Raw genomic sequence first — 57,671 nt, 5'->3', positions numbered from 1 at the left:
GCGTCGCCAGCCCGAATTTCGGCCGGTCGAACGTATCGCGCAGGTTGATATAGTAGATGGCGGGCCGCGACCCGTCGAGCGAGGCGGACTGATAATAGCCGCCCGGCGCGCCCGCCTGGATCGCCTCCGGCACGCGGCGGATTTCAACCGGTGCCTTGGGCAGGACCGCGAATTGTTCGGGCAGGCGGCGGGTCATCGCCGCGACCTGCGACCGCAATTGCTCTAGCAGGGCCTCGCGGCCCTGATCGGTATTCGGATAGAGCTGGTCCGGCCGCTTGTTGAGCGCGACCAGCCGCTCGCCGACGCTACCCTGCGCCATGCCCTGCGCCTTCAATATGCCATCGATCCGCGCACCGATCTCTGCCACCTGCGCCAGCCCGAGCCGGTGGATCTCGTCGCCGGTCATCTCGGTCGTGGTCGCTGCAGCAGCGGCGGCGGTATAATAGGCCTCGCCGTCCGGCAGCCGCCAGACGCCTGCGTCATGCACCGCCCGGCCCCGCAATTCGGTGACGAACGCCCGCTGCCGGTCGAGCGCCGGGAAGACCCGCTCGACCATCAGCCGTGCGACCGCCTGCGCGCGGTCGGGGGGCAGGTTCGCGGCCTTCAACTTGGCGGCGATATCGACCGCCGGGCCGGTCGCCTCGGGCGCCTTGTCACGAACCGCCGCCAACTGCTTGAGCGTGGTGTCGAGGATATAGTCGGGGGCGAAGACGCCCTTGGCGGCATCTTCACGCTGCCGCTCGGTTTCGGCATCGATCGCCGGGCCGAACGCCTCCACCCGCGCGACATAGGCGTCGGCATCGGCGGCGTGGGCGATCCGGTGCTGGCCGTTCAGGAAATCCGGCACATCGCGATACGCGCCCGACAATTGGCTCAGCACATAAGGCGCATAACGGCCCGCGCTCGCCCCATAAGAAAAACGTTCGCCCGCAATCACCCGGTCCAGCCCGTAAGCGAGGATGTCGTAATCGAGCCGCGCGCCCTGCCCCAGCGCGCTCCGGGGAATGGTGGCGAGCTGGGCGCGCTCCTGCCGCGCGCGGGCGAACTGGCGCATTTCACCAGCGCGTGAGGCATCGCCGAGCCGCGCCTTCAAATGCGCGCGCGGCCCGGTGTCGAGACCGAGCGAGGTCGCCTGCTCCGGGCTGTCCTCCAGCCGCGCATAGAAGAAGCGGTCCAGCATCGCCCGCAGCTCCGCATCTCGCGCGCCCATGCCCTGGCCGGTCTTTGCCCAGGACGGCGTGGCGGCGGCGGCCGCAGCCAGGCTGGCGGAGGCGAGGAACTGACGACGCTGCATGAACACTCCCATGATGAACTTGTCAACTGGGAGGCTAAGCCGTTGATACGGGCGTGCAAAGCGATTTGTCCGATGGCGTGGATGAACGCGTCTGCACCGTTTCTGCACCGATAGCGCGCACGAAACACGTCGATCCGCCCGGTCCCCCTCGACCCGCGCCGCCCATAGCGGCCCCATCAAGGGAGACCGGCATGATACCCAGAACATCGGGACCATTCACCTTTCGCCGCAAGCTGATCGGCGCCGCCGCGCTGATCGGGCTGGCGCATCTGTTCTTCTATGCGCAAGAGCCGGGCTGGACGCTGGGCGGCTTCGCGCTCGGCTGGACCATCGTCCTGCTGCTGACCCGACCGGACGTCCGCGCCAGCAAATCCGCGCGAGTGGCCATCGCGGTGGCGACGTTGTTCGGACTGATGCTGGTCGATGATCCGGGGCCGCTCAAGGTCCTGATGTTCCTGATCGCGATCGGCATGGCGACGCTGTCGCCGCTGCGCCACTATGACGATGCCATCCATGCGGCGGGGCGGCTGGTGGTCTACGGACTCCTCAGCCTGGTCGCCCCTTTGCGCGACGCCGCGCGCCTGTCGCGGATCGAGCGCGGGCGGAGCGGGCCGAAGCTGGTGGCGGTCGCCGCGATGCTGGCCGTGCCCGTGGCGGGCAGTGCGCTATTCCTGGCCTTGTTCGCGCAGGCCAATCCGCTGATCGACAACGCCTTCGCCGCGATCCGCTTTCCGGACCTGTCGGACATCCTGTGCCGGTTGCTGTTTTCGCTGCCTTTCCTGCTGCTGATATGGTCCAGCCTGCGGCCGCGCGGGACGATGCTTGCGTCCGGCTTGGCAAGTTCGAGTTCGACGCCGCTGCTCCCCCGGTTGCGACGCGCGACGCTGATCCTGTCGCTGGTGGCGTTCAACCTGATTTTCGCGGTGCAGAACGGCCTCGACCTCGCCTTTCTGTGGAGCGACGCGCCGCTGCCCCAGGGGGTGACGCTGGCGGACTATGCGCATCGCGGAGCCTATCCGCTGATCGTGACCGCGCTGCTGGCGGGCGGGTTCGTGCTCTATGCCACCGGGTCGGAGGACGACCGCACCCTGCGCCGCCTCATCACACTATGGGTCGGGCAGAATGTGCTGCTGGTCGCCTCCAGCATCCTGCGGACGATCGACTATATCGCGGTCTTTTCGCTGACCCCGTGGCGGATCGCGGCGCTGGCCTGGATGGGGCTGGTGGCGATGGGGCTGGTCCTGATCCTCTGGCGGATGTGGCGAGGGTTATCGGCGCGCTGGCTGGTCAACGCCAATGCGCTGGCCGCCGCCGTGGTGCTGACCGCCGGATGCGCGAGCGATCTGGGCGCGATCTCAGCGAGCTGGAACGTGACCCATGCCCGCAGCGCCGATGACATCGACCTCTGCTATCTGGAAAGCACGGGGCCGGCGGCCCTGCTGCCGCTGATCGCGCTGGAACACCGCGCCGCCGGGCCGGTTCTGCGCGAGCGCACCGGCTATGTCATCGATCAGGTGGCGGCGCGTCTGATCCGCGAACAGGCCGACTGGCATAGCTGGACCTGGCGCGGCGCCCGGCGGCTGGCCGCAGCACGGGGACGGATCGGCCCCCACGTCAAACCGCACGAGCAGCGCCGGTGCGGCGGCGAACCCTTCCCGCCCCCGCCCGTTGACGAAGGCCGCCGCCCATGATCCTGTGCCCCATGCCCCGCACGATCCTGGTCGCCGATGACGACCCCAATATCCGCCAACTGCTCGTCTTCGCGCTCGGCAAGGCGGGGCTGGACACGATCGAGGCGGCGGATGGCGAGGCCGCCCTTACCGAGGTCGCCGTGCACCGTCCCGACCTCGTCGTGCTGGACATCAACATGCCGCGCATGGACGGGCTGGAGGTCTGTCGCCGCCTGCGCAACCAAAGCGAAACGCCGATCCTGTTCCTGTCGTCGCGCGACGACGAGATCGACCGTGTGCTGGGGATCGAACTCGGCGCGGACGATTATGTCGTGAAGCCCTTTTCCCCGCGCGAAGTCGTGGCGCGGGTCATGGCGATCCTGCGCCGCACCCATGCCCATCCGCCCAGCGTCGAAAGCGCGGGCGCGGCGATCCGGCAGGGCTGCCTGAGCCTCGATATCGAGGGATGGCAGGCGCGCTGGGCGGAGGCCAAAATCCCGCTGACCGTCACCGAATTTTCGATCCTGCGCACGCTGGCGGTGATGCCGGGCAAGGTGTTCAGCCGCGACGCAATCATCGACCGGCTGCACGGGCCGGGCTTTGCCGTGACTGATCGGACGATCGACAGCCATATCCGCAACCTGCGCGCCAAGTTCGCCGAACATGGCGGGACCGATGTGATCGAGACGCGTGCCGGGATCGGCTATCGGCTGGGGGCGTGTACCGGCGGCGCGGCGTGATTGCGCCGCTCAAGGCCTGGGCCAAGCGCCATTGGCCGCGACTGAGCTTACGCACCTATCTGTTCGCCAGCTTCTTCCTCGTCGCGGCTCTGCCGGGTGTCGGTGCGGTTGCGTTGCGCGTCTATGAGAATACGCTGGTCCGCCAGACCGAGGCGGAACTGGTCGCGCAAGGCGCGGCGCTGGCCGCCAGCGCCGCTGCCCTGTGGCCGGACGCGCCACCCGGCAGGAGCGTGGCGAGACCCTTGGCTCCGATGCCCAGCCCCTATAGTCCGAACGCCACGGCGGTCGATCTCAGCGCCACGCCGATCCTGCCCGAACGCCCTGCCCCCGGTCCAGCGCCGCCACCGACGGCCGATGCGCGGGAAGCGGCCAAGCGGCTCGCCCCCGTTCTGGCCGCCACGCGGCAAGCGACACTCGCCTCGATCATCCTGCTCGACCGGGACGGGCGGATCGTCAGCGGTTCCGCGCGATGGGGAAGCTATGCGGGTCTGCCCGAGGTCGCCGCCGCGCTGACCAGCACACCGCGCACCGTGTTGCGGCGGGATGCGCGGTACGAGGCGATCTATCGCTTCGACTGGTTGTCGCGGGCGGCGGCGACGCGGGTCCATTATGCGCGGCCGATAATGGTGAACGGCCGGGTGGTCGGCGTGCTGCTGCTGTCGCGATCGGCACGGTCGCTGTTCGTCGGCCTGTATCAAGACTGGGGCAAGATCGTCATTGGCGTGCTGTCCATCCTGGGTATGCTGATCCTGCTGTCGGGCCTGTTGTCGCGCGGTATTGCCCGGCCGATCGAGGAGTTGCAGGACGCCGCGCGCGATGTCGCCGCCGGACGCGGCACGGTGCCCGCCATCCCGGCGACGGCGGCGATCGAAATCCAGGACCTCTACCGCGACTTCGCCGCCATGGCGCAGGCGATCGAGGCGCGCTCGCTCTATCTGCGCAACTTCGCCCATGCGGTCAGCCATGAGTTCAAGACGCCGCTGACGGGCATTCGCGGCGCGATCGAGCTGTTGCAGGATCACGGGTCCGTCATGTCGGCGGAGGAGCGCGACCGCTTCCTCGCCAACGCCGATGCCGATGCGGAGCGGCTGACGCTGCTCGTTTCGCGCCTGCTCGATCTGGCGCGAGCGGATATGAGCGTCGCGGTGGCGGATCGGTCGTGCGATGCGGTTGCCGTCGCCGCCAAGCTCGCCGACGCGCACCGCACCCGCCGCGTCGTGATCCGCATCGAGGCGGAGGAACCCGCCCTCCCCGCCCGCATCGCCCCCGAAACGCTGGAGGCGGTGCTGACCACCCTGATCGAGAACGGCGTTCAGGCAGGGGCCGATACGATCACCGTCTGTATCAAGGCAGGCGACCCCATCGCCATCACCGTCGCCGACAATGGCGGCGGCATCCCGCCCGGTGACCGGGACCGCATCTTCGAGCCGTTCTTCACCTCACGCCGGACGAGCGGTGGCACCGGCCTGGGCCTGTCGATCGCACGCGCGCTGCTCGCGGGATCGGGCGGCACGCTGACGCTGGCGGACGCGACGCAGGGGACCGCGATGCGGCTGACCCTGCTGGTCAGCGATAGCGGCCCATCACGACCTTTAGCACGACCGGGCGGTCGATCAGGTTGATCCCGTAATCGGTCTGGTCGCCGTTCCACACCCGGTCCATCACCCAGCGGCCATCGGTGAAATGCCCCTCCTCGACCCGGACGATCATCGCCTTGAGGTCGGGCGTCGCAGGCTCGAAGCGGACGCGGACATGATCGCCGGTCATCAGATATTCGTCGCGCGAGAGTTGCACGACCGCCATGCCGCCCACCGGCTCGGCCTTCCAGGGCGCAGGTTCGGACTTGAGCCAGCTCCAGCTCTTCTCCCCGAACTGCCACTGGCCGAACTCCGCCCGTATGCGCCAGTCGCCCAGCACCGCCTCCCGGTCGCTGCCGTCGTCGGGCTTAGCAGTGCCCCAGTTCGGATGCTCGAACGCCGCCTTCGCCCAGTCGCGCATCACGCTACCGACCGCGCCATAAGGCCCGGCAAAGGCGTCGAGCGTCGCCGGGTCCAATGCCTTGGCCCCCAGCGGATAGTTGAAGAAGCCGGTGTCATCCATGCCGAACGGCGCAAAACCGATCGCGCCGCGCCCCAGCGCTTCGTAAAAATAGCGGGCGAACTCGCGCGCATTGCCGATCTCGGGCACCAGCAGCGGATTGTCGGGCCGGGCATAGGCGTTCATGTACGCGACCACATTGGCGCTGGCCCGGTCGTAAATGTCGGGCGCTTCGGCATCGATCGAGGGCGCGGCGACCTTCCAGATGTCGAGCACGTCCTGCTGCGGCCCGCCGCTCGCCACGCCGTCGGGATCGGGCACGTTGGATGGCCCGGCCAGCGCCGCGTTGACGTACATGGGCAGCGGCTTCACCGCCTTGCCCGCCGCGACGATCTCATCAATGTAGCGCGCGGTGTACCAGGTGTTGAACGCCCGGTCCGCCTGCGCCCCGAAGACCGTTTTCCAATTCCCGCGCGGCTTGCCGAGTTTGCGGGTCAGCGCCACCGGCACCGACCCGTCGAACAGCGTCTGCGCCGCCGCCGAATAGTCGCGCGGGTTGCGATAGCTGCCGACCTCATTTTCCGGCTGGACCATGATGACCGTGTTCTGCGGATCATGGTCCTTCAGGTACGTCATCAGCCGGACAAAGGCGCGCTTGTCCGCTTCCAGCGTGGTGCGCGCCATCGGGGTCAGCGCATAATGATCCTTGCCGTCGCGCGTCTTCATCCGGGGAAAGCGGCGATTGTCGAGCTTGACCCAATCGGGGGTATAGCCGGGCGAGGTGTTCTTCCACGTCGCGAACCAGAGCAGCACGACGCGTTTGTCGTGCGCCCGCGCCTGGTCGAGCAAGGTCTGGACGAAGGTGAAGTCGAACCGCCCCTCCTCCGGCTCGATCTGTTGCCAGGCCACCGGGATTTCGATCGTGTTGGCATGGATGCGGTCGAGCACCGGCCAGACCTGCGGCAGCGCGGCGGCATAGTTGCTGCTATTGTTGACCTGCGCGCCCAGCATCAGGAAGGGACGGCCATCGACCATCAGGGCGTGGCGACCGCCCTTGCTGACGATCTGCGGCACCGCCGTCGCTTGGCCGGTCGTCTGCGCCGCCAGCGGACTGGCCAGCCCCAGCGCCAAGACGGCCCATCCCGCTCCCCGCATCACGTCCCCCCTCCGGTCTTTTCGTTACCCGGCGCCTTCTGTGCACCGGATGGGAGCGTTCATCAACGGGCGGCGTCGCGCTCGATCATCAGGCCGATGGCGGCGATCCGCTCGACCCGCTCATATCCGGGCTGGTCGAGGTCTTCGCTGAAGATATCGGGGTCCAGCTCGACATAACGCATCGTCAGCCCCTGTTCGGGCAGGCAACGGCGCAATTCGTCCAGCAGCACGTCTCGCCCGTCGACGATCGACACGCCGGTATGCAGGATCAGCCTCCCGCCCGGCGTCAGCAACCGGGTGCCCTGCACCACCCAATCGAGCGACAGCCGCGCGCCATACAGGTCACCGCCGTCGCGATAGGCGCGGCGGTCGGCGTCGATCATGAAGGGCGGATGGGTGACGATCAGGTCGAATGTCCGCTCGATCACCTGCGGCTCGCGCGCTTCAATCGTGTCATGCGCGATCCCGGCATGTTCGGCGTTGATGCTCGCCAGGAACAGCGCCTTGGGATTGATGTCGGCCAGCGTCAGCCGCGCGTCCGCCAGCCCGCTCGCCGCCGAGACGCCGCCCACGCCCGCACCCGCGCCATAGTCCATCACCGTCCGCGCACCGGGCTTCCCATTCTCGGCGATCCAGCGGGCGAAGCGATAGCTGTCCGGTCCCAGGAACACGGCATCCGCCTGCGTCGTCGGATAGGCGGAGTGGAGATAGAGATGCGATCCCACCCGCGATACACGCAAGGTCGGTTCCCATCGGTCGGCCGATATGGGCTGAATCGCCCCGGCCTCCTCCAATGCCCAGGACACTGCCGGATCGAGCAGATCGCGGGCGAAAGCCAGGCTCCATCCCAGCACGTCGCGTAGGCTGGTCGCGGTCCGGCGATCCGGCCGTCTCACCACGCGTGCATGAGTTGCAGGCGTCGCGGTCACGAAATCATATTCCCGCCTCTGCAATAGCTGGAGCAAGGCGAGCAAGGCCGGGCGCCGGGCCGGATCATACCAAGACTCCGAACGTCGCCGCAACGCGGCCTCCCGATCGTGATTCACATTCAACATATTGGTCCTACTGCATTTTTATCGCTGGAATATATGAGAGAATGGACGGCCGGGTTCCCGCTGCTGATCTGGATCGAGCTGCTTTGCCGGGGGCGAAGCCGACACTTGATCCAGGATATTTTTGCAGGCGACCAAATCGGCCTACGTGCGTTACCTCATGACGATCAGCCAGCGGTGTCGGGCACGACCATCCGCGACCGGGATAGCATCCGGCGGCCGAACAGGGGTCTGAACAGGGTGCAAGGGAGCCGGGACATTGGCGGAAAGCAGTGAATTTACCGTGTCGCGACGCGGCGTGATCGTCGGGGGCGCGGCCTCCGCGATGGCGGCGTCCGCCCCGGCCGAGGCGCAGACCAAGAGGAGCACCATGCCCGCCGATCCCCCCGCCATGCCCGTCATGCTGAAGGTCAACGGCAAGGCGCAAACCCTGTCGCTCGACCCGCGCACGACATTGCTCGACACGCTTCGCGAGCATCTCCACCTGACCGGCACCAAGAAGGGCTGCGACCACGGCCAGTGCGGCGCGTGCACCGTGCTGGTCAACGGAGAGCGGATCAACAGCTGCCTCTCGCTTGCGCTCCAGCATGAGGGCGACAGCATCACGACGATCGAGGGGCTTGGCACGCCCGAGAAGCTGCACCCGATGCAGGCCGCCTTCGTCCGTCATGACGGATACCAGTGCGGATACTGCACGCCGGGCCAGATCTGCTCGGCGGTGGCGGTGCTCGACGAGATCAAGCGCGGCGTACCCAGCCATGTCCAAGCCGACCTGACCGCCAGGCCGCAGGCCTCGGGCATGGAAATGCGCGAGCGGATGAGCGGCAATATCTGTCGCTGCGGCGCCTATTCCAACATCGCCGACGCGATGGCCGACGTCGCGGGAGCCAAGGCATGAAGCCCTTCACCTACGAACGTGCAAAAGACGCCGTTGCGGCAGCACGCGCGGCGACCAGGCCGGGCGCCAAGTTCCTCGCGGGCGGCACCAACCTGCTTGACCTGATGAAGATCGAGGTCGAGACGCCGACCCATCTGATCGACGTGCAGGATTTGAAGCTCGACCGGATCGAGAAAACGAAGGACGGCGGCCTGCGCATCGGCGCGTTCGTTACCAACACCGCGCTCGCCGCCGACGAGCGCATCCGGCGCGATTATGGCGTCCTGTCGCGCGCGATCGTCGCGGGGGCCAGTGGCCAGTTGCGCAACAAGGCGACGACGGCGGGCAATCTGCTCCAGCGGACGCGCTGCCCCTATTTCTACGACACCAACATGGCTTGCAACAAGCGCAGGCCGGGCAGCGGGTGCAGCGCCATTGGCGGCTATTCACGCCAGCTGGCGGTGGTGGGATCGAGCGACCATTGCATCGCCACCAACCCCAGCGATATGAACGTCGCGATGCGGGTGCTGGACGCGGTGGTCGAGACGGTGAATTCGGAGGGCCGGACACGTGCGATCCCCATGGCCGATTTCCACCGCCTGCCAGGCAATACGCCGCATATCGAAACCGCGCTCCAGCCCGGCGAACTGATCACCGCCGTCACCCTGCCCCGCCCGGTCGGCGGCACCCATATCTACGAGAAGGTGCGCGATCGCGCCTCCTATGCCTTCGCGCTCGTATCGGTCGCGGCGATCGTCCAGAAGGACGGCTCGGGCCGGGTCGCGGTCGGCGGCGTCGCGCACAAGCCCTGGCGGGTCGAAGCGGCGGACGCCGCGATGCCGCAGGGGGCCAAGGCGGTGACGGCAAGCCTGCTCGCCGATGCCCGCCCGACCAAGGATAACGAATATAAGGTGCCGCTCGTCGAACGGACGCTGGCGGCCGCCATCAGCCAGGCGAGGACCGCATGAAATTCACCGAGCCAGCCAGCGCCAATCCCATCGACCGCATGACCGTGGTCGGTCGCCCGCACGACCGGATCGACGGCCCGCGCAAGACCACCGGCACCGCGCCCTATGCCTATGAACGCCATGCCGAGGCGCCCAACGCCGCCTATGGCTGGATCATCGGCGCCGCCATCGCCAAGGGGCGCATCCGATCGATGAACCTCGACGATGCACGCGGCGCGCCGGGCGTGCTGGGCATCGTCACCGCCGCCGAGGCGGGAAAGCTGAACAAGGGCAATTTCAACACGGCCAAGTTGCTCGGCGGGCCGGAGATCGACCATTATCACCAGGCCGTCGCCATCGTCGTCGCCGAGAGCTTCGAACAGGCGCGCGCCGCCGCCGGGCTGGTGCGGATCGACTATGATCGCGCCAAGGGCCAGTATGACCTGGACGAAGCGCTGAAGACTGCGCCGCTGACCGGCGGCGAAGAGGGCAAAACCGGCAAGGAAGATCGGACCGGATCGTTCGAAAGCGCCTTTGGTGCCGCACCGGTGAAGCTCGATGCCGAATACACCACCCCCGACCACAGCCATGCGATGATGGAGCCGTTCGCCTCGCTGGCGATCTGGGAGGGGGACCAGCTCACGGTCTGGACGTCGAACCAGATGATCGCCTGGGGTCGCGGCGACCTCGCCAAGACGTTGGGCATGCCCAAGGAAAAGGTACGACTGATCTCGCCTTATGTCGGCGGCGGTTTCGGCGGAAAGCTGTTCCTGCGCGCCGATGCCGTCATGGCGGCGCTGGGCGCGAAGGCGGTCGGGCGGCCGGTCAAGGTGGCGATGCAGCGGCCGCTGATGGCCAACAACGCCACCCATCGGCCCGCCACGACGCAGCGCATCCGCATCGGCGCGACCAAGGACGGCGCGATCCAGGCGATCGCGCATGAAAGCGGATCGGGCGACCAGCCCGGCGGCGGCCCCGAGACGGCGGTCAACCAGACCAAGCTGCTCTATGCCGGGCCCAACCGCCTGACCGCGATGCGTCTGGCCGTGCTGAATCTGCCCGAGGGCAATGCGATGCGCGCACCGGGCGAAGCGCCCGGCATGATGGCGCTGGAAATCGCGATGGACGAGATGGCCGAGAAGCTGGGCATGGACCCGGTCGCCTTCCGCGTGAAGAACGACACCCAGGTCGATCCCGAAAAGCCCGATCGTCGCTTTTCGCAGCGCCAGCTCGTCCGCTGCCTGGAGGAGGGCGCACAGCGCTTCGGCTGGTCGCAGCGCAACGCCAAGCCTGCCCAAGTCCGCGACGGACGCTGGCTGGTCGGGATGGGCGTCGCCGCCGCCTTCCGCAATCACATGAACATGAAGTCGGGCGCACGGGTCACGCTGAACAAGGACGGCCGGATCGTCGTCGAGACCGACATGACCGATATCGGCACCGGCAGCTATACGATCATCGCCCAGACCGCCGCCGAGATGATGGGCGTGCCGATGGACGCGGTCGATGTCCGGCTGGGCGATAGCGACTACCCGGTGTCGGCCGGGTCGGGTGGCCAGTTCGGCGCGGCCAATGCCACGGCGGGCGTCTATGCCGCCTGCGTCAAGCTGCGCGAGGCGGTGGCCCAGCGGCTGGGGTTCAACTCGGCCGATCTGAACTTCGCCGATGGTCAGGTGACGGGCGGCAATCGATCGGTCGCGTTGCGCGACGCCGTCGCCTCCGGCCCGCTGACCGCCGAGGATCGGATCGAGTTCGGCGACCTGGACAAGACCTGGCAGCTGTCGACCTTCGGCGCGCATTTCGTCGAGGTCGGGGTCGATGCCTATACCGGCGTAACGCGGCTTCGTCGGATGCTCGCGGTCTGCGCGGCGGGGCGCATCCTGAACCCGAAGGCCGCGCGCAGCCAGATGATCGGCGCGATGACCATGGGCGTCGGATCGGCGCTGATGGAGGAACTGGCGGTCGACAAGCGCTTCGGCTTTTTCGTCAACCACGATCTGGCAGGCTATGAAGTGCCGGTCCATGCCGACATCCCGCATCAGGAGGTGATCTTCCTGGAGGAAGCCGACGACAAGGCCAATCCGATGAAGGCCAAGGGCGTCGGCGAACTCGGCCTATGCGGCGTCGGCGCGGCGGTGGCGAATGCGGTCTACAACGCGACGGGCGTGCGCATCCGCGACTATCCGCTGACGCTGGAAAAGCATCTCGACCGGTTGCCTGCCATCGCCTGATGCGTCGGTGCGGGGCGCGGTGATTTCCGTGCCCCGCTCCATATGGAAATGCCCCGAACCGACGCTATAGTCGCCCTCTCTTGGGGGGAGGACTATGAAGCTATTTCTGGCGGCGCTCGTGGGGACGAGTGCGCTGACGCAACCGGCCTATGCGTCGGACAAGCCGGTCATCGCGCCCGCACCGGCCTGGGTGAAGCCCGTCACCCCCGCCACTCCCTCCGCCAAGCCCGACGACGCGCCGATCCGTGTCCTCCTGTCCGACCAGCAGATCGCCCTGGATAAGGGCGTGGAGACGGTCTACGGCGAAACGGCCCTGCGCATTCGGACGCCGCAGGGGCTGGCTGCCGGAAACATCTCGATCCCCTGGCGGCCCGAAACCGATACGTTGACCGTACACAAGCTGCTGATCCGGCGCGGCGACAAGGTCATCGACGTGCTCGCCTCCGGTCAGACCTTCACCGTCGTTCGCCGCGAACAGAATCTGGAAAGCGCGATGCTGGACGGCGTGCTGACCGCCAATATCCAGCCCGAAGGCCTGCAGGTCGGCGATACGCTGGAGTTCGCCATTTCGATCACTTCGCGCGATCCGGTGCTGAAGGGCCATGTCGAGCAACTGGCGGCGGCGTGGAACGGCTTCCCCGTCGGCCGCGCCCATCTTCGCGTGCAATGGCCAGGCGCCTTGCCGCTGCGCCTGCGGTCGGTCGGCAGCCTGCCGCCGCTCAAGCCGGTGCGCAAGGGCGACCAGTCGACGGTGGAGATCACCATGGACGGCGTCGAACCCGAAGCCGCCACCAAGGGGGCGCCGCCGCGTTACGCGCTGGGTCGGCTGATCGAGATGACCGACTATGCCGCCTGGAGCGATCTTGGCGCGCTGATGGCCCCGCTCTACGACAAGGCGGCGGCGATCCCGACGGACGGGCCGCTGCGGGTCGAACTCGACCGGATCAAGGCGCTGTCCCCCGATCCCAAAGTTCAGGCGCAGGCCGCGCTGGCCCTGGTGCAGGACCGGGTCCGCTATGTCGCACTTGCCATGGGTACGGGCGGCTATGTTCCAGCCGATGCAGCGGAGACCTGGGCGCGCCGCTATGGCGACTGCAAGGGCAAGACGGCGCTGTTGCTCGCCCTGCTCCACGCGCTCGACATCGCCGCCGATCCGGTCGCGGTCAATACCATCGCGGGCGACGGCATGGACCAGCGCCTGCCGATGGCGGGGCTGTTCAACCATGTGCTGGTCCGCGCCCGGATCGGCGGGCGTGACTATTGGCTAGACGGCACGCGGACCGGGGACACCGCGCTCGACCGGCTGCGCGTACCCAATTTCGGCTGGGGTCTGCCGCTGGTCGCACAAGGCGCCGCGCTCGTCCGCATGGTGCCGCCGCCGCTGGAGCAGCCGACCAACGACGTAACCATCCGCATGGATGCCAGCGCCGGTATCGCCGCGCCCGCCCCTACCCGGATCGAAACCATCCTTCGCGGTGACGAAGCGATCTCCACCAACGCGGCCATGGCCAATCTGACCGGCGATGCGCGCGACCGGGCGCTGCGGGAATATTGGAAGGGCGAATACGACTTCATCGAGGTGAAGTCCGCCACCGCCAGCTTCGATCCCAAGACGGGCGAGGAGCGGCTGGTGATGGAGGGGCTGGCCCGGATGGACTGGGGCGGCGACAGCTATGACACGGACGGAACCGCGGTCGGCTATCGCGCCGATTTTGCGCGGGAGGGGACGCAGGACAAGACCGCGCCCTATGCCGTTCCCTATCCCTATTTCGTCCGCACGCGCGAAACCATCGTGCTGCCCAAGAACAACGGCACGTTCCGCCCCAGTCCGGGGATCGAGGTGGACAAGACGGTCGGCGGCATCGCCTATCGCCGTCATGCTACACTGACCGACGGTGTCTTCACCATCGAGCGGACCGAACGGAGCATGGTGCCAGAGTTTCCCGCCGCCGATGCCCCCGCCGCCCAGGCCGCGCTGCGCACCTTGGCCGATACGCCTGCCAAGTTGCGCAAGCCGGTCGGCTATGTCGCCAGCGACAAGGAGATGGCGGCGGTCGGCGCGAACACGCCCACCACCGCCTATGAATATGGCCAGCGCGCCGCCCTTTATGCCGACCGGGGTATGCGCGAGGAAGCGATCGCCGATTATACCAAGGCGATCGAGCTGAACCCGAACAATGTCTGGGCCATGTCGAACCGCGCTCTCACCCGCATCCAGATGGGGGAGATCGCCCAGGCCAAGACCGATCTGGACCAGGCCGAAAAGATCGATCCCGACTATATCCAGACCATTATCGCGCGCGCGATGATTGCCGACCGCGAGAAGCGGCCGCGCGACGCGATCGCGCTCTATACCAAGGCGTTGCAGCACGAGGCCGACAATCGCTTCGCACTGGGCCAGCGGGCGCTGGCCTATCTGGCGATTGGCGACGGCGCCCACGCGATGGCCGACCGGACGACCGCGGCCGATGTGGCGATCAAGCAGGCCCCCGACTCCGCTCTCTCCTATGTCGAGCGGGGCAATGTGCTGCTCGACCAGCAACGTTTCCCCGATGCACTGAAGGCGTTCGATCAGGCGCTTTCGCTCGATCCCAAGAATGTCTGGGCGCTGGCCAATCGCGGGCTGACCCATGTCTGGCTGCGTCAGGAGGATGCGGCGGCCAAGGATCTGGACGCTGCACAGGCCATCGACCCGCGCAATGCCGTCGTCTTCCGCGCGCGCGGGCTGCTGGCGCAACAAAAGGATGCACCTGCGGACGCCGTGGCCGCCTATAGCAAGGCGCTGGAGACCGAGCCGGGCGACATGTTCTCGGTCAACCGGCGGGCGCAGGCCTATTATGCCATGAACGAGGACGCCGCCGCGCTGGCCGACGCGCGGGCGGTCACGGCCGCTCAACCGCGCTGGGTCGATCCCTATGTGCTGCGCGCCAATATCCTGCGCCGACAGGGCAAGACGGGTGAAGTCGTGGCCGAGGCCGAAGCGCTGAGCGCCGCCAATCCGGGTGACGCCTATGCCCAGGTCGCCGCCGCCAATATCTATATCGCGATCGACAAGCGGGCCGACGCCATGAAAGCCTATGACCGCGCCATCGCGGTGGGGGCCGAGCCGTTCATCTACCTCAATCGCGCGTTGCGTCGTACCAAGAACGATGTGGCGGGCAAGCGCGCCGATCTCGACAACGCGCTTCGCCTGGACCCCAATGATGAAGAGGCGATCGCCGCCAAGGCCGATCTGCTGGCCGAGACGGGCGATCTGCCGGGCGCGATCAAGACCTATTCGGCGCTGCTCGGCAAGAAGCCCGACGAGGTGAACGCTCTGGTTGGTCGCGGCAAAGCCTATAGCCGACAGGGCGACAGCGCACGGGCGGAGGCCGACTTCCGCCGGGCACGAGAGCTAGCGACCGATGCGGGCTGGCTCAACAATATCTGCTGGAACAAGGCGACCGCTGGCGTCGCACTGGATTCGGCGCTGGCGGACTGCAACGCCTCACTCGCCAAACAGCCCGGTTCGCTCGCGGCACTGGACAGCCGGGGCTTCGTCTATCTCCGGCTCGACCGGCTGGACGAGGCGATGGCGGACTATGATCGCGCACTGGCCGGGAACGTGAAGATGGCCGCGTCGCTGTTCGGTCGGGCCGTCGTCTGGTCGCGCAAGGGCGACAAGACGAAATCGGATGCCGACGCCGCCAAGGCGGTCGAACTTGATCCGAATATCGTCAAAACCTTTGAAAATTATGGCATAAAGCGCTGAATCAAGGGCTTTATCGGCAACTCCCGTTCAGAAAACAGGAACGCTTTATAATGAACGACATGGCGGACAGCTTCTGGACGACCTTGCGCAATGTGCTGTCCCCGCATGGTCCCGCGATCATGGGCGGCTCAGCCAGCTATGCGCCGGGCGACTATAGCATCCATTTCTTCCTGCAATTGGCGGTGATCCTGTTCGCCTGCCGCATCGTCAGCTGGGCGGGGCAGCGTTTCCTGGGCCAGCCGCCGGTGGTGGGTGAGATGATCGCCGGCGTCGTGCTCGGCCCTTCGCTGCTCGGCCTAGTCTTCCCCGATCTACAGGCTGCGATCTTTCCCAAGGAAACCCGCAACGTCCTCTATGCCGGGGCGCAGCTGGGCGTGGCGCTGTACATGTTCCTGGTCGGCTTGACGCTTCGGCTCGATCATTTCCAGTCCAAAGCGCGCAGTGCGATCGCGGTGTCCGCCTCGGGCGTGATCGCCCCCTTCCTGATCGCGGTGGCGATCACTCCGCTGCTGCTGAAGGTGCCCGGCCTGTTCACCGCAGGCATCAGCCAGGCCAATGCGACTTTGTTCATGGGGGCTTGCATCGCCCTGACCGCCTTTCCGATGCTGGCACGGATCATCAACGAGCGGGGGCTGGCGGACAGCCCGCTCGGCACCTTGTCGCTGGCGGCCGGAGCGTTCGACGATGCCGCGTCCTGGTGCGTGCTGGCCATCGTGCTGGCGACCTTCGGCGGGGGCAGCGGCGTGGCGATCCTCGCGATCGGCGGGGCGTTCCTCTATGTCGGCTTCCTGATCCTGTTCGGCCGCCGTCTGCTCGCACCGCTGGGCCGGGCGGTAGAGGTGCGGGGCGAGATGAGCACGACGATATTGGCGATCACGCTGATGGCCTTCTGCCTGTCCGCCTTCATCATGGACGCGATCGGCGTGCACGGCATTTTCGGCGGCTTCATCCTGGGCGTCTTCATGCCGCGCGGCCTGTTCGTCACCGAGTTGAAGAAGAAGGTCGAGCCGCTGGCCGTCGTCCTGCTGCTGCCGATGTTCTTCACCTATTCGGGGCTGAACACGCGGATGGACATGGTCAACTCGCTGCCGTTGCTGCTGATCGCGCTGGGCATCCTGGCCGCGTCGATCGCTGCCAAGTTCGGCGCCTGCTATCTGGCGGCGCGCGCCTGTGGCGAGGACAACCGGACCGCGATGGGGATCGGCGCGCTGATGAACTCGCGCGGGCTGATGGAGCTCATCATCATCAATATCGGTCTGCAGAAGGGCATTATCGGCCCCACCCTCTTCTCGATGCTGGTGCTGATGGCGATCGTGACCACGATGATGGCCAGCCCGCTGTTCGAATATGTCTATGGCCGCAAGGCACGGGTGCTAGGCGAGATGGAAACGCTGAACGGCGCGGCGGTCTGATCCCGCGCCGGACCGTCCGGCATCGGCCGGACGGCCCAACCACGATGGACACAAAAAAGGGCGGCCCGAGAGCCGCCCTTTTCGTATCTTCGGTCGATCCTGTCGGACCGACCGTCGAAAGCCTGGGATCAGGCGGTCTTCTTGCGACGGCGACGCGATGCGGCGACCATACCGGCGATGCCCGCACCGAACAGGGTCAGCGTGGCAGGCTCGGGAACCGAGGTCGGCTTGCCACCGAAGAACGAGACGTTGTCCAGCTCGAACGCGGTCTTGTCCGAGAAGAAGCGCAGGCCGCTGATCCGCTCGCCCGACAGCTGGTCGAGCGTGTAGGTCACGTAGCGGTTATACTTGAAGTCGTTGTAATTGCTGCCGGCTGCGTCCGCGCCCGGATTCACGACGTTCGAGCCGAGGATCGTCTCGATCACGTTGCCGGCAGCGTTGAGCACTTCCAGCTTGTTGAACGAGTCGATCGAACCCCAATAGAGGCCGAAGCCGCTATAGGTGTTATCCTTGGTGGTGAGGTTGGCCGTCTGCTGGGCATTGACCATCAGATACTGGGTGAAGTCGCCGGTGGGCTGGCTATAACCATTGGCCGAACCGGTGGTCAGCGCACCGCCCGAGAGCGAAAAGCCCTGACCATAGTTGGTGCTGGCGCCGTTGAAGTCGATCAGGATCGACGGATTGCTCGGAACCTGGTTGCCGTCGACGGAGATGCCGGTCCCCGCCTTCAGGTTCGTGACCGAGGTCGACGTACCCGTGGCGCCCGCCGCGCTGGCGACCAGCGCACCGGCCATCACGCCCGCCATCGCCATCATCTTGATCATACCCGCCATTATCAATCTCCCTGTTCGACACCAGAAACCGATCCGGATTGCGCGACGATCAAGCCATGGCGCCCAAGCCGTCGCCCGATCATCCTTCGACCACCCCGATACGGATCATATCGGAACGGGTATTCCCGAACTGACCGCCCCGATCTTTGACGCGACCTGAGCCGCATTAACTTTCGGGTGATCTTTAACCGTTAGAATTGGGCGAATCATTTTGCCCTGCCCTGAAGGTATATCCGGTTCGCCGCGATTATCGCAGCCGGTAAAGTTTCCCATATTCCCTTTATAGCTCAGATACTTGACCGATTCTGTTTCAGGATAAGACAGGTTATTTTCGGCTTGCCCGCGGTTTGCGCTATGTCAAAGCGCTGCGGACGATAGGTTCCGGCCAACGCAATCAACAGGGATGAATCGTGAAACGCCGCAAGCTCCTCGTCATCGCGGGCATCGTGCTCGTCCTGGTCATCCTGGCTTTCATCGCCAGCGCGCTGATGCGGCGTCCGGCCGACAAACCCACGCCGCCTCCGGTCTTCGTCGAGCGTCCGACGCCCGCGCCGGACCCCGCCAAGGCGCAGGCCGCCGCCAGCAAGGCACCGGGTGACGCCGCCGCGCAGAAGGAACTGGGCGACGCCCTGCTCGCCAAGCGCCGTTTCGACGAGGCCGCTACCGCCTATCGCGCATCGTTGGCGATCGATCCCAACCAGGCGAATGCATGGTCGGCGCTGGGCGAAACGGTGATGCAGACGACCAAGGTGACGGGCGTCGACCTGCCCCCGGCCGCCGCCGACGCCTTCCGCAAAGCCATTGCCATCGATCCGCGCGATGCCCGCGCACGTTTCTATTTCGCGATGGAGAAGGACCTGAAGGGCAAGCATGACGAGGCCATCGGCGAGTGGATCCAGCTGCTGCGCGAAGTGCCCGCCGGTTCGGACGCCGACGAGTCGATCCGCTCGGCGCTGGCGGCCTCGATCAAGCGCAACATCCAGCTGATCAAGCAGGCGGCTGACGAAGCGGGCCGCGTCCAGCCGCGCTACCAGTCGCAGAAATAACGCTTCCTCTCGGAAACGTGACGACGGCGCGGACGGCGAAAGCGGTCCGCGCCGTTTTCGTGTCCGTCGCTGGCCTTTCATGTGAGCGTTAAACAGTGAGCCTCTGGTGACGGGCAACAGCCCTCTCCGAAACGCCCTCGCTCTACCGTCGATCAAATCTTGATTCAGAACAAACGACGATTTTATCGTTGTTTAATCGGAAAAGCTGGCACAGATTGCGCCCAAGGCGAGCGCGGAAACCGCGTCGCCCTGCGTACCGGGCATGGCGGCAATCCGATTGGAAACACCGCCCTGCCCGTCGCCAGAAATGATAGCGCTATCTATATGGAGAGGGGTTATGCTGAAACGGATGGGTGTCATCTTGTTGGCATCGGCAAGCATCATGGCGGCCTGCGCCGCCCATGCCCAGTCACAGGCTCAAACGGTCGCACAGGGCGGCGCGCCCGCCTTGACCGTCACCCCGGCCGAAACGCTGGAACGGCAGGGCCTGACCGTGATGGTCGACCAGAACCAGTTCAGCCCGATCTTCTTCGACGAGAAGAATGCCGGTATCCAGATCGTCCTGCATGGCGAGCGGATCGCGACCGACGGCGCCGTCCGTCTCAACCCCACCCCCGAGCAATGGGACCCCGTCCCCGCCTTTGTCAGCCGCACGCGTGGGTCCGAACCCAATCAGATCGTCGTCCGCTCCGCCTATAAGGATCAGGATCTCGCCTATCGGGTAAAGGTGACGGCGGAGGGCGACGGCTTTCGCATCGCGGTCGATCTCGACCAGCCCCTGCCAGCCGCCCTTGCGGGCAAGGCGGGGTTCAACCTCGATTTCCTACCGACCAGCTATTTCGGCAAGACCTATCTGATGGACAATGCGCCGGGACTGTTTCCGCGCCATGCGACGGGTCCGATGGCGAAGGACGGGTCGGGCGATCCGACGCCCTTAGCCTCGGGCGGCAAGTCGATCACCCTGTCGCCCGAGGACCCGCTGACCCGTGTGACCATCACCTCGGATGCAGGCGGGCTGGCGCTGTACGACGCACGCAACCGGGCGCAGAATGGCTGGTTCGTCGTGCGCTCGCTGATAGCGGCGGGAGCGAAGGAGAATGCCGTCGTCTGGCATGTCCGCCCCAATGTCGTGAAGGACTGGGTGCGCCCGCCCGTCGTCTCGTTCAACCAAGCGGGCTATACGCCGGGCCGCGCCAAGGTGGCGCTGATCGAGACCGATCCGCATGGGCAAGCGCCGGGCGAGGCGGAGCTGGTGCGGCTGGCCGCCGATGGTACGCGGCAGTCGGTCTTGCGCGCGGCCGTCACCCCGCGCGGACGCTGGATGCGGTATAACTATGCCGCCTTCGACTTCACGCAGGTCCGCGAACCGGGCATCTACGCGATCGCCTATGGCGGGCAGGTGACGAACCCGTTCCGTATCGCCGCCGATGCCTATGACCGCATCTGGCAGACCTCGCTCGACACCTTCATCGCCGAGCAGATGGACCATGTCGGCATCCGTGAGCAGTACCGCGTCTGGTCCGCGCCCAGCCACCTCGACGACGCGCGTCAGGCGCCCCCCAACCATGTCCATTTCGACGGCTATAGAATGGGGCCGAACCTCGACTCGCCGTTCAAGCCCGGCGAGCATATCCCCGGCCTGAATGTCGGCGGATTCCAGGATGCGGGCGATTACGACATCCAGACGCCCCAGAATGCGCAGGTGGTCCGCGACCTTGCCTGGGGTCGCGAGCTTTACGGCCTCGACTGGGACGAGACGAGCGTGGACGAGGCCGCCCGCGCGGTCGAAATCCGCAAGCCCGACGGCAAGCAGGATGCGGTGCAGCAGATCCGCCACGGCGTCCTGCAACTGCTCGCCCAATACAAGGTGTTTGGCCATGCGATCGTCGGCATTATCGATCCGGTGCAGCGCCAGTATGCCCATCTGGGCGACGCGGGATCGCAGACCGACAATCTGACCTATGATGCCTCGCTCGGGGTCAGCGAGCGAAAGGGCGGGTCCTCGGGCGCGCAGGACGATCGCTGGGCCTTCACCACCGATCTGCCCGCCAACAATCTGGCGGTCGCCGGAGCGCTGGCGGCGGCGTCGCGCGCGCTGGCGGACAGCGATCCGACGATGGCGGCCGAAGCCTGGGATGCGGCCAAGGTCCTGTGGGGCAGGTTCCAGAAGGGACCGATCAAGTCGGGCGACGGGCGCGACGATTCCGGCACGCCCTGGTCGGCGGATGGCGCCAATGTCGGGGCGACCGTCGAGATGCTCATCACCAGCAAGGGCGATCGCGTCTATGCCGATCGTCTGCGCAAGCTGATGCCCGTCATCGCGAAGAACTTCGCCTGGGTCCGCGCCCCGGCGGTGCGCGCCATCCCGTTCATGGATGCCAGATACCGCGCCGCCCTCGTCCCGCTGGTTCGCGAGGCCAAGGTCAAGATGGATGCGGAGGCCGCCAACAATCCCTTTGGCGTGCCGATCGCCGAGGGCAGCTGGGCCGGATCGCATCAGGTCGTCGAGTTCGGCTCGACCGCCTTCCTGATGCACAAGGCGTTCCCGGAGATCATCGGCACCGAGTATACGCTGAACGCGATCGACTATGTGCTGGGACGGCATCCGGCGAACAATCTGTCGCTGGTCTCGACCGTGGGGACGGCATCCAAGCTGATCGGCTATGGCCATAATCGTGCCGATTACGGCTTCATCCCCGGCGGGCTGGTGCCGGGCGTGCTGATTGTGAAGCCCGACTTCCCCGAGCTGAAGACCGAGTGGCCGTTCCTGTGGTTCGAGAACGAATATACGGTCGCGACGACATCGGCCTATATCTTGGCCGCCAATGCCGCGATCGAGGCGACGAAGGAAAGCCGCTGACCGGCGGCGGGGCGCGGTCGATCGGCCCGCCCCGCCCTTCATGAAATTCATGCCATCTTCGCAACGAGAATTGACTGCCTAGGCAATCATTGCCATGGCAGCGATATGACATCGAACGACCCAGACCCCTTCGATCCCGAGCGCTCGGTCGGATATCTGACCAAACGCGTGTTCCAGCTCGCCCGCATCGGCCTGGAGCCGGTCTTTGCCGATGAGGAAGTGACCCATGTCCAGTGGAGCGCGCTGATGGCGCTGCAATATGGCGTCGGTGGCACCGCCGCCGAACTGGCGCGTCATCTGTGCCATGACACCGGGGCTACGACCCGGATCGTCGACACGCTGGAAGAGCGCGGCCTGATCGAACGCTGCCGCTGCACCGAGGATCGCCGCGTGGTCCGCCTTTCGCTGACCGAGGCGGGACGTACCGTCACGACGCGCTGCAAGGCGAAGGTTGTGGCGCAGTGGAATGCGTGGCTGGCCGACTGGGCGCCGGAGGAGATCGAGCGCCTCGTCGATGATCTGGCGCGGCTGCGCAACAAGCTGGAGACGGTGGCATGAAGCGGTTTGCGACTTTGACCGGGCTGCTGCTCGCGGGCTGTTCGGTGCCGCAGGCGCATCCCGCCATCGCCCCGACCGCCCCCGAGACGCTGGGACTCGGGACGGCGCAGGCGCCGCTGGTTACCGCCGACTGGTGGCGCGGGCTGGGCGATCCGCAGCTCGACCGGATCATCGGCGACGCGCTGGCGGGCAATCCGTCGCTCGACATCGCGCTGGCCCGGTTGCGGCAGGCGGAGTCGGTGCTCGCCACCCGTCGCGCCGATGACGGCCCTTCGGTGACGCTCGATGCGCAGGAACAATATAACCGGCTGTCGGGCCGCTATATCATCCCGCCGCCCTATGCGGGCACGACCCAGTGGCTGGGTCAGGCGCAGGCCAATCTGAACTGGACGATCGACCTGTTCGGGCGACAGGCGGCCGCGATCGAGGCCGCCCGCGCCTCGACCCGCGCGGCGGCGCTGGACGTGACGGCGGCGCGGCTGGCATTGGCCGGGTCGGTCGCGCAGACCTATGTCGAGCTCGCCCGTGCCGAGCGGCAGGCGGCGATCGCACGCCAGACGATCGCCACCCGCACCCGCTCGTTGGGGCTGGTCCAGGCGCGCATCCGGCATCAGCTCGCCAGCCAGATCGACGCGACCGGCGCGCAGACGCTGCTCGCCCAGGCGCGGGTCGCACTGGCCCGTGCCGAAACGCAGGCAGCGCTGTCGCGCAACGCATTGGCGGCGCTGGCCGGTCGGGGTCTGGACTATCCCGCGACGATCGCGCCGACGAAGCTGGCCTTCGACGCGGCGCTGCCCATCCCCGCCACCGTGCCCGCCGACCTGCTGTCCCGGCGGCCCGACATCGCCGCCGCGCTGGCCCGGATCGATGCCGCGAGCAAGGGGCAGGAGGTCGCGCGCAAGGCGTTCCTGCCCAATATCAACCTGACCGCGCTGGCCGGTTTCCAGGCGGTCGGCCTCGGCAATCTGTTCACCGCCGATGCGGGGGCGGCAGCGGCGGGTCCGGCGATCCATCTGCCGATCTTCGACAGCGGACGGCTACGCGCCGGGCTGGTGGGCGCCACCGCCGCGCTCGATCTGGCGACCGCCGACTATAACAACCGCGTCGTCGGCGCGGTGCGCGAGGCAGCGGATGCGGTCACGCGCAGCCGCACCATCGCCACCGAGCGCGCACGCCAGGCCGAGGTCACGCGTGGCCTCTCCGAAACCCGCCGCCTGAACGCGATCCGCGTGTCGAGCGGGCTGCAATCGCAACTCGGCCTGATCGATCCCGACATCCGCCAACTGGAGTCGGATCAGGCCGACGCCAATCTCGCCGCCGACGCGGTCCAGGCGCGCATCGCGCTGGCCGTCGCGCTGGGCGGCGGTTTCTCCTCTTCTTCGCAGGGTATCACGCAATGAGCGACACCGAAGCCGCCACCCCCTCCTCCGCTGCTCCGACGACCCAAGCGCCGACCGGCGGCAAGCCCAAGGCGCGCCGCCTGGGCCTGACCATCCTGGCCATCGTCGTGGTGATCGCCGCGATCGTCTGGGCCGTGTTCCACTTCCTGCTCGCCAAGCCCGAGGAAGAGACCGACGACGCCTATGTCGCAGGTGACGTGGTGGCGATCACCGCGCGTGATCCGGGGCAGGTGCTCGCGATCCATGCCGACAACACCCAGACGGTGAAGGCGGGCCAGCCGTTGATCGACCTCGATCCGGCGACCGCCGATGTCGGCCTCGCCTCCGCCGCCGCCGAACTGGCGCGCGCGGTCCGTGCGACCCGTGCCGACTTCACCAAGGTGAACCAGAGCGGCGCCGCCATCGTCCAGGCCCAGGCCGAACTGGCCCGCACCCGCGCCGACTATGCCCGTCGCCAGGGCGCCGCCGCCGAGGGTGCGGTGTCGGGCGAGGAACTGTCCCACGCCGCCGACGCGGTGAAGGTCGCCACCGCGAACCTCGCGCTCGCCCGTGCCCAGGCGGCGCAGACGCGGACCGCCGTTCAGGGCACCGATGTCGACACCAACCCCGCCGTGATGGCCGCCATCGCCGCCTATCGCCGCGCCGCCATCATGCGCGGCCATATGCACGTCATCGCGCCGATCAGCGGCGTCGTCGCCCAGCGCACCGTGCAGGTGGGGCAGCAGGTCGCGGCAGGCACGCCGCTGATGGCCGTGGTGCCGCTCGACCGGCTGTGGGTCGACGCCAATTTCCGCGAGACCCAGCTCAAGGACCTGCGCATCGGCCAGCCCGCGACGATCACCGCCGACATCTATGGCGGCAAGACCGTCTATCACGGCAAGGTCATCGGCCTGGGCGCGGGCAGCGGCAACGCCTTCGCGCTGCTGCCCCCGCAGAACGCCAGCGGCAACTGGATCAAGATCGTCCAGCGCGTACCGGTACGCATCGGGCTGGACGCCAATGAGTTGCGCCAGAACCCCTTGCGGGTCGGCCTGTCGGCAACCGTCACGGTCGATACCGCCGATCAGCGCGGGCCCCGCATCGGTTCGGCCGCGACCCAGGTCGACAGCACCAGCGGCACCGATGGCAAGGACCCGGCGATCGAGGCCCGCATCGCTCAGATCATCGCGGCCAATCGCTGATGGCCGGGGCCTCCGCTCAAGGTGGCGCGGGGGCATCCCCGGCGCCGCTGAAAGGCCCGGCGCTGGCGCTCGTCGCCTTTGCGCTGGCGCTGGGCACCTTCATGCAGGTGCTCGACTCGACCATCGCCAACGTCTCGCTGCCCACCATTGCGGGCAATCTGGGCGTCAGTTCGGACAACTCGACCTGGGTCGTCACCGCTTTCGCCGTCGCGAACGGCGTGGCGGTGCCGCTGACCGGCTGGCTGATGGGCAAGTTCGGCGTGGTGCGGACCTTCTGCGTCTCGGTGTTCCTGTTCACCATCGCCTCCTTCCTGTGCGGGATCGCGTGGAACCTGTCCTCACTGATCGGCTTCCGCATCCTTCAGGGCGCGGTGTCGGGGCCGATGATCCCGGGCAGTCAGGCGCTGCTGATCTCGATCTTCCCGCCGCAGAAGCGGTCCACCGCGCTGGGCATCTGGTCGATGACGACGCTCGTCGCGCCGATCATGGGGCCGATCCTGGGCGGGTACATCTCCGACAATTATCACTGGAGCTGGATCTTCCTGATCAACGTGCCGGTCGGCCTGTTCTGTGCGGGCGTGTGCTGGCGCGGGCTGTCCGCCCGAGAGACCCCGACCCGCAACCTGCCGATCGACAAGGTCGGGCTGATCATGCTGGTCGTCTGGGTCGGTGCACTTCAGATGATGCTGGACCTGGGCAAGAATGACGACTGGTTCCACTCGACCCGGATCGTCGTGATGACGGTGATCGCCATTGTCGGCTTCATCGCCTGGCTGATCTGGGAGTTGACCGACGCCAATCCGGCGGTCGACCTGTCGCTGTTCAAGGGCCGCAATTTCAACATCGGGACGCTCGCCTTTTGCCTCGGTTATGCGGTGTTCTTCGCCAACACGCTGCTGCTCCCGCTCTGGCTTCAGACGCAGCTGGGCTATACCGCGACCTGGGCGGGCCTCGTCGCCGCGCCCAGCGGGGCGGTGGCGGTGGTTCTGACCCCCATCGTCGCGCGCCTGTCGGGCAAGGTCGATGCGCGGGTGATGGCGACCATTGCCTTTGCGGCGTTCGGGGTATCCTATTGGATGCGCTCCGGTCTCAACACCTCGGCGAGTTTCAGCGATTTCGTGCTACCGCTGATGGTTCAGGGCATTGCGATGAGCACCTTCTTCCTCGCCATGCTGACCATCGCGCTGGACGGCGTGCCGCAGGCGCGCATCCCCTCGGCGACCGGCATCTCGAACTTCGCGCGCATCACGGCGGGCAGCTTCGCCGCCTCGCTGACCACGACCATGTGGGACCGGCGCGAGGCGATGCACCAAGCGCATCTGTCCGAGGCGATCGGGCAAGGCCCGGTGTGGCAGATGGCGAAGAACGGCCTGGGCCATCTGGGCCTGACCGACGTACAGGCCGCCGCCGCCGTCACCCGGCAGATGGTGGGGCAGGCCTATCTGCTCGCGTCGACCGACATCTTTTACGTGTCGGCATGGCTGTGCATCGTGCTGGCGGGGCTGACCTGGTTCACCCGGCGACCCAAGCCGCATGACGGCCCGATCGCGGCGGATTGATAACGATCCTCCCCGGTCCGGGGAGGTGGCAGGCCGTCAGGCCTGACGGAGGGGGGCTTCCTCAAGGGACGACCTTCGCGGCGATCCCCCTCCACCAGCTTCGCTGGTCCCCCTCCCCGTGCCGGGGAGGATTTGCTACGCTCCCCAAAAAGGGAGACGGATGATGCTGAAAACGCTGGTGATGATGGTGCTGGTCGCGGTGGCGCAGGCGCCCTCCGATCCGCATCTGCCGCCCAAGGTGGTCGACAGCGTCGCCCCCACCCTGCCCGCCGGGTTGAAGCGCGGCGTGCTGATCGTCTCCAAGACCAATGGCTGGCGGCATTTCGAGCATATCCCGCATTCCAATGCCGTCTTGGCCGACATCGCCAAGGGCCTACACCGCCCCAGCTTCACCACCGAAAATGCCGCCGTCTTCAACGACGACCAGCTATCCCGTTTCTCGGTGGTGGTCCTGAACAGCGCCAGCGGCGACTTCCTGACGTCCGAGCAGCAGGCCGCTTTCGCCCGCTTCGTCGCGCGCGGCGGGGGCGTGGTGGCGCTCCATGCGGCGGGCGACAACAGCCACAAGGCCCCTTGGTATGTCGATACGATCATCGGCACGACCTTTACCGGCCATCCGAACGGTGCCGACCATATCCAGCCCGCGCGCATCGAGATCGTGCAGCCCCGGCACCCGATCATGGCGGGTGTGCGGACGCCGTGGACGCCCCGCGACGAATGGTACAGCTTCGACGGCAACCCCGCGACGCGCGGCATGACGATCCTGGCGCAGGTGGACGAGGCGAGCTACCGCCCCGGCGAGACGCTGCGCATGGGGGCGGCGCATCCCGTGATGTGGGTCAATCCGCGCACCAAAGGCCGCGTCTTCTACTCCGCGCTGGGGCATGAGCCGCAGCTGTACGACGATCCCGATTACCGCCGCATCCTGACCAACGCGATACGCTGGGCGGCAGCGCAGTAATCAGCATTCCACGACGTTGACCGCGAGGCCGCCGAGACTGGTTTCCTTATATTGCGACTTCATGTCCTCGCCCGTCTGGCGCATCGTCTCGATCACCTGATCCAGGCTGACGATGTGCTTGCCGTCGCCGTGCAGCGCCAGATAGGCGGCGTTGATCGCCTTGATCGCACCCATGGTGTTACGCTCGATGCACGGAATCTGGACCAGGCCGCCGATCGGATCGCAGGTCAGGCCCAGATTATGCTCCATGCCGATCTCGGCGGCATTCTCGACCTGCGCGGGTGAGCCGCCCAGCGCCGCCGCCAGCCCCGCCGCCGCCATCGAACAGGCGACGCCGACCTCGCCCTGGCATCCCATCTCGGCCGCTGAGATAGACGCCCGCTTCTTGTAGAGCATCCCCACCGCCGCCGCCGTCAGCAACAACGTGCGCACCCCGTCGCGCGTCGCGCCATGGACGAAGGTCTCGTAATAACGCAGCACCGCCGGAATGACGCCCGCCGCGCCATTGGTCGGCGCGGTGACGACCCGGCCGCCCGCCGCATTCTCTTCATTGACCGCCAGCGCCCAGAGGCTGACCCATTCGAACACCAGGCTGGGGTCGCTGCGTGGCGCCCGGTCGAGCAGCTTCTGCTTGATCGCCTGTGCGCGCCGCTGAACCTTCAACCCGCCCGGCAGGATGCCCGACGCTGCACAGCCCCGCTCGATCGAGGCACACATCGCATCGCGCACCCGGTCAAGGAACGCGTCGGTCTCGCCATCCTCGCGCCATGCCGCTTCGTTCGCGCGGACGATCTGCGCGATGGACAGGCCGGTTTCGTCGGTACGCTCGAGTAATTCGGCGCCCGAGGCGAAGGGATGTGCCAGCCGCCGGTTGGTCCGCATCGGCTCGGCCCCCTCCATGCGGATCGCGCCGCCGCCGATCGAATAGAAGCGGCGGACGACTGAGCTGCCATCGGGCAGGAAGGCGGTGAAGACCATGCCGTTGGGATGCGCGGGCAAGAAGCCGGGTCTGAACAGCAGATCGTGCTCAGGATCGAAGGGTAGCGAATGACGCCCATCAAGCATCAACCGCCGCGTCTCGGCGATGGCCGCCAGCAGCCCTTCGATCACATCGGGATCGACCCGCTCGGGCGTCTCGCCCGCCAGGCCCAGCAGCACCGCCCGGTCGCTATGGTGGCCGCGCCCAGTCAGCGAGAGCGATCCGAACAGCTCGGCCTGCACGCGGTCGGGGATCAGGCCGGTGTCGAGCATCTCGACCGCGAAGGCCTTGGCCGCGCGCATCGGACCGACCGTGTGCGAGCTGGAGGGACCGATGCCGATCGTGAACAGCTCGGTCACGCTGACCGCGGCGATACTGTCCTCGCTGCGCGGCGTACCCACGGGAATGGCGGAGAGCGTCAAGATCGTTCCAATTGTTACGGCTTTTGACTCGTCTAGCGCAGTCGCCTCACGCTGGAAAGCCGATCGGAACGAGTCAGGAGGTCATCGGCGCCAATATGTCGAACGCCTCGCGCGTCAGCGGATTCTGGAAATGGCAGCCCGCCGCGAAGTCGGTCGCCCAGACGATCTTGGCCTCGATCTCGCCGACATGGGGCAGACGCAGCCAGATCTTCGTGCCGCGCCGCAATTCGGTATAGGTCTGAAGCCGCGCGCCGTGGATGGAGATATCAGTCACCCGGCAAAGCGCCCGGTCCAGTCCGCCACGCCCCAGATCGGTCTCCAGCGTCACCGCCGCGCGCGGGGAGCGGCGTCGATTGCTGCCTTCGACAGGTTGGAATTCAGCGGCGAACATGTGTTCACCCTAAACACCGCTGGTTAACAGACTGCAAACCCATTCCTGCCTTAGCCCCCACCTCCGGACGCAAAAAACCCGGCACTTCGTGGGAAGCACCGGGTCCTTCGATCGTCCGGCGATGAGGCCGGAGGCGATTACTTGCGGAGCGTGAGACCGCCGCCAAAACGCTTGTTGAAGCGCGCGACCTGACCGCCGGTGTCCAGCATGGTGCCGCGACCGCCGGTCCAGGCGGGGTGCGCCAGCGGATCGATGTCCAGCTGCATCGTGTCGCCTTCCTTGCCCCAGGTGGAGCGGGTTTCGAACACGGTGCCGTCGGTCATCTGCACCTTGATCATGTGATAGTCGGGATGCGTATCGGTCTTCATGATATTGCTCCGGAAAATGGCTGGTTCCGACCAGCCTTAAAGCTCAAGGCGCGGCCCATAGCGGACCGCGCCCCGTTAGTCAAAAGCCCGTGACGGTCGCTTGTGCCCCAGCTTACGCTTCGGCGGGCGGATCGGCGATCATCGCGGTGAAATTGGCCTCGGCCACGGCAACGCCGTCGATCTTGGCGACACCGGCGAACTTGCAGACGCGGGTGCGCTTCGACACGAACTCGACCTCCAGATGCAGGAGGACGCCCGGTTCGACCGGCTTGCGGAACTTCACGCCGTCGATCGACATGAAATAGACCAGCTTGCCCGAATTGGCGAGGCCCAGGCTCTCCACCCCCAAGACACCGGCGGCCTGCGCCAGCGCCTCAACGATCAACACGCCGGGCATGATCGGACGGCCGGGATAATGGCCCTGGAAAAAGGCCTCGTTCATCGTCACCGCCTTTACCGCCCGGATCGACGTGTCGAGGACCAGTTCCTCGACACGATCGACCAGCAGCATCGGGTAACGATGCGGGATCGCCGCCATGACCCGCGTGACGTCCAGCGGGCCGATGACGGTCTTCCCCTCGTCGTTCACGACGTCCGTCACCGCGTATTACCGGCCGCTGTTCTGACGACGCGCAGGCGCCGGGGCGGCGGCCGCCGGAGCGGCGGCGGCGGGGGCTGCGCCCTGCTGCTGACCCTGCTGGCCGGGTTGCCAGTTGGCGGGCGGCGTGATGCTGACGGTCGGGACCAGCTTGTCCAGCTCGGCGGTCACCGCCGACGTGATGTCGGCGGTCGGCTGCATGAACAGCACGGCCTGCGGGCTGACCAGCAGGCTGACATTCTTGGCGCGCACGGCGTTCTGCACCGCTTCGCCCAGACGCGCCTGGATCTGCTCGACCGCATAGGTCTGCGCGCGGGCGGCGGGCTGGGTCAGGCGAGCCAGTTCCTGCTCACCGGCCTGCTGCTTGGCCTGGATCGACTGGGCCTGGGTGCGCAGCGCGGCTTCGTTGGCGTTGGGGGCCGAACGGGCAGTCTGGAACGCCTGGACCAGCGGCTCCAGCTCGCGGCCGATCGCGGCGCGACGGGCTTCGGCCTGGTCCAGCTGCGTCTTGTAGGTTGTCTCGATCTGCTGACGGGCGGCGGTCCAGGCACGCGAACCGGCGATCGCACCCTGCGGGTCGGCGACGGCGACACCGTTCACCTGCGCGGAGGCAGTGGTGGCGACGGTCGCGGCCGGCGCGACGAGGGCCGCCGCGAGGAGGAGCTTGGAAATGGTCTTCATCAGAACTGCGTCCCTACGTTGAAAGTGATGAGCTTGGGGTCGTCGCCCGGCTGCGTGACCAATGCCTTGGCAAGGTCGATGCGCAGCGGACCAAATGGTGAATTCCAGTTCACGCCGACACCGACCGACACGCGCGGCTTCCAGGTGCCGAGGTAGAACTGCTCCTGGGCATAGTTGGTGTTCTGGAGCGCGAGATTGGTCGTCGTGCCCGAACACGCCCCGCCGAGCGTCGAGGAATAGCCGGTCTGACAGGTGGTGGTGAAGCCCGCGGTGCCGTCCGTCGCGGTGCTGGGCACCTGATAGAGCGGACGCCCCTGGGAATCGGTCTGGGCGACCGGCGCCAGCGTCGGCGAGCCATCCTTGTTGAACAGCGGGTTGCCGTTGGCGTCCTTCGCCTGCGGGAAATTGAGCGAGGGCAGCGGCCGGGTGACGCCCCACAGGCTGCCCGCCTGGACATAGACGCTGGGGCGCAGGCCCATTTCACGCGCGCCCGAACCCAACGGGATTTCCAGCTCCGCGCGCGCCAGATAGTAAGCACGGCCGCCCAGCGCGTCGTCGACGAACTGCTGCCGGTCCTTGCCCAGCGACTGGCTGCCGTCCGCACCGATCACATACGGTACGCGCAGCACCCGCGGGCCGACGCCGCGAATGTCGAAGCCACGGAACTGCGGCTCGCCCAGATAGAAGCGGTCGACGATGCGGACCGGATCGATGCCCGGACCACGGCTGCTCTCGAGCGAGTGGATGTAACCGCCCTCGCCCAGGATCGAGAAGACGAAGCCCTTGCCCAGCCCCTTGAACTTGGCGCCTTCCGCGCGGGTGCGGATATACTTCACGTCGCCGCCCAAACCGGCAAAGTCTTGGCTGAACGAGAAGCGATGCCCGGCGGTCGGACGCAGGCGGCTGTTCAGGCTGTCATAGATCAGCGAATAGCCGACCGACGAGGTCCAGCGATTGCCGATCGAATCGCACAGATAGCGGCCCGCCTGCTGGAAGTTGCACGAGCCATCGGCATTGAAGAAGGACGAGGCGAGGCCGACCTGGTCATAGGTCAGGCCGTAGCGACCCGACAGCGACCAATATTCGGTCAGCGGCACACCGGCGCGCACCTGGAAGCCGGTCGAGACCTGGCTATAGGTCGTCTGGCGGGTGGTGCCCAGATAGTTGAACGAGTTGAAGTCGCGACGGAACACGTCGACGCCCAGCGCGATGTTCTTGTCGAACACATAAGGCTCGGTGAAGCCCAGCTCGATCGACTTGGAATAGGCCGAATAGTTCACACCGGCGCGCAGTTCCTGGCCCTTGCCGCGGAAGTTGCGCTGGGTGATGTTCGCCTGGATGATGAAGCGTTCCAGCGACGAGTAACCGGCCGACAGCTGCAGCGAGCCGGTCGACTGTTCCTCGACATTGGTTTCGAGCACGATGCGGTCCGGCGACGAACCGGGGTTCTGCTTGATCTCCAGCTTTTCCTGGAAATAGCCGAGCGAGTTGATGCGGTCTTGGCTGCGCCGGACCTGGAAGCTGTTGAAGGCGTCGCCCTCGGCCACGCGGATTTCACGGCGGACGACCTTGTCCTGCGTCTGCGTGTTGCCATTGATGTCGATCCGCTCGACATAGGTGCGCTTGGCCTCGGCGATGTTGAACGTGATCGACATGGTCAGCGTGTCCTTGTCACGCTGGAAGTCGGGGTTCACGTCGGTAAAGGCATAGCCGAAGAGGCCCGCCGTCTGGCTGAGGCTGTCGATCGAGTCCTCGATCAGCTTGGCGTTGTACCAGTCGCCCTTCTTCATCGGCAGCGACTGGGCGAGCTTCTCGTTGTCGAAGTCGCGGATCTGGCTGTCGACCTTCACGTCGCCGAACTTGTAGCGCGGACCTTCCTCCACCACGTACGTGATGATGAAGTCCTTCTTGTCCGGCGTCAGCTCGGCGACCGCGCTCGTCACGCGGAAATCGGCATAGCCGTTGGTCAGGTAGAACAGGCGCAGCTTCTGCTGGTCGGCCGCCAGACGATCCTGGTCATAGCTGGTGGCCGAGGACAGGAAGCGGAACCAGCGCGACTGCTTGGTGTACATCGCACCGCGCAGCTCGTCGTCGGAGAATTTCTCGTTGCCGATGATGTTGATCTGGCGGACCTTGGACTTCGGCCCCTCGCTGATCTCGAACACCACGTCGACGCGGTTCTGGTCGAGATTGACCATCTTCGGCTCGACCACCGCGCCGAACCGGCCCTGGCGACGATACAACTCGATGATGCGCGCCACGTCCTGACGGACGGCGGTGCGGGTGAAGATCTGACGAGGAGACAGCTTGATCTCCTTCTTGATCTTGTCTTCCTTCAGGCGCTTGTTGCCTTCCAGAATGACCCGGTTGATGATCGGGTTCTCGCGCACGCGCAGCACGATGTCGCCCGTCTCGACGCCGGAGATCGAGAAGTCGGCGAACAGCTCGGACGCCTGAAGGTCCTTCAGCGCCTGATCGAGCGTTTCCGGGGTGTACGGAATGCCGACCCGCAGCTTGGTGTAGGACAACACCGTCTCGGGCTCGATACGCTGGGCGCCCTCGACCCGCAGCGTCTTGATCGTGCGCACCGGCGCCGGAGCCACCAGCGGTGCCGGGGCAGCGCCCGGCGTCGCCTTCGCCCCCGGAGCGGCCGGCGCGGTCTGCGCCATGACGGGAACACCCGACAGCATCGTGCCCGCCAGCAGCATGGCGCCCGCGCGCACAGTCTTCATACCCGTCATTGCTGTCACCAAACCCACCCCAGAAAAGTCGAACCGACCCCTGTCGTCCTCGCGCCCTGCCCCATCGGCGTCAGCCGATCAAGCTGCGGATATTTTTCCATAGCCCCAAATTGCCTAGATCGTTGAAGGTCACGAAGAGCATCAGGGCCAGGATCGCGATCAAACCGCCGCGAAACGCCCATTCCTGGGCCACCGGCTCCAGGGGGCGTCGCCGCACCGCTTCGATCGCATAGAAGAGAAGATGGCCGCCATCCAGCATCGGCACTGGCAACAGGTTGATGAACCCGAGATTGATGGACACCAGCGCCACGAAGAAAACAAAGGCATCGAGGCCGAGCGACATCTGTTCGCCCGATACCTTGGCGATAGACACCGGCCCGCCCAGTTCCTTCACCGAGCGGCGACCCGAAATCACCTGGCCCAGCGTCTCGACCATCATGCGGACGATCTCGCCGGTGCGCCGAACCGCGACGACGGGCGCGCGCAGCAGGCTGACCGGGCGGATGTCGACCGTGCCCGCGCCGCGCAGGCCCAGGCGGCCGATGCGATAGCTGTTGCCGAAGCGGTCACGCTGTTCCTCGGTGCCGATGGTCGCGCTGGTCGTGAACGGCGTGCCGCCCCGCGTCGCCGCGATCGTCACCCGGTCGCCTGCGCGAATCTGCACATAGCGGGCGATGTCGGCGAAGTCGGTGACGGCGCGGTCGTCGATCGCCGTCACCCGGTCGCCGGGACGAAGGCTGGTCGCCGCCGCTGCGCTGCCGGGCATGATCTGTCCGACCACCGGCGGCACGACCGCCTCGCCGTAAGCATAGGCGAAGCCCGCCAGGATCAGGATCGCCGCGACGAAATTGATCGCAGGCCCCGCCGCGACGATGATCGCGCGCTGCCACACCGGCTTGGCCTGGAAGGTCCGGGCGCGTTCCTCGGGCGGCAGCGACAGCCAGGCGGCGTCGGGCTGGCTCGCCGGGTTCATGTCGCCCGCGAACTTGACGTAACCGCCCAGCGGCAACCAGCCGATCTTCCACCGCGTATCGCGCTTGTCGGTGAACCCGGCGATCTCGCGACCGAAGCCGACGGAGAAGGTCTCGGCCTTCACGCCGAACAGCCGTCCGGCGAGATAATGCCCCATCTCGTGCACGAACACGAGCGGGCCGAGGGCAAGGACAAAGGCCAGGATGGTCAACAACAGGCCGGGGGTTTCGATCAAACGACGCAATCCTCAACGCGCTCGGCCGTGATCGCCCTGGTTTCCGCATCGATCGCGATCACCGCGTCGAGCGACTCCGGTGGGGCCGGGTCGTAGCGATGAAGAACATCCTCGACGATTGCGGCAATTTCGAGGAAGCCGATGCGACGTGCGAGAAAAGCCGCCACCGCGATCTCGTTCGCGGCATTGAGGATGGCCGGAGCCGCCCCGCCCGCCTCCAGCGCCGCCCGCGCCAGCCGCAGCGCGGGAAAGCGCACCGGATCGGGCGCGGCGAAGTCCATCCGCCCCAGCGCAACCAGGTCGAGCGGCGCCATCGGCGTCGGCATCCGGTCGGGCCAGGCCAGGCAATGCGCGATCGGGACACGCATGTCCGAGGGCCCCAACTGCGCCAGCATCGAGCCGTCGACATAATCGACCGCCGAGTGGATCACCGACTGCGGATGCAGCACGATCTCGATCCGGTCGGAGGGGACCGGGAACAGGCGCGCGGCCTCGATCAGCTCCAGCCCCTTGTTCATCATCGTCGCCGAATCGACCGAGATCTTGGCACCCATCGACCAGTTGGGATGCGCCACCGCCTGTTCGGGGGTGACGCGGCGCATCTCTTCGGTCGTAGACTGGCGGAACGGGCCGCCGCTGGCGGTCAGGACGATCCGGCGCACTCGCTCGGGCCGCGCGAAGTCGAAGCACTGGTAGATCGCGTTATGCTCGCTGTCGGCCGGGAGCAGCGTCGCCCCCGCCTTGGCCGCCGCCGCCAGCACCACCTCACCCGCCGACACCAACGGCTCCTTGTTGGCGAGAACCACCGTGCCGCCATTAGCGATCGCGGCCATGGCGGGCTCCAGCCCGGCGCAACCGACGATCGCACCCATCGTCCAGTCGGCGTGCATGGCCGCCGCCTCGATCACCGCCGCACGGCCGCCCGCCACGCGAGTCTCGGTTCCAGCCAGCGCTGCGCGCAGATCAGGCAGGCAGCGTTCGTCCGCGACCACCGCCAGCTCGGCGTTGGTCCGCTTCGCCGCCGCCGCGAGCTTGGCGACATCGCAATTGGCGGTCAGCGCGCGAACGCGGTAACGGTCCGGCTCGCGCTCGATCAGGTCCAGCGTCGAGGTGCCGACCGACCCGGTCGCGCCCAAAATGGTTACGCTGCGCATCAGAACAGGCCCGGCAGGAAGATCAGAAGAGCCGCGACCGGCGCGACCGGGACGATGCCGTCCAGCCGGTCCATCACGCCGCCATGGCCGGGCAGGACGTTGCCGCTGTCCTTGACGCCCGCACGCCGCTTCAAGGCACTCTCGAACAGGTCGCCCATCTGCGCCAGCACCGCCAGCACCGGCGTCGCGATGACCAGATGCAGCGGCAGGCCGTGCGCCCAGCGCATCAGCACCGCCAGCAACGTCGCCGCCGCCACGCCGCCGATCAGGCCGGACCAGGTCTTTGCCGGACTGATGCTGGGGGCCAGCTTCGGCCCGCCGAACTGCCGCCCGACAAAGAACGCGCCGCTGTCGCAGGCCCAGACGATCGCCATCGACCAGAGCGACAGCACCAGCCCGTCGTCATGCAGCCGGATCGCCAGCAGCGAAAAGACGGGCAAGCCAACGTAAAAGGCCCCTGCCCCATATTCCGGGCGGCGCGACACGATGGTCAGGAAAAAGAAGGTCGCCGCGATCAGCCCCAGCGCGAAAAAGCCCGGTCCGGCCGCCAGCCCCGGCGCCATGATGGCGAGCGGCACCGACAACGCGAACTGCGCCAGCCGCTTCTGCTTGGCATCGACCTTCAGCAGGTCGGACCATTCGGCCATCATGAACAGGGCGACGACGACCGCCAGCAGCCAGAAGGCCAGATCGCCCAGCGCCAGACAGACGCTGGCCACCGCGATCATCACGATGCTGGCCAGCACCCGCTTGGTCAGGTTGGACATGCCGGACGCGGGCGGGTTGGCCGGGGCCGCCTCGGGCGCTCCGGCCTTGGGGGATTTAGGGTCGGTCACAGGCCGCCGAAACGCCGGTGTCGTCGGCCGAACTCGGCCACCGCATCGGCCAGCGCCGTCTCGTCGAAATCGGGCCAGAGCGTGTCGACGAACAGCAGCTCGGCATAGGCCGCCTGCCACAGCAGGAAGTTGGACAGGCGCTGCTCGCCCGAGGTGCGGATCACCAGGTCGAGCGGCGGCAGGCCGTTGGTCTGCAACTCGCCCTCGATCGCCTCCGGGGTGATCGCCTCCGCCGCCATCTCACCGGCCGCGACCTTGCGGGCCAGTCGCCGGGTCGCCTCGACCAGTTCTGCCTGCGCGCCGTAGTTCAGCGCGATAGCAAGGACCGGACCGCTGTTGGCCGCCGTACGCTCGATCGCATCGTCGATCAGCGCCACAAGGTCGGCGGGGAAGCGGCGATAGTCGCCGATCACCCGCAACCGGACATTGTCCGACACCAGCTCGGCCAGGTCCTTGCGCAGGAAGATGCGCAACAGGCCCATCAGGTCGCTGATCTCAGTCTCGGGCCGCCGCCAATTCTCCGACGAGAAGGCGTAGAGCGTCAGCGCCTCGATCCCCATCGCCCGTGTCGCGCGCGCGATCCGGCGCACGGCATCGACCCCGGCCTTGTGACCGGCGAAGCGGGGCAGCAGGCGGCGTTTGGCCCAGCGGCCATTGCCGTCCATGATGATCGCGACGTGACGCGGGACCGCACCCGTATCGGGCACGGCCACCAGCGACCCCAGAGCCGTCTGGGCCGAGGCGGCCGGAGGACTCACTTGCCCAGGATTTCCTTTTCCTTGGCCGCCGCCGCCGCATCCAGCTCGGCGATGGTGGCGTCGGTCAGCTTCTGCACCTCGGTCTCGTGGCGCTTGCGCTCGTCCTCACCGAAGACGCCCTTCTTCTCGTCGACCTTCAGGCTGTCCATGCCGTCGCGGCGGACGTTGCGCACCGCGATGCGCGCGCCCTCGGCGTACTTGCCGGCCAGCTTGGCGAGTTCCTTGCGGCGCTCCTCGGTCAGGTCGGGGATCGGCAGGCGCAGCGTCTGGCCGTCATTGATCGGGTTCAGGCCCAGACCCGCCGAGCGGATCGCCTTTTCGACCGACGACACGTTCGACTTGTCCCACACCTGCACCGACAGCATGCGCGGCTCGGGCGCGGAGACGGTGGCGACCTGATTCAGCGGCATGTGGCTGCCATATACCTCGACCGTCACCGGATCGAGCAGCGCGGTCGAGGCACGGCCGGTGCGCAGGCCGTTCAGGTCGTGCTTCAGCGATTCGACCGCGCCCTGCATACGGCGCTCGAGGTCGGACTTGTCATAGGCTGCCATGATTTAAGCTCCTGCGTTCTGGACGATCGTCGACACACCCTGGCCCGACAGCACGGCACCGAAATTGCCATGTTCGCGGATGTTGAAGACGACGATCGGGATATTGTTGTCGCGGCACAGCGCGATGGCCGAGGCGTCCATGACCTTCAGGTCGTCGGACAGCACCTTGGAGAAGGTGACAGTTTCGTAACGGGTCGCGGTCGGCACCTTCTTGGGATCGGCATCATAGACGCCGTCGACGCTGGTGCCCTTGAACAGCGCATCGCACTTCATCTCGGCGGCACGCAACGCGGCGCCGCTGTCGGTGGTGAAGAAGGGTGAGCCGACACCGGCGGCGAAGATCACGACGCGGCCTTTTTCCAGATGCCGCTCGGCACGGCGACGGATGAAGGGTTCGCACACGCTCGACATCGGAATGGCCGACTGGACGCGCGTGTCGACGCCGATCTGTTCCAGCGCGTTCTGCACCGCCAGCGCGTTCATCACGGTCGCCAGCATGCCCATATAATCGGCGGTCGCCCGCTCGATCCCCTTGGCCGCCGCCGACAGGCCACGGAAGATGTTGCCACCGCCCACGACGATGCACAGCTCATAGCCCTTGGCGCGGACATCGGCGATCTCCTGCGCCACGCGCGCGGTGATCTCGGGCGAGATGGCCAGGCCACCCTCGCCCATCAGGACCTCACCCGACAATTTCAGAAGGATACGTTTGAAGCGCGGGGTGGTCATCGTTTCTCGGATCTTGGTGATGAAAGTGGCGCGGACCTTAGGCGGCGACCGGCCAGCGGGCAACCATGGAGCGGCGGGTTGCGGGGATTTTCGTGGGACGCACGCAAGCGCCCCCGACCCATCACCCTACATCCGTTCAGGCTGAGCGAAGTCGAAGCCCTTGGGGCTCCGTTCACCCCGTGCCCTTCGACTTCGCTCAGGGCGAACGGAGGATGGGAGAGTCCACCCTCCGCCCACATGCAAAGGGAGCGGCCACCTTGCGGCAGCCGCCCCCCCTTTATCTCACCGTCCCATCAAGGGACGGCGCAGGAATTACGCCTTCTGCGGAACGCCCGACGCGGCAGCCACTTCGGCCGCGAAGTCCGACGCTTCCTTCTCGATGCCTTCACCCAGCTGGAAGCGGACATAGTCCACCAGCTTGATCTCGGCACCGGCGTCCTTGCCGGCCTTCGCCACGACGTCGCTGATCTTGGTCTTGCCGTCGATCACGAACAGCTGGCTGACCAGCGCGTGCTCCTTGCGGTACTTGGCGATGCCACCTTCGACCATCTTGGCGATGATGTCGGCGGGCTTGCCCGACTCGGCGGCCTTTTCGGTCGCGATCGCGCGCTCACGCTCGATCTCGGCCTCGTCCAGGTCTTCCTCGTTCAGCGCCTTGGGGAAGGCAGCGGCGATGTGCATCGCCAGCTGGCGGCCCAGCGACTGCAGCACGTCGTCGGCGGCTTCCGACTCCAGCGCGACCAGCACGCCGATCTTGCCGAGACCCGGTGCCTGCTGGTTGTGGACGTAGGACACGACCGCGCCCTTCGACACTTCGAGGCGCTTGGCGCGACGCAGCGACTGGTTCTCACCGATGGTCGCGACATTGTTGGTCAGCACTTCGGCGACGGTGCCGCCCTGCGGCATCGCTTCGTTCTTCAGCGCTTCGATGTCGTCGCCGGTCTTCAGCGCGATCGCGGTCACGTCCTTAACGAACGCCTGGAACTGGTCGTTCTTGGCGACGAAGTCGGTTTCCGAGTTCACTTCGACGGCAGCACCGACGGTGCCGTTGGTGGCGACGCCGACCAGACCTTCAGCGGCGGTACGGCTCGACTTCTTCTGCGCGGCCGCCAGGCCCTTCGTGCGCAGCCAATCCAGCGCGGCGTCCATGTCGCCAGCGGCTTCGTTGAGCGCCTTCTTGCAGTCCATCATGCCCGCGCCGCTCTTTTCGCGCAGGTCCTTGACCATCGCTGCGGTGATATCGGCCATTGTCTCAATCCTCTGTCTGAAAAGGGGGATGCGGGTAGGGCCGCCCCATCGGAGGCGGCCCTTAGCACGGCTTGCATGTCAAGCCGATGTCATCGAACGGAGGCCATGCCCGCCCGGTCGATGATCGCCCCGCCCGCATCGCGGGGCGTCCGTGCGATTACGCGTCGAGCTGACGCTCGGCCTCGACCGCCTGCTCGGCCGTCTCGGCCGGGGCAACGGTCAGCGCTTCCTCGACAGGCGGCTCGGCCATCGCGCCGAAGTCCGCACCACCACGGCGCTGCTGCTCGTTGTTGCCACGGGTCGCGGCAATGGCAACGGCTTCGCAGTACAGACGGATCGCGCGGCTGGCGTCGTCGTTCGCCGGAACCGGGAAGGCGATGCCGTCGGGCGAGACGTTCGAGTCGAGGATCGCGACGACGGGGATGCCCAGCGTGTTGGCTTCCTTGATCGCCAGCTCTTCCTTGTTGGCGTCGATCACGAACATCACGTCCGGGATGCCGCCCATGTCGCGGATGCCGCCCAGCGACAGCTCGAGCTTGTCGCGCTCGCGGGTCAGGTTCAGCACTTCCTTCTTGGTCAGGCCGTGCGTGTCGCCCGACAGCTGCTCCTCAAGGGTCTTGAGGCGCTTGATCGAGTTCGAGATCGTCTTCCAGTTGGTGAGCATGCCGCCCAGCCAGCGGTGGTTGACGAAGTGCTGGCCCGCGCGGCGAGCGGCCTCGGCGACCGGCTCCTGCGCCTGGCGCTTGGTGCCGACGAACAGGACCTTGCCACCGCCCGCGACGGTCGAGCTGATGAACTCCAGAGCGCGCGCGAAGAGCGGCACGGTCTGCGACAGGTCGAGGATGTGGACGCCGTTACGGTCGCCGAAGATGTAGGGCTTCATCTTCGGGTTCCAGCGATGGGTCTGGTGGCCGAAGTGCGCGCCGGTCTCGACCAGCTGCTGCATGGTGACGACGGGTGCCGCCATAATGTAATTCCTTCCGGTTAGTCCTCTGGGAAGCGGATGACGCGGCGGGCAAAGCCCATGCGCACCGAAATATGATGCTTCCCATGCGGTGTTGAGGGGCGGGCGCTTAGCCGATCGAAAACCTGATGGCAAGCGCGATGCGCCGTTCACTTTTGTTCCGATGCTTGTTGACATGAGAACATCGGCGGAACATAAAGCGATCACAACAGGGAACACAGGTTAACCGTCGCATAACGCTTTCGCAACGTCGCGGATTTGGCACGGTTTATCCTGATGTCGCCGATCCGGCGACGGAACTGGATGAAAAAATCAACGGTTACGGTCGGGTTAATGTGCCGGATCGTACAGTACGGCAGGAGGCTGACATCATGATGATCGTGGTGAGTGTTCTGGTTTTCACGGGCGCCCTGGCGGCAGCCCTGACCACCATAGCGATGATGATCGCACCCCAATGGCGCCGCATCCTGCATCTGGCCACCGGCCATGTCGAACCGGCCTTCACGCCGCTGGCCACCTTGGTCGTGGCCGAGCGGCGGATCGCCATCAGACGCTGGTCGGCGGGTTCGCCTGCCCCTTCGCCGATGCTCCGCCGCCGCGCGGCCGCTTGAGCCGGGCATAGGCGATCATGGTGACGGGGATGCTCAGCAGATAGGCTAGGCACAGCGCAGTCAGCGCGTGCCATGGCGCCGAGATCAGCGCGACCCCGACCAGTACGATGATCGCCAGAGCCTCGAACCGCACATGGCGGCGCAGGCGGAACGAGGTCCAGGACAGGGTCGGCAGGCTCGACACCATCAGCAGAGCGACCAGCGCCACCCAGGGCGCGACGAGATAGGGCGACGAAAAGATTGGCTCGCCCGTCCAGAACCACAGATATAGCGGTAGCATGGCCAGCCCGGCCCCGGCGGGGGCGGGAACGCCGGTAAAGAAGCCCGCCGTCTTGCGCGGCTGATCCGTCACATCGAGTTGCGAATTGAACCGCGCCAGACGCAGCGCGCAGAACACGGCCTGAAGCACCGCGCAGATCCAGCCAATACGTGGCAGGTTTTCCAGCGACCAGAGATACAGAATCAGGGCAGGCGCGACGCCAAAGGAAATGGCGTCGGACAGCGAATCAAGCTCCGCCCCGAAGCGGCTTTCCCCGCGCAACAACCGGGCGATCCGGCCGTCCAGCCCGTCGAGCACCGCCGCGACCATGATCATGGTGACGGCCGCTTCCCACGATCCGGCAATGGCGAACTTCACCCCCGTCAGCCCGGAGACCAGCGCCAGCGCGGTCACCGCATTGGGAATGATCGCCCGCAGGGGAAGACCGCGAGGCGGGGCGCCATCGGCGCGACGGCGCGCGAAACGGGGGGAAATGGCCATCGAAGCGGGCGGCTTACTGCGCGATGCCGGTCATCGGCTTGCCGCCGACACGGCCGATCACCGTCTCGCCCGCGACCGAGCGCTGGCCCAGGCAGACCTGCGGCGTAACGTCATCGGGCAGGTACACGTCGACGCGGCTGCCGAAGCGGATCAGGCCGACACGCTGACCGGCGGCGACCATATCCCCGGGCTTCACGAAACCGACGATACGACGCGCGACCAAACCGGCGATCTGGGTGAAACCGTACTTGCGACCGTCACGCCCCTCGACCACGAAATGCTGGCGCTCATTCTCGTCCGACGCCTTGTCGAGATCGGCGTTCAAGAACTTGCCCGAGATATAGACGACCTGCCGGATGACGCCCGCGACCGGCGTGCGGTTGATGTGAACGTCGAACACCGACATGAAGATCGACACGCGGACCAGCGGCGCCTCGCCCAGCTCGCCGACCAGCTCACGCGGAATCGGAACGCGCTGGATCATCGTGACCAGGCCGTCGGCGGGCGCGACGATCAGGTCGTCGCCCTGCGGCGTGGTACGAACGGGATCGCGGAAGAAGGCGGCGATCCAGATGCACAGGCCGACGAACGGCCAGAACAGCACTTTGGTAACGAGCGTCGCAAGCAGGGTCAGGCCCGCCCCGATCAGCACATATTTGCGCCCTTCGGGATGGACGGCGGGGAAGCGCCACTTGACGGTGGTGGTCGCGACGGGGGGCTTTTCAAGCGAAGGCATCGGGCCTGTCTACCTGTCCACCGGCCATCGCACAATCTTTTCGGTTCGCCCCGGTCCTTTCGCCTATCCTCAGGGGTGGTTGATCCGCCGCGCCCCCTCCCCTAGACGCGTGGCAAACCCGCCTAATCTGAAGGATGCGCATATGGCGAAGATCAAGGTAAACACCCCCGTCGTGGAGATCGACGGCGACGAAATGACCCGGATCATCTGGGAGTGGATTCGCGAACGCCTGATCAAGCCGTATCTCGACATCGAGCTCGCCTATTTCGACCTATCGGTCCAGAATCGCGATGCGACCGCCGACCAGGTGACGATCGACAGCGCCCATGCGACCCAAAAGTACGGCGTCGCGATCAAGTGCGCGACCATCACCCCCGACGAGCAGCGCGTCGAGGAGTTCGGCCTGAAGAAGATGTGGAAGTCGCCCAACGGCACGATCCGCAACATCCTGGGCGGCGTGGTGTTCCGCGAGCCGATCGTTATCAAGAACGTTCCCCGCCTCGTCCCCGGCTGGACCCACCCGATCGTCGTCGGCCGTCACGCATTCGGCGACCAGTACAAGGCGACCGACTTCAAAGTGCCCGGCAAGGGCAAGCTGACCCTGAAGTGGGAAGGCGAGAATGGCGAGTCGATCGAGGAGGAGGTGTTCAACTTCCCCGCCGCCGGCGTCGCCATGGGCATGTACAATCTCGACGAATCGATCCGCGACTTCGCACGCGCCTCGATGAACTATGGCCTGAACCGCGGCTGGCCGGTGTACCTGTCGACCAAGAACACCATCCTGAAGGCCTATGACGGCCGCTTCAAGGACATCTTCCAGGAAGTGTTCGACGCCGAATTCGCCGAGCAGTTCAAGGCGGCGGGCATCGAATATCAGCACCGCCTGATCGACGACATGGTCGCCTCGGCGCTCAAGTGGCACGGCGAATTCGTCTGGGCCTGCAAGAACTATGACGGCGACGTGCAGTCGGATACCGTGGCGCAAGGCTTCGGCTCGCTGGGCCTGATGACCTCGGTCCTGATGACCCCGGACGGCAAGACCATCGAGGCGGAAGCGGCGCACGGCACCGTGACCCGTCACTATCGCCAGCACCAGCAGGGCAAGGCGACCTCGACCAACCCGATCGCGTCGATCTTCGCCTGGACCGGCGGTCTGAAGTATCGCGGCAAGTTCGACAACACGCCCGACGTGGTCCGCTTCGCCGAGACGCTGGAAAAGGTCTGCGTCCAGACCGTCGAGAACGGCCAGATGACCAAGGATCTCGCGATCCTGATCGGCCCGGATCAGCCCTGGATGACCACCGAGCAGTTCTTCGAGGCGATCCGCGTCAACCTCGAAACCGCGATGGCCAACTGGCAGTAATGTCTGCCGAAAGGTTATGAAGAAGGGGCTCGGAGGCGTTGCTTCCGGGCCTTTTTTTGTACCCTGCCCCACCCCCGTTCAGCCTGAGCGCAGTCGAAGGCCACGGGAAACGCTCTGCAAAACAGATATTGGAGAGGTTTCCGCGTAGCCTTTGACTGCGCTCAGGCTGAACGGCTGTTGAGGATTAGGGGCGCGCTATCTTCACCGCCGTTTACGCTAAGCGAAGTCGAAGCGCACGCCCCGCCCTCGCCGTTTGGCGTTTCGCCTATTCCCGCCCTTCCCGCTCCAGATACGCAATCACATCCGCCCGCGCGAGCGGGTCGGGCAGTCCGGGGAAGGTCATCTTCGTTCCCGGTGCAAAGCGTTGCGGGGAGGTCAGCCAGCGGTTCATCGTCGCACGGTCCCAATGCCCGCCAATCCGCTCCAACGCGGCGGTATAGCCATAGCGCGGACTCCCGCCCGCGACCGGCTTGCCCATGATGCCGTGCAGGTTCGGCCCTGCCCGGTCGAGTTCGCCCTTGCCGATCGTGTGGCAGGCCAGGCACTGGCCGAAGGTCCGCGCGCCCGCATCGGCATCCGCGACCTGAATCAGCGCGTCGAGCGACGGGTTCGGCCCCGCTTTCTTGAGCCGTTCCGCCCGGTCGCCATCCCCGCACGCTGAGAGCGCCAGACAGGGCAGAATGGCAAGGGCGGCGATAAAACGGAGCGGCTTCATCACGCCGCCCTACCGCCGCCCCTACGCCCTGCCCCATTGGACGAATCGCCCCATCGTCGTTTCGTGGGATTAACGACCTGACAAGCGCGACAAAGCCGGGCTAGTCTGGCGCCATGGCACTTCGGTTAGACAATCAGGGCTTTTCCGACGCCCTCGTGATCCTCGGATCGGCGGGGATCGTCATTCCCGCCTTTGCGCGCTTTCGGGTCAGCCCGGTCATCGGGTTCATCTTGGTCGGGCTGCTGGTTGGCCCGGCGGGGCTGGGATCGCTCGTACCCCATGCGCCATGGCTCTACTATTTGACCATCTCCAACCCGGAGTCGATCGAGCCCTTTGCCGAGTTCGGCATCATCTTATTGCTGTTCTCCATAGGCTTAGAGCTATCGTTTCGCAGACTTTGGGCGATGCGGCGGCTGGTGTTCGGCACCGGTGCGGCGGAGTTGATCGGCTCGGCGGCGCTAATCGGGATCGCGCTTCATATGCTGGGGCAAGGCTGGGCCGGAGCGATCGGTCTGGGCCTTGCTCTTACCCTGTCCTCAACCGCTTTGGTGCTGCCGCTGGTCGGCACGACGAGCCCGGTGGGCCGCGGCGCCTTCGCCATGCTTTTGTTCGAGGATCTGGCGCTGGTCCCGATCATCTTCGCGTTGGGCGCCATGGCACCGACCGCCAGCGACGAAGGCTGGGTCGGCATTGCGGGCGTCGCGTTGCGAGGTGGTCTGACGGTGGTCGCCATGTATCTGGGCGGCAAGTTCGTCCTGCCGCGCCTGTTCGCCCAGGCCGCGCGGACCAAGAGCCCCGAGCTGTTCCTGGCCGCCTCGCTGCTGGTCGTCATCGTCGCCAGCGTCGCAACCACCGCCGCCGGGCTGTCGCCGATCGTCGGCGCGCTGCTGGCGGGCCTGCTGATCGCCGAAACCGAATATCATTCCGAGGTCGAGGTCATGACCGCGCCGTTCAAGGGACTCGCGCTCGGCGTGTTCTTGATTACAGTCGGCATGAGCCTGGACCTGCGCCTGATCGCCAAGAACTGGGACATGCTACTGCTCGCGGTGGTCGGCGTCGTCGCGGTCAAGGCAATCGTCACCTATCTGCTGCTGCGCGTGGCGCATGCCAGACGTGGCGTCGCGGCGGAGACGGGGTTGCTGATGGGCAGCCCGTCCGAAACCACGCTGATCGTCTTGGGAACGGCGGCGCAGGCGCAGTTGATCCTGCCCTCGACCGCCAGCTTCTGGCAGACGGTGACCGCGATCGGCCTGACGATCACCCCGCTGCTCGCCAAGGCGGGCCGGGTCATCTCGCGTCGGATCGAAGCGCGCAGCGGCGAACTGCCCCCCGCTCCCGAAGCAGATGCCGATACCGGACGCACCGTGGTCATCGGCTTCGGCCGCGTCGGAAAGATGATCGCCGACATGCTGACCGTCCATGGCCAGCCCTATGTCGCGGTCGAGGCGGATATCGATTCGGTCGGCGAGGCGCGGCGGGCGGGCTATCCGGTGCTGTTCGGCGACGTGGCACGGGCAGAGTTGGTCGACCGGCTGAACCTGCCCGCCGCGCGCGCGCTGATCCTGACGATGGACGATCCGGTGCTCACCGTGCGGCTGGCGCGGCGCATCCGCGAGGCCGCCCCCCACCTGCCGATCATCGCACGCGCCCGCGACATGGCGCATGCGACCGAGTTGTACCGTGCGGGCGTCAGCGAGGCGGTGCCCGAGACGCTGGAAAGCTCGCTGCAATTGTCGGAGGCGGTGCTGGTCGATCTGGGCGTCGCGATGGGCCCTGTGATCGCGTCAATCCATGAAAAGCGCGACGAGCTGCGCCAGGTCATCCGGCGCGAGGCGCAACTCCAGCGCGAGCCGCGTATCCGGCGGCTGCGGCGACTGGGCGAGCAAGGGTAAGTCCCTCCCCGTCGGGCGACCGGGAGGAATCAGGCGGATCAGCCCAGGCGGCCCAGCGCCGCGTGCAGGCGGGCGGCTTCGGCCATCTTGTCGGCGTGGTCGGCCTTCGCCTTTTCCACCGCTTCGGGCTTGGCGCGTTCGACGAAGCTGGCGTTGCTCAGCCGCCCGCCCAGCGCGTCGCGTTCCTTCTCAACCGCCGCAATTGCCTTGGTCAGGCGCTGACGCTCGGCATCGAGGTCGATCACGCCTTCCAGCGGCAGGACGAAGGTCGCCTCATCCACCACGACCTGCAGCGCACCACCGGTCGCTTCACCCTCGGCCGCCTCGACACGCGCCAGACGTGCCAGTGCCGAAGCCTGACGGGTCAGGCGTGCTGTCGTCCCCTCGTTCGCGTCACGCACATGCATCGGCAGACGCGCGCCCGGTGGCACGTTGAGTTCGGTGCGCGCCGCGCGGATCTCGCTGACCAGACGGATCAGCCAGTCGATTTCGCGCTCCGCCTCGGGGTCGAGCGCGCGGGCGTCGGCCATCGGCCACTGGGCCACGATCAGGTCGTGATCGCGCGCGCCCATGGCGTGCCACAGTTCCTCGGTGATGAAGGGCATGAAGGGGTGGAGCAGGACCAGGATCTGGTCGAGCACCCAGCCCGCCACCGCGCGGGTTTCGTCACCCCCCTCTTCGCCGCCCTGAAGGACCGGCTTGATGAGTTCGAGATACCAGTCGCAGAAACGGCTCCAGACGAATTGGTAGATCGCGTTCGCAGCGCCGTCGAAGCGGTAGTCGGCCAGCGCGAGGTCCACCGCCTGCACCGTCTTCACCGTCTCGGCGATGATCCACTTGTTGACCGCCAGCGTGGCGTTCGGGGCCTCCAGCGTGGTCGATGCGCCGATGCCATTGGCTTGGGCGAAGCGCGCCGCGTTCCACAGCTTCGTCGCGAAGTTGCGATAGCCCTCGACCCGGCGCTCATCCATCTTGATGTCGCGGCCCTGGCTTTCCATCGCCGCCATGAAGAAGCGCAGCGCGTCGGCGCCATACTGGTCGATCAGGCCCAGCGGATCGACCGTATTGCCCTTCGACTTCGACATTTTGGAGCCGTCGGCGGCGCGAACAAGACCGTGGAGATACAGCGTCTTGAAGGGCACATCCTCCATGAAGTGCAGGCCCTGCATCATCATCCGCGCATCCCAGAAGAACAGGATGTCGAAGCCGGAGATCAGCACGTCGTTCGGGTAACGCCCCGCCAGCGTCTTGTCGCCATTGTCCGGCCAACCGAGCGTCGCGAACGGCCAGAGCGCGGAGGAGAACCAGGTATCCAGCACGTCCGGGTCGCGGGTCAGGGTGACGCCCTCGCCTGCCTGGCCTTGCGCCTCTTCCTCGGTTTCGGCGACGAACACGCGGCCGTCATCGGCAAACCAGGCCGGAATCTGGTGGCCCCACCAGAGCTGGCGGCTGACGCACCAGGGCTGGATATTCTCCATCCAGTTGAAGAAGGTCTTTTCCCACGCCTGCGGTACGATCTTGATATCGTCGCCGCGCACCGCCTGGATCGCGGGCTGGGCCAGCGTCTTGGCGTCGACATACCATTGGTCGGTCAGCCACGGCTCGATCACCACGCCCGAACGATCACCGAACGGAGTTTGGATCGTGCGCGGCTCGGCGTCATGCTCCTCGCCGTCCTTGTCGATATGCGGGATCAGGACGCCCTCGTCCTTCAACCGCGCGACCACGGCCTTGCGCGCATCGGCGGTCGACAGGCCGAGGAACGCGTCGGGGATCAGGCCATCCGAGGTCTGGCAGATATGCGCCTTGCCATCGAGCATGTTGAGCATGTCGCGCGCTTCGATCCCTGCGCGGCGACCGACCTCAAAATCGTTGAAGTCGTGGCCCGGCGTGATCTTGACCGCGCCCGATCCCAGCTCCGGGTCGGCATGTTCGTCGGCGACGATCGGGATCAGGCGGCCGGTGATCGGCAGGCGGACCTGCTTGCCGATCAGCGCGGTATAGCGCGCATCGTCCGGATGGACCGCGACCGCCATGTCGGCCAGCATCGTCTCAGGCCGGGTCGTCGCGACCTCGATAAAGCCCGATCCGTCGGCCAGCGGGTAGCGCAGGCGCCAGAAGCTGCCCTTCACTTCGCGCGTTTCGACTTCCAGATCGCTGATCGCGGTGCCGAGCCCCGCATCCCAGTTGACCAGCCGCTTGTCGCGATAGAGCAGGCCCTGACGGTACAGGTCGACGAATACCTTCAGCACCGCCTTGCTGAAGCCCTCGTCCATGGTGAACCGCTCATTGGCCCAGTCCATCGAGCAGCCCAGGCGGCGCAGCTGGCCGGTGATCTGGCCGCCGCTCTCCGCCTTCCACGTCCAGACCTTTTCCAGGAACTGGTCGCGGGTGAAGTCGGTGCGCTTTTCGCCACGCGCGTTCATCTGACGCTCGACCACCATCTGGGTCGCGATGCCCGCATGATCGGTGCCGACGACCCAGAGCGCATCCTTGCCCTTCAGCCGGGCATGGCGGACGAGGATGTCCTGCAACGTGTTGTCGAGCGCATGGCCGATATGCAGGTTGCCGGTGACGTTGGGCGGCGGGTTGACGATCGTCCACGGCTCGGCATTCGGGCGGTCGGGGCGGAACAGGCCCTTTTCCTCCCAATGGCCATACCAGCGGGCTTCGATTGCGGCGGGGTCGAACGTCTTGGGCAGCTCAGTCATGCCGCTGCCTTAATCACCCGCGCGGCGTGACGCCAGATGCTATCCGGAGCGTGTCCCATCGGGCCGATCGCCTTGTCCCACTATTCCTCCCCTGCAACGGGAGGTGGCAGGCCGCAGGCCTGACGGAGGGGTGTCACCCTATCGAGAGGGGGGACACCCCTCCACCATGCTCCGCATGGTCCCCCTCCCCTTGCACGGGAGGAATAGGCTTAAGCGAACTTATGTCAGGTTCGCGCACCCGGCCGGTCGAGGACCGCGCGAATCCGTTCGTTCAGGTCGGCGCGGCGATAGGGCTTGCGGATCAGCTCATAGGAGCGCGCGCCCTCGTCGATCGCCTCGTCGGCAAAGCCGGTGGTCAGCAACACCGACAGATGCGGATAATCGCGCCGCACCACCTGCGCCAGCGCGACGCCGTTCATGCCGCCGGGCATCAGGATGTCGGTGAACAGCAGCGCGAAATCGCTGTCCCGCGCCAGATGGTCCAGCGCCTCGCGCGCGCTGCGGGTCAGGACGACGTCATAGCCCAAATCCTCCAGCATCGATTTGCCGAGATCGCCGACATCCTCTTGATCCTCGACCATCAGCACACGCTCGACCCCGCCGCTGCGCGCAGGCTGGACGGGTGCGGCGCGACGTTCGGTGACTCCGGCGGCGCGGGGGAAATACAGCGCGAGCGCCACGCCCTCGCCGTCCGGCTCGACCGTGGCCAGCCCGCCCGACTGGCGCATGAAGCCATAAACCATGGCGAGACCCAGCCCCGCGCCCTTCCCCATTTCCTTGGTGGTGAAGAAGGGGTCGAAGATCTTGTCGGCGATCTGCGGGTCGATGCCCGGTCCGTCATCGGCGACGCGGACCACCACATATTCGCCGGGCTCCAGATTGGCCGGACCGTCGGCGCTGTCGGCAGACTGGATCATGTTGCGGGTCGAGATGGTGATCTCGCCCTGCCCCCGACTGCGCGCGATCGCCTCGCGCGCATTGGTGACGATGTTGAGCAGCGCCATCTCGGCCTGGACCGGGTCGATCCGGCAGTTCCAGAGATTTTCCTCCAACCGCTGGCGCATCACCACGCCCTCGCCCGCCGTGCGGTTCAGGATCGGGCGGAAATCCTCGATCAGCTGGTTGAAGTTGAGCAGCCGGTCGCGCAGCTCCTGCTTGCGGGCGAAGGCGAGCAGTTGCTGGGTCAGCGTCGCGCCGCGCGCGGCGGCGGCGGCGATCGCCTCGACCGCGCGGCGTCCGCCGCGGTCGCCCTGATCGACCCGCGCCTCGAGGATATCGGCATAACCGATGATGACCTGGAGCAGATTGTTGAAGTCATGCGCGATGCCGCCGGTCAGCTTGCCGACCGCCTCCATCTTCTGCGCCTCGTGCAGCGCGTCCTCGGCCTCGCGGCGGCGCGAAATGTCGAGCTGGCTGCTGAAGAAATAGACCAGCTCGCCCGCATCGTCATAGACCGGCGAGACGAACAGCGCGTTCCAAAAGGTCGAGCCGTTCTTGCGATAGTTGAGCAGTTCGACCGCGATCTCGTCGCGCCGTTCCACTGCGGCACGGATTTGCGCCACCACGTTGCGGTCCGTTTCCGGCCCCTGCAGGAAGCGGCAGTTCGTGCCGAGAATTTCCTCTTCGGAATAGCCGGTCATGAAGCTGAACGCTTCGTTGCAGAAGACGATGGGATTGTCCGGCTGCCGGGGATCGGTGACGATCATCGGCATCCGCGTTGTCTTCACGGCGGCGAAGAAGATGTCCGACTGGCCCGAATGCGGCTGCTTCGCATCGGCGATCGGCGGGGACGACACGGCCGAGCGCGTCGACTTCGATAGATCGGGCGTCTCGGGTGTCGGGTTCATACCCCACGAACCCGGACGGATGCCGCCGGTTCCGCTTGCATCCTGATGCAGGTGGAAAAGCCGGCGGGCAGGATCAGCGCCCTTCGCGCGTGATCCGGGCGATTTCGCGCGCGACCATCGCCTCGACCATCTCGGGCAGATGGGTATCGAGCCATTCGCGCAGCATCGGGCGCAGCATGTCGCGAACCAGCCCCTCCAGGGTGCCGTCGCTGGTGGGTTCGGGCTTGACCATCATACGGCTGAGCGCCTCCAGGGAACCACGGCTGGCCTCGGCCACGCGCGGGGAAACGATCGGCTCCTCGATCTCCTCCGCATCGGCCTGAACCGGGGGGGCGGCGGGCGCGGGCGCGGCGACATGCGCCACCGGCTCGGGGGCCGGAGCGGGCGCAGGAGCCGGTTCGGGCGCCACGGCACGCATCGCCGATTCGGCGGCGCGGGCGGCGGCAGCCTCGACCTTCATGCGCAGCGGCATCGGATCGCTGAGTTCCAGAACCTCGGGCGAATCATCCTCGGACGCAGGCGCGGGCACCGGGCGCGGCTGGCGACGCTGCCGCGCGGGCACTTCGCCTTCTTCGGCAATGATCCGTTTGATCGAGGAGAGAATCTCTTCCATCGACGGCTCGGCGCTGATCTCACCCATGACCGCAAACCCCATTCTTGCCCCCAAGGCCCCTGTCCGGCCTTATTGCCGGCTTGGCGCCTCCGCACCTGTGGTTAATGCGGGGCTTCTGTCAACAGGGGCGTTGACGTCGGGGTCGAGCGGACGGGTGATCGCCGCCGTCTGGGCGGGGGTTCCGGCGGTGGTGCTGGCGACCGGCGCAGGCTCGCCGTCGCCGCCCCAGTCGTTAATCCTGTTGCGGACGCGCTTGTAGTTGACGACCGGATCATAGAGCGAACCGCCGTCCAGCCCCAGGTCGCGCGCCTCGGCATTGCCCATCGCCGCGATCAACGCGAAGCCCGCGACATAGGCGTCGCGCCGCGCCGTCACCAACGTCACCTGGCTGTTGAGCAGTTCCTGCTCGGCGTTCAGGATGTCGAGCACGGTGCGGGTGCCGACGCTGTTCTCGGCCCGCACGCCCTCCAGCGACAGCGAGTTGGCGCGCACCGCCGATTCGGCCGAGGCGATCACCTCCTGCGAGGATTGCCACACGGCATAGGCGGAACGGACCTGCGCCACGACCTGACGCTCGGTGCCGGTCGCGTTCTCCAGCGCCTGACCGCGCAGCGCCTCGGCCTGACGGACCTGCGCCGCCGGGCGGCCGCCCTGGAACAGCGGCATGGACAGCTGCACGCCGACCGTCGCGTTGACGCCCGACACGGGCACGTTGGGCACGTTCAGCGAGCCCAGATAGTTGAAATAGTTACCGCTCGACACCGCCGCCACGCGCGGCAGCCGGTTGGCGCGGGCCACGTTGATGTCATAGCGGGTCGCATCCGCCGAGCGCCGCGCGGCGATCAGCTGCGGATTCTGGTCGAGCGCGACCGCCACCGCCTGGTTGGGCGACGCGGGCAGCGCGGGAAGCGCGGGCGGCTGCTCCAGGCCGACGGGCGCGACCCCGACGATGTTGACGTAATTCTCGCGGCTGGAGATCAAGTTCGCCTGCGCCGACTGAAGCTGCGCACGCGCCTGCGCCAGCCGCGCTTCGGACTGGGCGACGTCGGTGCGGGTCAAGTCGCCGACCTGAAACCGATCGCGCGAGGCGCGCAAATTGGTGTCCAGCACGTTGACGTTGCGGGTGTTGAGATTGACGATCGCCTCGTCGCGGATGACGTTCATGTACGCCGCGACGACGTTGGTGAAGAGGTTCGCCTCCACCCCGCGCAGCTGCGCCCGGCCCGCATCGACCCGCGTTTCGGCTGCGCGCACCGCATTCTTGACCGCACCGCCCTGATAGAGCGGCACCGACAATTGCACCTGCCCGGTGCCGACGCGTTCCGGGTTCAGGAAGTTGTTGTTGGCGACAACGATATTGTCGATGATCTGCGCATTGGATTGCAGCGACGGCAGGCCGTTCGACCTCGCGATCGGCACATTCTCATCGGTCGCGCGCTGGGCGGCGCGCTGGCCGGTGATCGTCGGGTTGGTCTGATACGCCCGCACCATCGCCTCGCGCAGCGTCTCCGCCGACGCCGATCCGGCAAGCAGCAGGGCCGAACCGATCAGAACGCCGGAGGTGAGACTGGAGGTCAGGTGCAGGCGCATGGTCCCTCAGAATTGGAAGGCGCGAGGACGGGCAAAGCCCGGCAGGATGGTGCATTCGGCATCGGCAAAGGCGCGGACACCGTGGCCGCCCTCGGTCCGGCGACCGCTCGCCAGACGCGTGACGCCGTTCTCGACCAGACCCGTGACGATCCGGCCGCCGATCTTGACCTGCTCGACCAGCACGGTCGGCAGTTCCTCGACCGCGCCGTCGATGACCAGCACGTCATAGGGGGCCGCCGCAGCATGCCCGGCATTGAGCGCGCCCTGCACGACCTCGACCTTGGTCTCCCCCGCCAACGCGGTGCGCGCGGCGGCGACCAGATCGGCATTTTCCTCGACCGCGATCACCTGGGTCACGATCCCGGCGAGAAGGGCTGCGGTATAGCCGGTGCCTGCACCGATCAGCAGCACGCGGTCGCCCGCCTCCAGATACGCCTCGGTCAGCAGACGACCGGTCGCCATCGGCAGATTGACCGCCCGCCCCTGTCCCAGGTCCAGCGTGCCGTCGCGGTACGCCACGGGCCGCAGCGCCTCGGGCACGAACGCCTCACGCGGAACGCGCGCCATCGCGGCGACGACACGCTGGTCGCTGACCGCCGTGGTGCGCAGCTGGCTCGCCACCATGGCATGGCGCATCGCGTCGAAATCGGAGGAATCGTAGCTGGTTGTCATCATCGCCCATCCCTGTCGCACAGCCGTTTTAGTTGTGCAATACACTAATTGGTTCCCGCCGCTTCTATCGCGTGGGCCTTCTATCGCCAAGCGGTTGAGCATCGATGAACAGTGAGCTCCCGACTGTTAATCGAGCGCAAAGCTGGTTGCGAGCCATGCTCGCTTGTTTAAGCCTCCAGACCGTAAACCTCCGAAGGCACTTTGATACGCCAGTAATCCTCGGCAGCAGCTAGAGCGACCCGAAGGGACGGGTGGACGATATAGCTCGACGTTGCGGACGCAAGCGGATCATAGCTTTCGACCAGCCACTGATGACCCAATCTCGACACCTCAAGCTGCTTAGTACCGACCTTCCAAGTCATATGCACATCTGACCGATCATGGGGACGAATGTTACAATTGTTTTCTGGTATTAAGCAAAATCCGTCCGGGCCATACAGGCATGATTTTAACGACACTGGACTTAATGCCATACAACTGTCAGCACTGTTCAACAGATCTTCTGCCGCGTGATCCGGATGCCACAATGTAACGTACATACCTTCGCGCACCAAAGCCTCTAGAAGAGGCTGAAAGTCAATATCACCAGCAATTAGGGTGCAGCGCTCCATGTTCTGCCGAACAGTGTGAAGCAACATATCAACCGCTATCTGCACATCAACTTTTTTCTGCCGAGCCTTCCTACCGCGAAGATCACCTAACTGAGCATGAAAGCCGTCAGTTGACTTGATAGCGTTTAGTGCAGCCATTTGCGGATCGATGCCCTCTAGCCAGATATGCTGCTCTTCACCATGCTCTCTCGCTGGGACAGCATCGTAGTAAAACGCCTTTTGGTGGATACCTCGCAAGACATCGTATCTCACGGTCACACCGGCTTTATCACCCAGATATCTCTCGCCTATCTTCTCCACTACCGACCTTAGACATCCGGCGTCGATGAAGAGATATGTAATATCAGGCCGGGCCGGATGTGAAATGAGCATGAAGAAGTTTAGCAAGCGTCGAGAAGCAATGGAACCCAATGCCTTCACCCCTCCGCGACGGCATCGATCGCCCGCAGGCCATATCAGGAACAGCGCGTACTTTTTCAAATCGACTGCGTACTCCCCTGTTGACGCCGCGCGAAAAACCGCACACATGCCCGCCTCCCACGCATCGAGGCGCGATGGCGGAGTGGTGACGCAGAGGACTGCAAATCCTTGCACCCGGGTTCGATTCCCGGTCGCGCCTCCAGATTTTTCCTGACATTTCGGATCACTGGACCAGCCCTGCGGGGCGGGCGGCGCAGCGATTCGGCCGTCTCTCGGCGGATCAGCCTATTCCCGAAAAGCGGTGGACCCTGGCCCGCCTCCATGCCTAAGTCGCGACCTTGTTGGCGCGAAGGGGAATATCATGCGGTTTCTGGCGATGACGGCGGCGTGGGCGCTGGCCACCACGGCGATGCAGCCGGTCGCGGCGCAGACCGCCCCCGCCCGGCAGGCCAATCAGGCGCCGGTCGAATATGACATCGCCTTCCCCCGCGCCCAGCATCACGAGGCGCAGGTCAGCGTCACCTATCGCGGGCTCGACCGCAACCCCGTCCGCTTCCAGATGGCCCGTTCGTCGCCCGGCCGCTATGCGCTGCACGAGTTCGCCAAGAACGTCTATTCGGTGTCCGCCGTCGACGGCGCAGGCAAGCCGCTGACCGTCGAGCGGACCGACCCCTATGGCTGGACGGTCGCTGGCCATGACGGCACCGTGACGGTGCGCTACACGCTGTTCGGCGACCGGGGCGACGGCACCTATGCGCAGATCGATCCGACCCATGCCCGGCTGAACATCCCCGCAACCTTCCTGTGGGCGGTCGGGCAGAGCACGCGGCCGATCCGCGTCCGCTTCCACCCCCAGGCCGGTTGGAAGATCGCCACGCAGCTGGCCCCGACGAACGACCCGACCGTCTTCACCGCGCGCGACCTGCAATATTTCATGGACAGCCCCGTCGAGCTGTCCGCCTGGGACGAGCGGCACTGGACCGTCGCGAACGGGGCGAAGACCTACACGATCCGCCTGACCGTCCATCATGACGGCAGCGCCGCCGATCTCGACCGTTTCGCGGCGATGGCGCAGAAGGTCGTGGCGCAGCAGATCGCGATCTTCGGCGAGACACCCGCCTATGACTATGGCACCTACACCTTCCTGGCCGATTACATGCCGCAGATCAGCGGCGACGGCATGGAGCATCGCAACTCCACGGTCATCAGCCAGGCGCGCTCGCTGGCGGCGGGCAAATTCTCGCAGATTCAGACGCTCAGCCACGAATTCTTCCACAGCTGGAATGTCGAGCGCATCCGCCCGGCCGAGTTGGAGCCGTTCGACTTTACCCGCGCCAATGCCACGCCGTCGCTGTGGCTGGCCGAGGGCTTCACCCAATATTACGGCCCGCTCGCGGTGGTCCGCGCGGGCGAGATGCCGGTCGAGGATTATGTCGCCCAGCTGTCGGGCACGCTGAACGCGCTCATCAATTCCCCGGCGCGGCGCTATGGCGGACCGCAGGAAATGAGCCTGCGCGCGCCCTTCGTGGATGCGGCGCAGTCGATCGACCCGACCAACCCGAACATCTTCTTCTCCTATTATCCCTATGGCGCGGTCATCGCGCTGGCGCTCGACATGGAGCTGCGGCAGCGCTTCCCGCAGCTGACGCTGGACGATTACATGCGCCAGCTCTGGCGCAGTTTCGGCAAGCCCGAGCGCAGCTATCGCCCCGACGATCTGCGCGTCGCGCTGGCGCAGGTGACGGGCGATCAGGGCTTTGCCGATCGCTTCTTCGCGCGCAGCATCACCGCCAGCGGCCTGCCCGATTTCGCGCCGCTGCTGGCCCAGGCCGGGCTGACCCTGCGCCAGAAGAACCCGAAGGCGGCCTGGGCGGGCGCTATGCCGGGGCCGGTCGAGGGCGGCATGGGAATGACGGTCGCGACCATGCCGGGCACGCCG

47 protein-coding genes and 1 tRNA gene (2 of these 48 only partly in view) are annotated in these 57,671 nt (G+C 66.4%); 19 read left to right on the top strand and 29 right to left on the bottom strand.

Features of this window, described 5'->3' with window-relative positions:
• A protein-coding gene (locus KV697_RS19320; RefSeq protein ID WP_219019553.1) for a DUF885 domain-containing protein crosses the window boundary here: on the bottom strand, window positions 1–1,294 show its 5' portion. 518 nt of this gene lie to the left of the window's left edge; the window shows 1,294 of its 1,812 coding nt (coding positions 1–1,294); its start codon is at window positions 1,292–1,294; its stop codon lies off the left edge, out of view.
• Window positions 1,295–1,485: 191 nt separating this feature from the next.
• On the opposite strand from KV697_RS19320, the gene KV697_RS19315 reads away from it, so the two are divergent.
• From KV697_RS19315 to KV697_RS19305, 3 genes are read left to right on the top strand one after another with little or no spacing between them, the layout of a single operon-like run.
• Window positions 1,486–2,985 carry a DUF4153 domain-containing protein gene (locus KV697_RS19315; RefSeq protein ID WP_219019552.1) on the top strand — a complete coding sequence of 500 codons (1,500 nt, stop codon included), beginning with the start codon at window positions 1,486–1,488 and terminating at the stop codon, window positions 2,983–2,985.
• 11 nt (window positions 2,986–2,996) lie between these two features.
• A complete protein-coding gene (locus tag KV697_RS19310; protein WP_257575455.1) occupies window positions 2,997–3,704 on the top strand; it encodes a response regulator transcription factor in 708 nt (235 codons plus the stop codon).
• On the top strand, window positions 3,683–5,326 hold the full coding sequence (locus tag KV697_RS19305) for a sensor histidine kinase (RefSeq protein ID WP_257575454.1): 1,644 nt from the start codon (window positions 3,683–3,685) through the stop codon (window positions 5,324–5,326). The genes KV697_RS19310 and KV697_RS19305 overlap by 22 nt, the downstream gene beginning before the upstream one ends.
• Here KV697_RS19305 and KV697_RS19300 read toward each other — a convergent pair.
• Both KV697_RS19300 and KV697_RS19295 read right to left on the bottom strand, forming a co-directional pair.
• Window positions 5,271–6,896, bottom strand: coding sequence for a DUF5597 domain-containing protein (locus tag KV697_RS19300; protein ID WP_219019550.1), 1,626 nt, complete (start codon window positions 6,894–6,896; stop codon window positions 5,271–5,273). The genes KV697_RS19305 and KV697_RS19300 overlap by 56 nt on opposite strands.
• A gap of 62 nt (window positions 6,897–6,958) precedes the next feature.
• Window positions 6,959–7,825: a methyltransferase gene (locus KV697_RS19295; protein WP_219019549.1), complete on the bottom strand. Its 867-nt coding sequence runs from the start codon at window positions 7,823–7,825 to the stop codon at window positions 6,959–6,961.
• 448 nt (window positions 7,826–8,273) lie between these two features.
• On the opposite strand from KV697_RS19295, the gene paoA reads away from it, so the two are divergent.
• The 5 genes from paoA to KV697_RS19270 all read left to right on the top strand — a co-directional run bounded on the left by paoA (window position 8,274) and on the right by KV697_RS19270 (window position 17,163).
• Complete coding sequence (paoA, locus tag KV697_RS19290; protein ID WP_374011417.1) at window positions 8,274–8,846, top strand: aldehyde dehydrogenase iron-sulfur subunit PaoA; 573 nt, start codon at window positions 8,274–8,276, stop codon at window positions 8,844–8,846.
• Window positions 8,843–9,793, top strand: coding sequence for an FAD binding domain-containing protein (locus KV697_RS19285; RefSeq protein ID WP_219019547.1), 951 nt, complete (start codon window positions 8,843–8,845; stop codon window positions 9,791–9,793). Before paoA ends, KV697_RS19285 begins: the two co-directional genes overlap by 4 nt.
• Window positions 9,790–12,000 (top strand): aldehyde oxidoreductase molybdenum-binding subunit PaoC, encoded by a 2,211-nt coding sequence (gene paoC, locus KV697_RS19280; RefSeq protein WP_219019546.1) that lies wholly within the window; start codon window positions 9,790–9,792, stop codon window positions 11,998–12,000. Before KV697_RS19285 ends, paoC begins: the two co-directional genes overlap by 4 nt.
• 94 nt (window positions 12,001–12,094) lie before the next feature.
• Complete coding sequence (locus KV697_RS19275) at window positions 12,095–15,751, top strand: tetratricopeptide repeat protein (RefSeq protein ID WP_219019545.1); 3,657 nt, start codon at window positions 12,095–12,097, stop codon at window positions 15,749–15,751.
• 50 nt (window positions 15,752–15,801) lie between these two features.
• Complete coding sequence (locus tag KV697_RS19270) at window positions 15,802–17,163, top strand: cation:proton antiporter (protein ID WP_219019544.1); 1,362 nt, start codon at window positions 15,802–15,804, stop codon at window positions 17,161–17,163.
• A 128-nt stretch (window positions 17,164–17,291) separates the two neighbouring features.
• Here KV697_RS19270 and KV697_RS19265 read toward each other — a convergent pair whose 3' ends face one another.
• Window positions 17,292–17,996, bottom strand: a complete 705-nt coding sequence (locus tag KV697_RS19265; RefSeq protein ID WP_219019543.1) for an Npun_F0296 family exosortase-dependent surface protein — start codon at window positions 17,994–17,996, stop codon at window positions 17,292–17,294.
• Window positions 17,997–18,406: 410 nt separating this feature from the next.
• On the opposite strand from KV697_RS19265, the gene KV697_RS19260 reads away from it, so the two are divergent.
• Window positions 18,407–19,042, top strand: a complete 636-nt coding sequence (locus KV697_RS19260; protein ID WP_219019542.1) for a tetratricopeptide repeat protein — start codon at window positions 18,407–18,409, stop codon at window positions 19,040–19,042.
• A 192-nt stretch (window positions 19,043–19,234) separates the two neighbouring features.
• Here the strand turns inward: KV697_RS19260 and KV697_RS19255 are convergent, their stop codons facing one another.
• Window positions 19,235–19,426, bottom strand: coding sequence for a hypothetical protein (locus KV697_RS19255; protein ID WP_219021532.1), 192 nt, complete (start codon window positions 19,424–19,426; stop codon window positions 19,235–19,237).
• Here KV697_RS19255 and KV697_RS19250 point away from each other — a divergent pair.
• From KV697_RS19250 to KV697_RS19225, 6 genes are all read left to right on the top strand, one after another.
• Complete coding sequence (locus KV697_RS19250) at window positions 19,425–21,902, top strand: glycoside hydrolase family 9 protein (RefSeq protein WP_257575453.1); 2,478 nt, start codon at window positions 19,425–19,427, stop codon at window positions 21,900–21,902. The two genes, KV697_RS19255 and KV697_RS19250, sit on opposite strands and share 2 nt — an antisense overlap.
• Before the next feature lie 105 nt (window positions 21,903–22,007).
• Window positions 22,008–22,460 (top strand): MarR family winged helix-turn-helix transcriptional regulator, encoded by a 453-nt coding sequence (locus tag KV697_RS19245; protein ID WP_219019540.1) that lies wholly within the window; start codon window positions 22,008–22,010, stop codon window positions 22,458–22,460.
• Window positions 22,457–23,860 (top strand): efflux transporter outer membrane subunit, encoded by a 1,404-nt coding sequence (locus tag KV697_RS19240; protein ID WP_219019539.1) that lies wholly within the window; start codon window positions 22,457–22,459, stop codon window positions 23,858–23,860. Before KV697_RS19245 ends, KV697_RS19240 begins: the two co-directional genes overlap by 4 nt.
• Window positions 23,857–25,041 (top strand): efflux RND transporter periplasmic adaptor subunit, encoded by a 1,185-nt coding sequence (locus KV697_RS19235; protein WP_219019538.1) that lies wholly within the window; start codon window positions 23,857–23,859, stop codon window positions 25,039–25,041. The genes KV697_RS19240 and KV697_RS19235 overlap by 4 nt, the downstream gene beginning before the upstream one ends.
• Complete coding sequence (locus KV697_RS19230; protein ID WP_219019537.1) at window positions 25,041–26,600, top strand: DHA2 family efflux MFS transporter permease subunit; 1,560 nt, start codon at window positions 25,041–25,043, stop codon at window positions 26,598–26,600. The genes KV697_RS19235 and KV697_RS19230 overlap by 1 nt, the downstream gene beginning before the upstream one ends.
• Window positions 26,601–26,763: 163 nt before the next feature.
• Window positions 26,764–27,561 (top strand): ThuA domain-containing protein, encoded by a 798-nt coding sequence (locus KV697_RS19225; RefSeq protein ID WP_257575452.1) that lies wholly within the window; start codon window positions 26,764–26,766, stop codon window positions 27,559–27,561.
• Here the strand turns inward: KV697_RS19225 and KV697_RS19220 are convergent, their stop codons facing one another.
• From KV697_RS19220 to KV697_RS19140, 17 genes are all read right to left on the bottom strand, one after another.
• Entirely contained in the window at window positions 27,562–28,962 is a 1,401-nt protein-coding gene (locus KV697_RS19220; protein ID WP_257575451.1) for an L-serine ammonia-lyase, read from the bottom strand.
• 73 nt (window positions 28,963–29,035) lie between these two features.
• Window positions 29,036–29,353, bottom strand: a complete 318-nt coding sequence (locus KV697_RS19215) for a PilZ domain-containing protein (protein ID WP_219019535.1) — start codon at window positions 29,351–29,353, stop codon at window positions 29,036–29,038.
• 137 nt (window positions 29,354–29,490) lie between these two features.
• Window positions 29,491–29,721 carry a 50S ribosomal protein L31 gene (gene rpmE, locus KV697_RS19210; RefSeq protein WP_042487709.1) on the bottom strand — a complete coding sequence of 77 codons (231 nt, stop codon included), beginning with the start codon at window positions 29,719–29,721 and terminating at the stop codon, window positions 29,491–29,493.
• 112 nt (window positions 29,722–29,833) lie between these two features.
• Window positions 29,834–30,259 carry a 3-hydroxyacyl-ACP dehydratase FabZ gene (fabZ, locus tag KV697_RS19205; RefSeq protein ID WP_257575898.1) on the bottom strand — a complete coding sequence of 142 codons (426 nt, stop codon included), beginning with the start codon at window positions 30,257–30,259 and terminating at the stop codon, window positions 29,834–29,836.
• Between the two features lie 69 nt (window positions 30,260–30,328).
• On the bottom strand, window positions 30,329–31,000 hold the full coding sequence (locus tag KV697_RS19200) for an OmpH family outer membrane protein (protein ID WP_219019534.1): 672 nt from the start codon (window positions 30,998–31,000) through the stop codon (window positions 30,329–30,331).
• Window positions 31,000–33,732: an outer membrane protein assembly factor BamA gene (gene bamA, locus KV697_RS19195; protein WP_219019533.1), complete on the bottom strand. Its 2,733-nt coding sequence runs from the start codon at window positions 33,730–33,732 to the stop codon at window positions 31,000–31,002. The genes KV697_RS19200 and bamA overlap by 1 nt, the downstream gene beginning before the upstream one ends.
• Window positions 33,733–33,811: 79 nt before the next feature.
• Window positions 33,812–34,948, bottom strand: coding sequence for an RIP metalloprotease RseP (gene rseP / locus KV697_RS19190; protein ID WP_219019532.1), 1,137 nt, complete (start codon window positions 34,946–34,948; stop codon window positions 33,812–33,814).
• Window positions 34,945–36,102: a 1-deoxy-D-xylulose-5-phosphate reductoisomerase gene (gene dxr, locus KV697_RS19185; protein ID WP_219019531.1), complete on the bottom strand. Its 1,158-nt coding sequence runs from the start codon at window positions 36,100–36,102 to the stop codon at window positions 34,945–34,947. The genes rseP and dxr overlap by 4 nt, the downstream gene beginning before the upstream one ends.
• Window positions 36,102–36,869 carry a phosphatidate cytidylyltransferase gene (locus KV697_RS19180; protein WP_219021519.1) on the bottom strand — a complete coding sequence of 256 codons (768 nt, stop codon included), beginning with the start codon at window positions 36,867–36,869 and terminating at the stop codon, window positions 36,102–36,104. The genes dxr and KV697_RS19180 overlap by 1 nt, the downstream gene beginning before the upstream one ends.
• 65 nt (window positions 36,870–36,934) lie before the next feature.
• On the bottom strand, window positions 36,935–37,603 hold the full coding sequence (uppS, locus tag KV697_RS19175) for a polyprenyl diphosphate synthase (protein WP_257575897.1): 669 nt from the start codon (window positions 37,601–37,603) through the stop codon (window positions 36,935–36,937).
• A gap of 89 nt (window positions 37,604–37,692) precedes the next feature.
• A complete protein-coding gene (gene frr / locus KV697_RS19170; protein ID WP_042487694.1) occupies window positions 37,693–38,250 on the bottom strand; it encodes a ribosome recycling factor in 558 nt (185 codons plus the stop codon).
• Window positions 38,251–38,253: 3 nt separating this feature from the next.
• Window positions 38,254–38,979, bottom strand: coding sequence for a UMP kinase (pyrH, locus tag KV697_RS19165; protein ID WP_219019530.1), 726 nt, complete (start codon window positions 38,977–38,979; stop codon window positions 38,254–38,256).
• A 312-nt stretch (window positions 38,980–39,291) separates the two neighbouring features.
• Window positions 39,292–40,227 (bottom strand): translation elongation factor Ts, encoded by a 936-nt coding sequence (gene tsf / locus KV697_RS19160; RefSeq protein ID WP_219019529.1) that lies wholly within the window; start codon window positions 40,225–40,227, stop codon window positions 39,292–39,294.
• Between the two features lie 157 nt (window positions 40,228–40,384).
• On the bottom strand, window positions 40,385–41,194 hold the full coding sequence (rpsB, locus tag KV697_RS19155) for a 30S ribosomal protein S2 (protein ID WP_219019528.1): 810 nt from the start codon (window positions 41,192–41,194) through the stop codon (window positions 40,385–40,387).
• 200 nt (window positions 41,195–41,394) lie between these two features.
• A complete protein-coding gene (locus KV697_RS19150; RefSeq protein WP_219019527.1) occupies window positions 41,395–41,679 on the bottom strand; it encodes a hypothetical protein in 285 nt (94 codons plus the stop codon).
• Window positions 41,680–41,737: 58 nt separating this feature from the next.
• On the bottom strand, window positions 41,738–42,562 hold the full coding sequence (gene pssA, locus KV697_RS19145) for a CDP-diacylglycerol--serine O-phosphatidyltransferase (RefSeq protein WP_219019526.1): 825 nt from the start codon (window positions 42,560–42,562) through the stop codon (window positions 41,738–41,740).
• A 13-nt stretch (window positions 42,563–42,575) separates the two neighbouring features.
• Window positions 42,576–43,298 carry a phosphatidylserine decarboxylase gene (locus KV697_RS19140; RefSeq protein ID WP_219019525.1) on the bottom strand — a complete coding sequence of 241 codons (723 nt, stop codon included), beginning with the start codon at window positions 43,296–43,298 and terminating at the stop codon, window positions 42,576–42,578.
• Between the two features lie 142 nt (window positions 43,299–43,440).
• Here KV697_RS19140 and KV697_RS19135 point away from each other — a divergent pair, with 142 nt between their 5' ends.
• Window positions 43,441–44,661, top strand: coding sequence for an NADP-dependent isocitrate dehydrogenase (locus KV697_RS19135; RefSeq protein WP_058751803.1), 1,221 nt, complete (start codon window positions 43,441–43,443; stop codon window positions 44,659–44,661).
• Window positions 44,662–44,926: 265 nt separating this feature from the next.
• Here KV697_RS19135 and KV697_RS19130 read toward each other — a convergent pair whose 3' ends face one another.
• A complete protein-coding gene (locus tag KV697_RS19130) occupies window positions 44,927–45,376 on the bottom strand; it encodes a c-type cytochrome (RefSeq protein ID WP_219019524.1) in 450 nt (149 codons plus the stop codon).
• 113 nt (window positions 45,377–45,489) lie between these two features.
• On the opposite strand from KV697_RS19130, the gene KV697_RS19125 reads away from it, so the two are divergent.
• Window positions 45,490–47,268: a cation:proton antiporter domain-containing protein gene (locus KV697_RS19125; RefSeq protein ID WP_219019523.1), complete on the top strand. Its 1,779-nt coding sequence runs from the start codon at window positions 45,490–45,492 to the stop codon at window positions 47,266–47,268.
• A 38-nt stretch (window positions 47,269–47,306) separates the two neighbouring features.
• Here the strand turns inward: KV697_RS19125 and KV697_RS19120 are convergent, their stop codons facing one another.
• The 6 genes from KV697_RS19120 to KV697_RS19095 form a co-directional block, all read right to left on the bottom strand.
• A complete protein-coding gene (locus KV697_RS19120) occupies window positions 47,307–49,979 on the bottom strand; it encodes a valine--tRNA ligase (RefSeq protein ID WP_219019522.1) in 2,673 nt (890 codons plus the stop codon).
• Window positions 49,980–50,203: 224 nt separating this feature from the next.
• Window positions 50,204–51,826, bottom strand: coding sequence for a histidine kinase famiy protein (locus tag KV697_RS19115; protein ID WP_306822665.1), 1,623 nt, complete (start codon window positions 51,824–51,826; stop codon window positions 50,204–50,206).
• 73 nt (window positions 51,827–51,899) lie between these two features.
• Complete coding sequence (locus tag KV697_RS19110; RefSeq protein WP_219019521.1) at window positions 51,900–52,466, bottom strand: DUF2497 domain-containing protein; 567 nt, start codon at window positions 52,464–52,466, stop codon at window positions 51,900–51,902.
• A gap of 42 nt (window positions 52,467–52,508) precedes the next feature.
• Window positions 52,509–54,029, bottom strand: coding sequence for a TolC family outer membrane protein (locus KV697_RS19105; RefSeq protein WP_219019520.1), 1,521 nt, complete (start codon window positions 54,027–54,029; stop codon window positions 52,509–52,511).
• Window positions 54,030–54,035: 6 nt separating this feature from the next.
• Window positions 54,036–54,704 (bottom strand): protein-L-isoaspartate O-methyltransferase family protein, encoded by a 669-nt coding sequence (locus tag KV697_RS19100; RefSeq protein WP_219019519.1) that lies wholly within the window; start codon window positions 54,702–54,704, stop codon window positions 54,036–54,038.
• Between the two features lie 164 nt (window positions 54,705–54,868).
• Window positions 54,869–55,840: an NYN domain-containing protein gene (locus KV697_RS19095; RefSeq protein WP_219019518.1), complete on the bottom strand. Its 972-nt coding sequence runs from the start codon at window positions 55,838–55,840 to the stop codon at window positions 54,869–54,871.
• Between the two features lie 20 nt (window positions 55,841–55,860).
• On the opposite strand from KV697_RS19095, the gene KV697_RS19090 reads away from it, so the two are divergent.
• Window positions 55,861–55,934 (top strand) — tRNA-Cys (locus tag KV697_RS19090).
• Window positions 55,935–56,093: 159 nt separating this feature from the next.
• A protein-coding gene (locus KV697_RS19085) for a M61 family metallopeptidase (protein WP_219019517.1) crosses the window boundary here: on the top strand, window positions 56,094–57,671 show its 5' portion. It continues 309 nt past the right edge of the window; 1,578 of the gene's 1,887 nt are visible here — the first part of the coding sequence; the start codon lies at window positions 56,094–56,096; the stop codon falls past the right edge of the window.

The sequence above is a fragment of the Sphingomonas sanguinis genome, from assembly GCF_019297835.1.
Taxonomy (GTDB): domain Bacteria; phylum Pseudomonadota; class Alphaproteobacteria; order Sphingomonadales; family Sphingomonadaceae; genus Sphingomonas; species Sphingomonas sanguinis_D.
The sequence above is the reverse complement of the archived record's forward strand: the minus strand, read 5'-3'. Positions and strand labels throughout refer to the sequence as shown.

Bases quoted from the DNA above. Each gene is read 5' to 3' on its own strand.
- KV697_RS19315 (WP_219019552.1), top strand. From the start codon at position 1,486: ATGATACCCAGAACATCGGGACCATTCACCTTTCGCCGCAAGCTGATC.
- KV697_RS19310 (WP_257575455.1), top strand. From the start codon at position 2,997: ATGCCCCGCACGATCCTGGTCGCCGATGACGACCCCAATATCCGCCAA.
- KV697_RS19300 (WP_219019550.1), bottom strand. From the start codon at position 6,896: ATGCGGGGAGCGGGATGGGCCGTCTTGGCGCTGGGGCTGGCCAGTCCG.
- paoA (WP_374011417.1), top strand. From the start codon at position 8,274: ATGGCGGCGTCCGCCCCGGCCGAGGCGCAGACCAAGAGGAGCACCATG.
- KV697_RS19285 (WP_219019547.1), top strand. From the start codon at position 8,843: ATGAAGCCCTTCACCTACGAACGTGCAAAAGACGCCGTTGCGGCAGCA.
- paoC (WP_219019546.1), top strand. From the start codon at position 9,790: ATGAAATTCACCGAGCCAGCCAGCGCCAATCCCATCGACCGCATGACC.
- KV697_RS19275 (WP_219019545.1), top strand. From the start codon at position 12,095: ATGAAGCTATTTCTGGCGGCGCTCGTGGGGACGAGTGCGCTGACGCAA.
- KV697_RS19270 (WP_219019544.1), top strand. From the start codon at position 15,802: ATGAACGACATGGCGGACAGCTTCTGGACGACCTTGCGCAATGTGCTG.
- KV697_RS19265 (WP_219019543.1), bottom strand. From the start codon at position 17,996: ATGGCGGGTATGATCAAGATGATGGCGATGGCGGGCGTGATGGCCGGT.
- KV697_RS19250 (WP_257575453.1), top strand. From the start codon at position 19,425: ATGGCGGCCTGCGCCGCCCATGCCCAGTCACAGGCTCAAACGGTCGCA.
- KV697_RS19255 (WP_219021532.1), bottom strand. From the start codon at position 19,426: ATGATGCTTGCCGATGCCAACAAGATGACACCCATCCGTTTCAGCATA.
- KV697_RS19245 (WP_219019540.1), top strand. From the start codon at position 22,008: ATGACATCGAACGACCCAGACCCCTTCGATCCCGAGCGCTCGGTCGGA.
- KV697_RS19240 (WP_219019539.1), top strand. From the start codon at position 22,457: ATGAAGCGGTTTGCGACTTTGACCGGGCTGCTGCTCGCGGGCTGTTCG.
- KV697_RS19235 (WP_219019538.1), top strand. From the start codon at position 23,857: ATGAGCGACACCGAAGCCGCCACCCCCTCCTCCGCTGCTCCGACGACC.
- KV697_RS19230 (WP_219019537.1), top strand. From the start codon at position 25,041: ATGGCCGGGGCCTCCGCTCAAGGTGGCGCGGGGGCATCCCCGGCGCCG.
- KV697_RS19225 (WP_257575452.1), top strand. From the start codon at position 26,764: ATGCTGAAAACGCTGGTGATGATGGTGCTGGTCGCGGTGGCGCAGGCG.
- KV697_RS19215 (WP_219019535.1), bottom strand. From the start codon at position 29,353: ATGTTCGCCGCTGAATTCCAACCTGTCGAAGGCAGCAATCGACGCCGC.
- rpmE (WP_042487709.1), bottom strand. From the start codon at position 29,721: ATGAAGACCGATACGCATCCCGACTATCACATGATCAAGGTGCAGATG.
- fabZ (WP_257575898.1), bottom strand. From the start codon at position 30,259: ATGGCGGCGATCCCGCATCGTTACCCGATGCTGCTGGTCGATCGTGTC.
- KV697_RS19200 (WP_219019534.1), bottom strand. From the start codon at position 31,000: ATGAAGACCATTTCCAAGCTCCTCCTCGCGGCGGCCCTCGTCGCGCCG.
- bamA (WP_219019533.1), bottom strand. From the start codon at position 33,732: ATGAAGACTGTGCGCGCGGGCGCCATGCTGCTGGCGGGCACGATGCTG.
- dxr (WP_219019531.1), bottom strand. From the start codon at position 36,102: ATGCGCAGCGTAACCATTTTGGGCGCGACCGGGTCGGTCGGCACCTCG.
- KV697_RS19180 (WP_219021519.1), bottom strand. From the start codon at position 36,869: ATGTCCAACCTGACCAAGCGGGTGCTGGCCAGCATCGTGATGATCGCG.
- uppS (WP_257575897.1), bottom strand. From the start codon at position 37,603: ATGGACGGCAATGGCCGCTGGGCCAAACGCCGCCTGCTGCCCCGCTTC.
- frr (WP_042487694.1), bottom strand. From the start codon at position 38,250: ATGGCAGCCTATGACAAGTCCGACCTCGAGCGCCGTATGCAGGGCGCG.
- pyrH (WP_219019530.1), bottom strand. From the start codon at position 38,979: ATGACCACCCCGCGCTTCAAACGTATCCTTCTGAAATTGTCGGGTGAG.
- tsf (WP_219019529.1), bottom strand. From the start codon at position 40,227: ATGGCCGATATCACCGCAGCGATGGTCAAGGACCTGCGCGAAAAGAGC.
- rpsB (WP_219019528.1), bottom strand. From the start codon at position 41,194: ATGGCGGCACCCGTCGTCACCATGCAGCAGCTGGTCGAGACCGGCGCG.
- KV697_RS19150 (WP_219019527.1), bottom strand. From the start codon at position 41,679: ATGGCCGGTGGCCAGATGCAGGATGCGGCGCCATTGGGGTGCGATCAT.
- pssA (WP_219019526.1), bottom strand. From the start codon at position 42,562: ATGGCCATTTCCCCCCGTTTCGCGCGCCGTCGCGCCGATGGCGCCCCG.
- KV697_RS19140 (WP_219019525.1), bottom strand. From the start codon at position 43,298: ATGCCTTCGCTTGAAAAGCCCCCCGTCGCGACCACCACCGTCAAGTGG.
- KV697_RS19135 (WP_058751803.1), top strand. From the start codon at position 43,441: ATGGCGAAGATCAAGGTAAACACCCCCGTCGTGGAGATCGACGGCGAC.
- KV697_RS19130 (WP_219019524.1), bottom strand. From the start codon at position 45,376: ATGAAGCCGCTCCGTTTTATCGCCGCCCTTGCCATTCTGCCCTGTCTG.
- KV697_RS19125 (WP_219019523.1), top strand. From the start codon at position 45,490: ATGGCACTTCGGTTAGACAATCAGGGCTTTTCCGACGCCCTCGTGATC.
- KV697_RS19120 (WP_219019522.1), bottom strand. From the start codon at position 49,979: ATGACTGAGCTGCCCAAGACGTTCGACCCCGCCGCAATCGAAGCCCGC.
- KV697_RS19115 (WP_306822665.1), bottom strand. From the start codon at position 51,826: ATGAACCCGACACCCGAGACGCCCGATCTATCGAAGTCGACGCGCTCG.
- KV697_RS19110 (WP_219019521.1), bottom strand. From the start codon at position 52,466: ATGGGTGAGATCAGCGCCGAGCCGTCGATGGAAGAGATTCTCTCCTCG.
- KV697_RS19105 (WP_219019520.1), bottom strand. From the start codon at position 54,029: ATGCGCCTGCACCTGACCTCCAGTCTCACCTCCGGCGTTCTGATCGGT.
- KV697_RS19100 (WP_219019519.1), bottom strand. From the start codon at position 54,704: ATGATGACAACCAGCTACGATTCCTCCGATTTCGACGCGATGCGCCAT.
- KV697_RS19095 (WP_219019518.1), bottom strand. From the start codon at position 55,840: ATGTGTGCGGTTTTTCGCGCGGCGTCAACAGGGGAGTACGCAGTCGAT.